This is a genomic window from Pseudomonas fluorescens, assembly GCF_000968015.1.
Classification (GTDB): Bacteria; Pseudomonadota; Gammaproteobacteria; order Pseudomonadales; family Pseudomonadaceae; genus Aquipseudomonas; species Aquipseudomonas fluorescens_W.
In genome coordinates this window covers 307,850-353,967 of the sequence record NZ_LACH01000002.1, presented here as the reverse complement: position 1 = coordinate 353,967, position 46,118 = coordinate 307,850, and the positions used below count along the sequence as shown (strand labels likewise).

The 46,118-nt window shown below is 58.4% G+C and carries 48 protein-coding genes and 2 pseudogenes; 27 read left to right on the top strand and 23 right to left on the bottom strand.

Features of this window, described 5'->3' with window-relative positions; translation table 11 throughout:
* The first annotated feature begins 183 nt into the window (after positions 1-183).
* The 3 genes from VD17_RS02775 to VD17_RS02765 all read left to right on the top strand — a co-directional run bounded on the left by VD17_RS02775 (position 184) and on the right by VD17_RS02765 (position 3,228).
* A complete protein-coding gene (locus VD17_RS02775) occupies positions 184-756 on the top strand; it encodes a chorismate mutase (protein ID WP_046052560.1) in 573 nt (190 codons plus the stop codon).
* A 146-nt stretch (positions 757-902) separates the two neighbouring features.
* A complete protein-coding gene (locus VD17_RS02770; RefSeq protein WP_046052559.1) occupies positions 903-1,331 on the top strand; it encodes a nuclear transport factor 2 family protein in 429 nt (142 codons plus the stop codon).
* A 181-nt stretch (positions 1,332-1,512) separates the two neighbouring features.
* Positions 1,513-3,228, top strand: a complete 1,716-nt coding sequence (locus tag VD17_RS02765; protein WP_046052558.1) for an amidase — start codon at positions 1,513-1,515, stop codon at positions 3,226-3,228.
* Between the two features lie 64 nt (positions 3,229-3,292).
* On the opposite strand, the gene VD17_RS02760 is transcribed toward VD17_RS02765, so the two are convergent.
* From VD17_RS02760 to VD17_RS02750, 3 genes are all read right to left on the bottom strand, one after another.
* Positions 3,293-4,354 (bottom strand): sterol desaturase family protein, encoded by a 1,062-nt coding sequence (locus VD17_RS02760; RefSeq protein ID WP_046052557.1) that lies wholly within the window; start codon positions 4,352-4,354, stop codon positions 3,293-3,295.
* Between the two features lie 97 nt (positions 4,355-4,451).
* Positions 4,452-4,841 carry a c-type cytochrome gene (locus VD17_RS02755; RefSeq protein ID WP_185753085.1) on the bottom strand — a complete coding sequence of 130 codons (390 nt, stop codon included), beginning with the start codon at positions 4,839-4,841 and terminating at the stop codon, positions 4,452-4,454.
* A gap of 38 nt (positions 4,842-4,879) precedes the next feature.
* The gene (locus VD17_RS02750; RefSeq protein ID WP_046052556.1) at positions 4,880-5,845 is read right to left on the bottom strand and encodes a GlxA family transcriptional regulator; all 966 of its coding nucleotides are present in this window, start codon (positions 5,843-5,845) and stop codon (positions 4,880-4,882) included.
* 105 nt (positions 5,846-5,950) lie between these two features.
* On the opposite strand from VD17_RS02750, the gene VD17_RS02745 reads away from it, so the two are divergent.
* The gene (locus VD17_RS02745) at positions 5,951-6,520 is read left to right on the top strand and encodes an acyl-CoA thioesterase (RefSeq protein ID WP_046052555.1); all 570 of its coding nucleotides are present in this window, start codon (positions 5,951-5,953) and stop codon (positions 6,518-6,520) included.
* Between the two features lie 95 nt (positions 6,521-6,615).
* Positions 6,616-6,918 (top strand): DUF7693 family protein, encoded by a 303-nt coding sequence (locus tag VD17_RS02740; RefSeq protein WP_046052554.1) that lies wholly within the window; start codon positions 6,616-6,618, stop codon positions 6,916-6,918.
* Here VD17_RS02740 and solA read toward each other — a convergent pair.
* From solA to VD17_RS02725, 3 genes are all read right to left on the bottom strand, one after another.
* A complete protein-coding gene (gene solA, locus VD17_RS02735) occupies positions 6,908-8,086 on the bottom strand; it encodes an N-methyl-L-tryptophan oxidase (RefSeq protein WP_046052553.1) in 1,179 nt (392 codons plus the stop codon). The genes VD17_RS02740 and solA overlap by 11 nt on opposite strands.
* A 109-nt stretch (positions 8,087-8,195) precedes the next feature.
* Positions 8,196-9,470: a glucarate dehydratase family protein gene (locus VD17_RS02730; protein ID WP_046052552.1), complete on the bottom strand. Its 1,275-nt coding sequence runs from the start codon at positions 9,468-9,470 to the stop codon at positions 8,196-8,198.
* The gene (locus VD17_RS02725) at positions 9,467-10,846 is read right to left on the bottom strand and encodes an MFS transporter (protein WP_046052551.1); all 1,380 of its coding nucleotides are present in this window, start codon (positions 10,844-10,846) and stop codon (positions 9,467-9,469) included. Before VD17_RS02725 ends, VD17_RS02730 begins: the two co-directional genes overlap by 4 nt.
* A gap of 106 nt (positions 10,847-10,952) precedes the next feature.
* Here VD17_RS02725 and VD17_RS02720 point away from each other — a divergent pair, with 106 nt between their 5' ends.
* Together VD17_RS02720 and VD17_RS02715 are read left to right on the top strand one after the other, a co-directional pair.
* A complete protein-coding gene (locus VD17_RS02720) occupies positions 10,953-11,855 on the top strand; it encodes a LysR substrate-binding domain-containing protein (protein ID WP_046052550.1) in 903 nt (300 codons plus the stop codon).
* A gap of 256 nt (positions 11,856-12,111) precedes the next feature.
* The gene (locus VD17_RS02715) at positions 12,112-12,672 is read left to right on the top strand and encodes a YSC84-related protein (RefSeq protein WP_046052549.1); all 561 of its coding nucleotides are present in this window, start codon (positions 12,112-12,114) and stop codon (positions 12,670-12,672) included.
* Positions 12,673-13,225: 553 nt separating this feature from the next.
* On the opposite strand, the gene VD17_RS02710 is transcribed toward VD17_RS02715, so the two are convergent.
* The 3 genes and pseudogenes from VD17_RS02710 to VD17_RS02700 form a co-directional block, all read right to left on the bottom strand.
* Entirely contained in the window at positions 13,226-13,495 is a 270-nt protein-coding gene (locus VD17_RS02710) for a DUF2798 domain-containing protein (protein WP_046052548.1), read from the bottom strand.
* 64 nt (positions 13,496-13,559) lie between these two features.
* Positions 13,560-13,901 (bottom strand): annotated as a pseudogene (locus VD17_RS02705) (cysteine hydrolase family protein); the annotation flags it as partial.
* A 212-nt stretch (positions 13,902-14,113) separates the two neighbouring features.
* On the bottom strand, positions 14,114-14,473 hold the full coding sequence (locus VD17_RS02700; RefSeq protein WP_046052547.1) for a DUF6124 family protein: 360 nt from the start codon (positions 14,471-14,473) through the stop codon (positions 14,114-14,116).
* Between the two features lie 694 nt (positions 14,474-15,167).
* Here VD17_RS02700 and VD17_RS02695 point away from each other — a divergent pair.
* From VD17_RS02695 to VD17_RS02680, 5 genes and pseudogenes are all read left to right on the top strand, one after another.
* Positions 15,168-16,303 (top strand): annotated as a pseudogene (locus VD17_RS02695) (polymorphic toxin type 44 domain-containing protein).
* Positions 16,290-16,682 carry a hypothetical protein gene (locus VD17_RS02690; protein ID WP_046052545.1) on the top strand — a complete coding sequence of 131 codons (393 nt, stop codon included), beginning with the start codon at positions 16,290-16,292 and terminating at the stop codon, positions 16,680-16,682. Before VD17_RS02695 ends, VD17_RS02690 begins: the two are co-directional and overlap by 14 nt.
* Before the next feature lie 27 nt (positions 16,683-16,709).
* On the top strand, positions 16,710-17,066 hold the full coding sequence (locus tag VD17_RS02685) for a DUF6572 domain-containing protein (RefSeq protein ID WP_046052544.1): 357 nt from the start codon (positions 16,710-16,712) through the stop codon (positions 17,064-17,066).
* Between the two features lie 392 nt (positions 17,067-17,458).
* Positions 17,459-17,590, top strand: coding sequence for a Gp37 family protein (locus VD17_RS32520; RefSeq protein ID WP_259674530.1), 132 nt, complete (start codon positions 17,459-17,461; stop codon positions 17,588-17,590).
* A gap of 106 nt (positions 17,591-17,696) precedes the next feature.
* Entirely contained in the window at positions 17,697-18,557 is an 861-nt protein-coding gene (locus VD17_RS02680) for a phosphotransferase (protein WP_046052543.1), read from the top strand.
* A gap of 15 nt (positions 18,558-18,572) precedes the next feature.
* Here the strand turns inward: VD17_RS02680 and VD17_RS02675 are convergent, their stop codons facing one another.
* The 6 genes from VD17_RS02675 to VD17_RS02650 form a co-directional block, all read right to left on the bottom strand.
* Positions 18,573-19,031 carry a GNAT family N-acetyltransferase gene (locus VD17_RS02675; RefSeq protein ID WP_046052542.1) on the bottom strand — a complete coding sequence of 153 codons (459 nt, stop codon included), beginning with the start codon at positions 19,029-19,031 and terminating at the stop codon, positions 18,573-18,575.
* 27 nt (positions 19,032-19,058) lie between these two features.
* A complete protein-coding gene (locus VD17_RS02670; protein WP_046052541.1) occupies positions 19,059-19,781 on the bottom strand; it encodes a gamma-glutamylcyclotransferase in 723 nt (240 codons plus the stop codon).
* 150 nt (positions 19,782-19,931) lie between these two features.
* The gene (locus tag VD17_RS02665) at positions 19,932-21,344 is read right to left on the bottom strand and encodes a purine-cytosine permease family protein (RefSeq protein ID WP_046052540.1); all 1,413 of its coding nucleotides are present in this window, start codon (positions 21,342-21,344) and stop codon (positions 19,932-19,934) included.
* A 50-nt stretch (positions 21,345-21,394) separates the two neighbouring features.
* On the bottom strand, positions 21,395-22,135 hold the full coding sequence (locus VD17_RS02660) for a TorF family putative porin (protein ID WP_046052539.1): 741 nt from the start codon (positions 22,133-22,135) through the stop codon (positions 21,395-21,397).
* 110 nt (positions 22,136-22,245) lie between these two features.
* Positions 22,246-23,988: an amidohydrolase gene (locus tag VD17_RS02655; protein WP_046052538.1), complete on the bottom strand. Its 1,743-nt coding sequence runs from the start codon at positions 23,986-23,988 to the stop codon at positions 22,246-22,248.
* 18 nt (positions 23,989-24,006) lie between these two features.
* Entirely contained in the window at positions 24,007-25,392 is a 1,386-nt protein-coding gene (locus tag VD17_RS02650) for an amidohydrolase (RefSeq protein ID WP_259674529.1), read from the bottom strand.
* Here VD17_RS02650 and arsH point away from each other — a divergent pair.
* From arsH to VD17_RS02615, 7 genes are all read left to right on the top strand, one after another.
* Positions 25,357-26,016: an arsenical resistance protein ArsH gene (gene arsH / locus VD17_RS02645; RefSeq protein ID WP_259674528.1), complete on the top strand. Its 660-nt coding sequence runs from the start codon at positions 25,357-25,359 to the stop codon at positions 26,014-26,016. The two genes, VD17_RS02650 and arsH, sit on opposite strands and share 36 nt — an antisense overlap.
* A 227-nt stretch (positions 26,017-26,243) precedes the next feature.
* Positions 26,244-26,411 (top strand): periplasmic nitrate reductase, NapE protein, encoded by a 168-nt coding sequence (gene napE / locus VD17_RS02640; protein WP_046052537.1) that lies wholly within the window; start codon positions 26,244-26,246, stop codon positions 26,409-26,411.
* A 37-nt stretch (positions 26,412-26,448) separates the two neighbouring features.
* Complete coding sequence (locus VD17_RS02635; protein ID WP_259674527.1) at positions 26,449-26,796, top strand: chaperone NapD; 348 nt, start codon at positions 26,449-26,451, stop codon at positions 26,794-26,796.
* Complete coding sequence (gene napA, locus VD17_RS02630) at positions 26,705-29,209, top strand: nitrate reductase catalytic subunit NapA (protein WP_046052536.1); 2,505 nt, start codon at positions 26,705-26,707, stop codon at positions 29,207-29,209. The genes VD17_RS02635 and napA overlap by 92 nt, the downstream gene beginning before the upstream one ends.
* Before the next feature lie 11 nt (positions 29,210-29,220).
* Positions 29,221-29,706, top strand: a complete 486-nt coding sequence (locus tag VD17_RS02625; protein WP_046052535.1) for a nitrate reductase cytochrome c-type subunit — start codon at positions 29,221-29,223, stop codon at positions 29,704-29,706.
* Positions 29,707-29,715: 9 nt separating this feature from the next.
* A complete protein-coding gene (locus VD17_RS02620; RefSeq protein WP_033059988.1) occupies positions 29,716-30,312 on the top strand; it encodes a cytochrome c3 family protein in 597 nt (198 codons plus the stop codon).
* Positions 30,313-30,419: 107 nt separating this feature from the next.
* Positions 30,420-31,130 carry a class I SAM-dependent methyltransferase gene (locus tag VD17_RS02615; RefSeq protein ID WP_046052534.1) on the top strand — a complete coding sequence of 237 codons (711 nt, stop codon included), beginning with the start codon at positions 30,420-30,422 and terminating at the stop codon, positions 31,128-31,130.
* Here VD17_RS02615 and VD17_RS02610 read toward each other — a convergent pair.
* Positions 31,099-31,695 (bottom strand): eCIS core domain-containing protein, encoded by a 597-nt coding sequence (locus VD17_RS02610; RefSeq protein WP_046052533.1) that lies wholly within the window; start codon positions 31,693-31,695, stop codon positions 31,099-31,101. The two genes, VD17_RS02615 and VD17_RS02610, sit on opposite strands and share 32 nt — an antisense overlap.
* A 95-nt stretch (positions 31,696-31,790) precedes the next feature.
* Positions 31,791-32,120, bottom strand: a complete 330-nt coding sequence (locus VD17_RS02605; protein ID WP_033060309.1) for a DHCW motif cupin fold protein — start codon at positions 32,118-32,120, stop codon at positions 31,791-31,793.
* 378 nt (positions 32,121-32,498) lie between these two features.
* Here VD17_RS02605 and VD17_RS02600 point away from each other — a divergent pair, with 378 nt between their 5' ends.
* The gene (locus VD17_RS02600) at positions 32,499-32,903 is read left to right on the top strand and encodes a DUF6632 domain-containing protein (protein WP_046052532.1); all 405 of its coding nucleotides are present in this window, start codon (positions 32,499-32,501) and stop codon (positions 32,901-32,903) included.
* Between the two features lie 108 nt (positions 32,904-33,011).
* Here the strand turns inward: VD17_RS02600 and yiaY are convergent, their stop codons facing one another.
* The 3 genes from yiaY to VD17_RS02580 all read right to left on the bottom strand — a co-directional run bounded on the left by yiaY (position 33,012) and on the right by VD17_RS02580 (position 36,299).
* Positions 33,012-34,160, bottom strand: a complete 1,149-nt coding sequence (gene yiaY, locus VD17_RS02595; protein ID WP_046052531.1) for an L-threonine dehydrogenase — start codon at positions 34,158-34,160, stop codon at positions 33,012-33,014.
* Between the two features lie 279 nt (positions 34,161-34,439).
* Positions 34,440-35,186, bottom strand: coding sequence for a tetratricopeptide repeat protein (locus VD17_RS02585; RefSeq protein ID WP_046052529.1), 747 nt, complete (start codon positions 35,184-35,186; stop codon positions 34,440-34,442).
* Between the two features lie 156 nt (positions 35,187-35,342).
* On the bottom strand, positions 35,343-36,299 hold the full coding sequence (locus VD17_RS02580; RefSeq protein WP_046052528.1) for an AraC family transcriptional regulator: 957 nt from the start codon (positions 36,297-36,299) through the stop codon (positions 35,343-35,345).
* A gap of 199 nt (positions 36,300-36,498) precedes the next feature.
* On the opposite strand from VD17_RS02580, the gene VD17_RS02575 reads away from it, so the two are divergent.
* Together VD17_RS02575 and VD17_RS02570 are read left to right on the top strand one after the other, a co-directional pair.
* On the top strand, positions 36,499-37,452 hold the full coding sequence (locus VD17_RS02575) for a diiron oxygenase (protein ID WP_046052527.1): 954 nt from the start codon (positions 36,499-36,501) through the stop codon (positions 37,450-37,452).
* 81 nt (positions 37,453-37,533) lie between these two features.
* A complete protein-coding gene (locus VD17_RS02570; RefSeq protein ID WP_046052526.1) occupies positions 37,534-37,956 on the top strand; it encodes an MAPEG family protein in 423 nt (140 codons plus the stop codon).
* A gap of 196 nt (positions 37,957-38,152) precedes the next feature.
* Here VD17_RS02570 and VD17_RS02565 read toward each other — a convergent pair whose 3' ends face one another.
* Positions 38,153-39,079 carry a transporter gene (locus tag VD17_RS02565; protein ID WP_259674526.1) on the bottom strand — a complete coding sequence of 309 codons (927 nt, stop codon included), beginning with the start codon at positions 39,077-39,079 and terminating at the stop codon, positions 38,153-38,155.
* A gap of 546 nt (positions 39,080-39,625) precedes the next feature.
* Between VD17_RS02565 and VD17_RS02560 the strand changes: the two genes are divergently transcribed.
* The 3 genes from VD17_RS02560 (at position 39,626) to VD17_RS02550 (ending at position 42,741) form a co-directional block, all read left to right on the top strand.
* Positions 39,626-40,201 (top strand): hypothetical protein, encoded by a 576-nt coding sequence (locus VD17_RS02560; protein WP_046052524.1) that lies wholly within the window; start codon positions 39,626-39,628, stop codon positions 40,199-40,201.
* Positions 40,202-40,363: 162 nt separating this feature from the next.
* Positions 40,364-41,827 (top strand): DUF3300 domain-containing protein, encoded by a 1,464-nt coding sequence (locus tag VD17_RS02555; protein ID WP_046052523.1) that lies wholly within the window; start codon positions 40,364-40,366, stop codon positions 41,825-41,827.
* Positions 41,828-41,877: 50 nt separating this feature from the next.
* On the top strand, positions 41,878-42,741 hold the full coding sequence (locus VD17_RS02550; protein ID WP_046052522.1) for a DUF2950 domain-containing protein: 864 nt from the start codon (positions 41,878-41,880) through the stop codon (positions 42,739-42,741).
* Positions 42,742-42,749: 8 nt separating this feature from the next.
* Here the strand turns inward: VD17_RS02550 and VD17_RS02545 are convergent, their stop codons facing one another.
* The gene (locus VD17_RS02545) at positions 42,750-43,430 is read right to left on the bottom strand and encodes a TetR/AcrR family transcriptional regulator (RefSeq protein ID WP_046052521.1); all 681 of its coding nucleotides are present in this window, start codon (positions 43,428-43,430) and stop codon (positions 42,750-42,752) included.
* A gap of 97 nt (positions 43,431-43,527) precedes the next feature.
* On the opposite strand from VD17_RS02545, the gene VD17_RS02540 reads away from it, so the two are divergent.
* Together VD17_RS02540 and VD17_RS32515 are read left to right on the top strand one after the other, a co-directional pair.
* Positions 43,528-43,953 carry a DUF2871 family protein gene (locus VD17_RS02540; protein ID WP_046052520.1) on the top strand — a complete coding sequence of 142 codons (426 nt, stop codon included), beginning with the start codon at positions 43,528-43,530 and terminating at the stop codon, positions 43,951-43,953.
* Positions 43,954-44,212: 259 nt separating this feature from the next.
* The gene (locus VD17_RS32515) at positions 44,213-44,611 is read left to right on the top strand and encodes a hypothetical protein (RefSeq protein ID WP_259674525.1); all 399 of its coding nucleotides are present in this window, start codon (positions 44,213-44,215) and stop codon (positions 44,609-44,611) included.
* A gap of 103 nt (positions 44,612-44,714) precedes the next feature.
* Here VD17_RS32515 and VD17_RS02530 read toward each other — a convergent pair whose 3' ends face one another.
* Positions 44,715-45,410, bottom strand: a complete 696-nt coding sequence (locus tag VD17_RS02530; RefSeq protein WP_046052518.1) for a tRNA (adenine(22)-N(1))-methyltransferase — start codon at positions 45,408-45,410, stop codon at positions 44,715-44,717.
* Positions 45,411-46,118: the final 708 nt, after the last annotated feature.

The window sequence follows — 46,118 nt, the reverse complement described above, 5'->3', positions numbered from 1 at the left end:
GATCGCCTGATCGAAAACCGCACTGCATAAATGAATGGCTTTACCGAAGCACTCAACGAAAAGCCCGGCCTGACAAGCCGGGCTTTTTCGTGCACAAAATAAATCGATCCCTGCTTAATGACTCCGCCGCACCTGTGATACATAACACCTGATTGTGAGTCCTGTACCCAATGAGGTTTGCCCATGCTCCACTGCCCACGCTTACCGCACCTGCTGACCTGCGTCGTCCTCGGTTTACTCGCCTGCAGCGCACAGGCCAGCGCGCCCTCCGCGGCGCCGGATAGCTTGCAACCGCTGCTGGTAACGTTGAACGAACGCCTGAGCATTGCTGATCTTGTGGCGCTGACCAAGTGGGACAGTGGCAAACCGATCCAGGACAGTGCCCGGGAAGCGCAAGTCATTGCCAACGCCAGGAAGCTGGCCGTTGACCGCAAACTGGACCCGGATGAAGTCGCCGAATTGATCGCCGCACAGATTGAAGCCAACAAGCTGGTGCAGTACGGACTGGTGGCCCAATGGCGAGCGGCCGGCAAGGCGCCTGACACGCCACGGCCAGACCTTGCCAATCAAATCCGGCCACAGCTCGATGAGCTGCAAAACCGCTTGTTGCAGCAATACGCCGCCTTCGCGCCCTACCGCAATGACCCGCAATGCGCGGACTGGCTAGCCAAAGAACGATCCAGCCTGATCAAGGACGGTCTGCATGGTCAGGCACTGATCCGCGCCACCGGGGAGCTGTGTGTCGCTAATCAGTGACAGGGAAAAAGAAGCCCGGCCTGATCAGCCGGGCTTTTTTTTGTGAGCTACTTTTAGTGCATCCGCAAGGTCGCCAGTCGATTTTGGCAACACTGCATGTGCAACACTGAAGCGTCTGCAAAACAACAAAAATACAGGAGTTGAAAATGTCCGAACTGAAACTGCATCCCAAAGCCGCAGAATCCCTGAACCAGTGGCACGACATGATCAGCAAGAGAGACTTGAGCGCCTTGCCCGGTTTGTTGGACCCACAGGCGATATTCCGCTCCCCGATGGCTCACACGCCTTACCCGGGTGCAGCCGTGGTATCGATGATTCTCAACACGGTCGTCGGGGTATTTGAGGACTTTGTCTACCACCGGGAACTGTCGACCGCAGACGGGTTGAGCGTCGTCCTGGAGTTCAGCGCCAAAGTCGGCGAAAAAGAGTTAAAGGGCATCGACATGATCCGGTTCAACGAACAAGGAAAAATCGTTGAGTTTGAAGTGATGGTACGCCCCTTGAGTGGCCTGCAAGCCTTGGGCGAGCAAATGGCACAACGCCTTGGCGCATACCTGGCGGCCAGCAAAGCCTGAAGACGTTGTATCGCCTTGGGCGATGCCTCTGCTCCCGGCTTGGTGTTAAATAGAGCGCGAAAAGCAGTGCAACGAGAACACCGATGAATACCCATTTTGAGATTAGTGATGTCCCTGAGCCCAACCTTCAGCGCGATGGCAACATTCATCGCGACGCCCATCAGCAGACGGTGGTAACAGCATGATCGAGGTCACCGAAGTTTCCATTGCCGAACTGCGTGCTGCGCTCGAATCAGGCCGAACCACTGCGGTTGAGCTGGTCCAGGCCTATCTCGCCAGGATCGATGCCTACGACGGTCCCGACACGCCCACCGCCCTCAACGCGGTAGTGGTTCGAAACCCCGAGGCGCTGAACGAGGCGCAGGCGTCCGATGCGCGTCGGGCCAAGGGCGAGACGCTGGGTCCGCTCGATGGCATTCCCTATACGGCCAAGGACAGTTACCTGGTGAAGGGGCTCACTGCCGCCTCCGGCAGTCCCGCCTTCGCGAACCTGATTGCTTATCGCGATGCGTTCACGATCGAACGGCTTCGCGCTACCGGTGCGATCTGCCTGGGCAAAACCAATATGCCGCCGATGGCAAACGGCGGCATGCAGCGCGGGGTCTATGGCCGTGCGGAGAGCCCGTACAACGCTGACTATCTCACCGCGCCCTTCGCCTCGGGTTCATCGAACGGCGCCGGCACCGCAACTGCCGCCAGCTTCGCGGCATTCGGCCTCGCGGAAGAAACCTGGTCGAGCGGACGCGGTCCTGCATCAAACAATGGTCTGTGTGCCTATACGCCTTCGCGCGGGGTGATTTCGGTGCGCGGCAACTGGCCGTTGACGCCGACGATGGACGTTGTCGTGCCGTTTGCCAGAACCATGGCCGACCTGCTTGAGGTGCTCGACGTGGTGGTGGCCGATGATCCCGACACCCGTGGCGATCTGTGGCGGATGCAGCCTTGGGTGCCGATTCCGAGTGTCGCCTCGGTGCGCCCCGCGTCCTATGCCGAGTTGGCCGTGAAGTCCGATGCACTTGCAGGAAAGCGCTTCGGCGTGCCCCGTATGTACATCAACGCGGATCCGGATGCAGGCACGAGCGATGCGCCTGGCATTGGCGGTCCGACGGGGCAGCGAATCATCACCCGTCCTTCCGTGATCGGGCTCTGGGAAGAGGCACGCAAAGCACTCGAAGCCGCTGGCGCCGAAGTCATCGAAGTCGATTTCCCGCTGGTCTCCAATTGCGAGGGTGATCGTCCTGGTGCGCCGACCGTGTTTACGCGGGGCCTGGTGTCCAAAGAGTTCCTGCACCATGAGTTGTGGGACCTGTCGGCCTGGGCGTTCGATGATTTTCTGCGGGCCAATGGCGATCCCAAGTTGAACCGCTTGGCCGATGTCGACGGACCGCTGATCTTCCCCCACCACCCGGGCACTCTCCCCAATCGGGAGGACGACCTTGCCGCAGGCATGGACGAGTACGTGAAGATGGCCGAGCGTGGCATCACACCGTGGGACCAGATCACCACCGTTCCTGACGGACTGCGCGGACTTGAACAAACGCGTCGAATCGATCTGGAGGACTGGATGGATCGGCTCGGGCTCGATGCGGTGCTGTTCCCGACGGTGGCCGACGTGGGTCCGGCGAATGCCGATGTCGATCCGAAGTCTGCGGATATCGCGTGGAGCAACGGCGTCTGGGTCGCCAACGGCAACCTCGCCATCCGGCACCTGGGCGTTCCCACGGTCACTGTACCGATGGGCGTCATGCCGGACATCGGCATGCCCGTCGGGCTGACATTTGCCGGTCGTGCCTATGACGATTCGACGCTGTTGCGCCTGGCTTCGGCGTTCGAATCGATGGGGTCAAAACGAATGATCCCGCCTCGCACCCCACCCTTGCCGGTTGGCAAACAATAGCAAGGGCGGGATTGGAGCTTTACACGCTCCAATCCCGTCCACGGGTTGAACGTCGCCCCGGCATTCAGCGCCAACGTCGACGGAAGAATGCCAACGAGAGTTTTTCGGCGAAACGCGACGGCCATTCCATGCCACGCCTGGCGGGGAACTTGCGGGCGATGTCCACAAAGGGCGTGACGATCAGGCTATAGAGCGTCAGGTAACGGTCGTGATCCTGTTCTCCGGTGCCGAACTGAATAGGCTCGGGCGTCGAGTGCGTGACGTAGAGCGTACCGAACATCCAGTCCCAGAGTGACAGGTTGATACCGAAGTTCTTGTTGAAATGTCGGGGCGCGTCACTGTGGTGAATCTGGTGCTGTGCCGGGCTGTTCAGCACATGCTCGACCACCGGCCCGAAAGACAGCCAGACATGGCTATGACGCAGATTGGCCGCCAAGGCATTGAGGATCAGGACTATATACGTCACGCCGAACAGGGTGTACCGGCTGATCTCCCCGCCACAGGCGTACCAGAAGACACCGGCAAAAGCGCCGAGGAAGACGGTGTCAGTCAGTTTTTCGACCATTTTTTCCACAAAGTGAATCCGGCTTGCCGTCGCCGGCACCAGGACGGGCGCGGAATGATGGACTTTGTGGAACGCCCACAGATACCGGGAATGAAAGGCGCGATGGCCCCAGTAATGGATGAAGTCTTGCACCAGAAACACGCCCAGCCCGTAGAGCAAGGAAAGTGAGAGGTTCTCCTCCACCTGCACGCGCGCGCCCCAAAGATTGTTGAAAAACGAGATGTAGTCGCCGGAACGCAGGACGTACGGATCGACCAGGCCAACAATGGGCAGCACCAGCGCGACCTTCAGGATGGCCCGCACGAAGTAGTACCGGTAATCCAGCAACGCCGAGGGATGAAAATGAACCCGGTGCCCGCCGATGAACTGCCAGAAAGAACCTGCGTCGGTCAGCCCGCGATATTGTCTGAAGCGGTACAGGCTGTAGGCGATGCTGTAGGACACGCAGAGAAACACGATGCTGAAGCGGCCGTTCAGATCGAAAATGCCAAGAAACTGATCCGTGACAGGCTCGATCACCCACGTGATCAGGTTGTCATACAGAAACGCGAGTACATCCATGAACGGCTGCCCCCTCCGTCAAAAGGGGGAATTGTAAATCAGATCAGAACCACCGGGTGTTCCGCGCCTGGCGAATGCCCTCGAAAATCGCAAAGTCCTACTGCGGCTGAAACGTCTGAAGGTACGCCAACAGGTTGTCGATCTTTTCCGGGTCGCTGAGCCCCCAGAAAATCATGCGAGTGCCGGGCACCACTTCTTTGGGAGCTTCGAGGTACGCCGTGAGCGTTTCGCGGGTCCAGACGATACCGGCTGATTTCATCGCATCGGAATATTGGTAATCCGTGGTACTGCCCGAAGGGCGTCCAAAAATGCCATTGAGCTGCGGCCCGAATGAACCGCGTGCCGACTCTCCGACCTGATGGCAGCCGCCGCATATCCGCTTGAACAGTGTCGCACCGGCTTCAGCATCGCCGGCCGCGTGTGCTTGTGTGCTGAACACCCCTGCATTGAGGATCAGGGCGAAGGTGAGTACGGCGGCTTTCAGCAATTTTTGCTCCCGATCATCTGTGGCTTGACGCAAGTAAATCAATTCGCACCCGGTTGAAACTTCTTTCTGTACGCCGCTGGCAGCAAACCCACTCGCTGGCGGAACAGTCTACGGAACGAATTACCGTCTTCGTAGCCCACGGCGTAAGTAATGCTGTCGAGTGTCATGCGGGTGGATTCAAGAAGCTGTTTTGCCTTCTCCAGACGCAGGGTTTGCAGGTAGGTAATGGGCGTGTAACCGGTGGCCTCCTTGAAACGCCGTTTGAAATTCCTGACGCCGAACCCGAATTGCTGGGCAATGTCATCAATCAACAATGGCTGTTCGAAGTGTTCCTCCAGCCAGTGTTGAACCCGCAGGATGTCGCCATCCCCATGGTTCTTCGGCAATGACCACATGACATACACCGATTGCTCGCTGCGCACAGCGTCGACCAGCAAATATTTGCCGCACTTTTGCGCCAGTTCCAGTGAAGCGAACCGGCGCACAAGGTGCAGCAAAAGATCCATGGAAGCACTCGCGCCCCCGCAAGTGATCACGCGATTGTCCTCGCAGAGGATCTGCGTTTCCTCCAGACAGACCTCGGCATACCGACGACGAAACAGGTCTGCAAAGGCCCAGTGCGTGGTAGCACGAACGCCCTCCAGCAGGCCCGTTTCGGCCAGCATGAATGCCGCCGTGCACATCGACGCCACCACGGCCCCCTGTGCATGCTGTTGACGCAGCCACGGTCCATAAGCTGAAAAGGCCGGCAAGGCGTCCTTCAAGGTGAAGAGGAATCCGGGGATCAGCACCAGATCGGTTCGCGGGATCTCGACGGCTGACCGGTCCACGCGCAGCGTCTGCCCTCCCCACGCGGCGACATCACCACCATCTAGCGAGGCGATGACCACTTCAAAAGGCGCGCCGGCAGTGTCTGCGAACAGGTTGGCGGCGCTGAGCACTTCCAGGACCATCGTGGCGCTGGCCGCAGAACATTGATCCGCCAGTAAAAGCGTGACGTGCATAAATGATCCTATTGCGCTTTTCGCATGAAAAAAGTCATTTGCGCACCTACCTTACCCGATCCTTCCTCCTTAAAGTGCACGCGTCACTCAATCATCGGCGTATTTATGAATCTCTGGTTCCGGCTTTTCCTCATGCTGTTTCGTCGTCCATGGCGCAAGCCCGTTGACGCCTTGGCCACCACCATCGTCCATATGCGTGTTTGGCCACTTGATCTCGACCTCAACCGGCACGTTACCAATGGCCGGTATTTCACCCTGGCCGATATAGGACGCATGGACTACGTGCTGCGCAGCGGTGCATTCCGGGTGGCGCTGCGCAATAAGGCCGTGCCTATCGTTGGGGACACCTGGGGCAAGTTCCGGCGTGAGCTGAAGCTGTTCGAAGCCTTCGAGATTCACACCAGGATGCTTGGCTGGGACGATAAGTGGAGCTTTATGGAGCACCGCTTCGTGAGCAAGGGACGCGTGGTCGGTGTCGTAGTGATGCGGGGTTTGTTCCGCTCTGCCAAAGGCACGGTTCCACCTGGCGAGTACGCCCGGGAGCTGGGATTGAGAGAACAATCGCCGCCGATGCCGACATGGCTGACAGACTGGTCGCAAAGCTGCAATGACATGAGCCGTGAGCTTCGAGAGGAAGAAGGTCAGCCTGCCCGGCGCCCGCAGATCGTCGAATAAGTTCGACGCTCCCGCTATCCGCTGACAGCTTCAAGCGCACACTCTATCCTGTGCACCCCGAATCTACGCTTGCCACGATTTCACCGGAGACATCAGTGCCGCCCCTGACCGCCCGCGAGGTTTACCAGCAATTGCGCGACGCCGCGCTGGAAGTTCGGCTTCTGAAGCGCCTCGACGAACAACCCGAGCCCGGCCAGATACAAGTCGATATCGAGGGCTGGCTTCTGACCCTCGACTTCGAAGGCACTCGCCTGCGCCATTGCCAACATTGCCAAAGCCCGGACGGTCGCGAAGGCGTGCTCGACAGTTGGCAACGTTACGGCACCGATCCGGTCAGTTTGCTCAGCACCTGGGAGCTGGCGCAGATCGAGCGCCTGAGCACTGCACTCACTCAATAACGCCCTCAAACCGCTTCAACGAAAACGCCGACAAATCCAGATCACTGCTGCCCCGCAAGCACCACTGCGCCAGCGCCTCACCCAACGCTGCGGAATGCTTGAAGCCATGTCCCGAACAGGCGGACACCACCAGGGTATTTTTCAGTGACGGGTGCTCGTCGATGATGAAGTGACTGTCCGGGGTGACGGTGTAGGCACACACTGCCGACTTGGCGACCCGCGAGCTGACGCCCGCAATCTTGCCGCGCACATGGGTGTCGAACATCTCGCGTGCTTCGGCGTCGCTGACGGTTCTGTCCAGCGTGTCGGGTGAAGTCTCTTCGCTGTATTGCTCGGTGGCGACCTTCAGGCTGCCCTCGCCGGGCAACGGTGGAAAACCATAGACAGAGTCTTCATCGCCTGGCCCGTGAGAACAAATAAAGGTCGGTGATACCGCTGCGAACCGGGCATTTTCCTCCAGTTCGAACCAGAACAGCTTCTGACGACACACCCGCAGCAACTGATCGAAAGGCTCGCCGAGCAAGCCCTTGGACCACATGCCGGCGCTGATCACGACCTTGTCGGCGAGGATGGTTCGCTGATCGGTAATGACGGTGACGCCCTGCTCGTCCGAGGTGATTTGCATGACGGTTTCGCCCTTCAGCAGCGTCGCGCCCAGTTGCTCGGCGAGTTTGAGCTGTACCGCGATGCAGCGCTCGGGCCGGACATAACCGCCGCCCGGTTCGAAGTAGCCGACTGCCGTGTCCAGCACCGGAGAAAACTGCGGGAATCGCTGACGAATCTGTTGCGCCGACAACACCTCGTGCTCGATGTCATAGGTGTTCGCGAGATGAAGGGTGCTGTGGGTGAAATCACTTTCATCGTCAACGTCATACGTGGGGCTGGAGGTCATGACCAGCACCCCACACTGCTCGAACAATGACTCACCAGACAGCGCTTCGAGCTCGCGCCAGATTCGATGAGCATTGCGGACGATGGGCAGATACTGGGCGCCTTCCCCGACCGAGAGCCGGGTGATGCGCGTATCGCCATGACTTGAACCTTGATCGTGGGGAGGATGATGGCGGTCGACACCAATCACCTTGACGCCGGATTTCGCCAGTTGATACAGGGTGGCGGCGCCCATTGCGCCCATACCGAGAACCGCTACTTCACACCGAAGATCCATCTATGCCCCCTTCCAAACCGACTCGTTGAAAAGCCACCAGCATAGCCAAAGGATTGCTCTTTGGGGTTGCCAGGGCTTTTCAGTAGTCCCGGGGGCACCGCTCAGGTGATCAAAAACGCGGTTTGACCGCCTTCCACTCCGGCTTGTAGCGCTGCATCTGTTTCACGTCATCGCGCTGACGAATGCCGCACGTCAGGTACTGGTCATGCAGCTTGCCCAGTTGATCGTGATCCAGCTCCAGGCCCAACCCGGGCGCACGGGTGATTTTCACGCAGCCATCGACGATGGGGATTTTGCCGCCCTTGATCACCTCTTCATCCGGTTCCTGCCACGGGTAATGCGTGTCGCAGGCGTAATCCAGATTGGGCACCGCGGCGGCGACATGCGCCATCGCCATCAGGCTGATGCCCAAGTGCGAGTTGGAATGCATGGACACGCCAAGGCCAAAGGTGTCGCACATTTTCGCCAGCGCCTGGGTGTCGCGCAGGCCGCCCCAGTAGTGGTGGTCGGCGAGGACGATCTGCACGCTGTTCAACGCCACGCTGCGGCGGAATTCATCGAAGTCGGTGACCACCATGTTGGTCGCCAGCGGCAGGCCGGTGCGCTTGTGCAGTTCGGACATACCGTCCAGGCCCGGCGTCGGGTCTTCGTAATATTGCAGGTCATCGCCCAACAGTTCGGCCATGCGGATCGACGTTTCCAGCGACCAGTTGCCGTTCGGGTCGATGCGCAACGGGTAACCGGGGAACGCCTTTTTCAGCGCCTTGATGCACGACACTTCGTGCTCCGGCGGCAGCGTGCCGGCCTTGAGCTTGATGCTCTTGAAACCGTTGGCTTCGATCATGCGCCGGGCCTGGGCGACGATCTGTTCTTCGTTCAGCGCTTCGCCCCAACTGTCGGGTTTGTAAGGTGAGTCGACGTGCTGGGCGTACTTGAAGAACAGGTAGGCGCTGAACGGAATCTCGTCGCGAATCGCCCCGCCCAGCAAGTCCACCAATGGCACGTTCAACGAGTGCGCCTGCAAATCCAGGAACGCCACTTCGAATGCCGAATACGCGTTGCTCACCGCTTTGCTGGCATGAGAGCCGGGCGCCAGTTCCGCACCGGCAATGCTTGCCGGTTTGTTCGCCGCCACCGTGGCCTGCACGATGCGGCGCAGCTGATTGAGGTTGAATGGGTCGAGGCCGATCAACTGGTCTTGCAGTTGCTGCTGGATCAACAGCGCCGGGGCGTCGCCGTAGCTTTCACCCAGGCCAATGTAGCCGTTGTCGCTTTCAATCTCGATGATCGAGCGCAGCGCAAAGGGTTCGTGAATCCCGCTGGCGTTGAGCAGCGGCGGATCACGGAAAGCGATGGGGGTCACGGTGACTCGGGTGATTTTCAAGAGGCTGCTCCCTTTGGATCAGGTTTCAATGCGGGGTGACTTAAAGAGGTTGGGGATGGGGCGGTCAGCACCTGGCGTGCATCGCCCTTCGGTGCCGTACGGGCGAAGAAGATCACCACCGCCGCCACCAGTGACGTGGCCGCCAAGCCGTAGAGGCCGCCTTCGATGGAGCCGGTTTTTTGCTCCAGGAAACCGAACGCCGTCGGCGCGACGAAACCGCCGAGGTTGCCGATGGAGTTGATCAAGGCGATCACCGCGGCGGCGATGCGCGCGTCCAGATAGCCTTGCGGAATCGGCCAGAACAATGCCGAGGCGGCCTTGAAACCAATGGCGGCAAAACAGATGGCGACGAAGGCGAAGATCGGCCCGCCGGTGGTGGACATGAACATGCCGAACGCGGCGATCACCAGGGTCAAGGCCACCCAGGCTTGCTGGTGTTTCCATTTGCTGGCCATGGCGGCGAAGCCATACATCGCGATGATCGAAATGATCCACGGAATCGAGTTGAACAGGCCCACCTGGAAGTCGCCGAGGTTGCCCATTTTCTTGATCATGCTCGGCAGCCAGAACGTGGCGCCGTAGATGGTCAGGGCGATGGAAAAGTAGATGAAGCAGAACAGTGCGATCTGCTTGTCGGCCAGCAACTTGAACATCGACGGCTTGATTGTCTGTGTGGCTTCGCGGGCTTGTTGTTCCAGCACGATGGCGTCAACCAGTGCGTCCTTTTCTTCGGCGCTCAGCCATTTCGCCTCGCGCGGATGGGATTGCAGCCAGAACCAGACAAATCCACAGAGCACGATCGAGGCAAAGCCTTCGATCAAGAACATCCACTGCCAGCCATGCAGGCTGAAACCGCTGACATTCAACAGCGCGCCGGAGACGGGACCGGAGATCACCGAGGCGATGGCCGAACCGCTGAGGAAAATCGCCATGGCTTTGCCACGTTCAGTCGACGGTAGCCATTGGGTGAAGTAATAAATGATGCCGGGAAAGAAGCCTGCTTCAGCTGCACCGAGGACAAAACGCAGTACATAGAAACTGGTTTCGCCACGCACAAATGCCATGGCCATCGCCGCCGCGCCCCAGGTGAACATGATGCGCGTCAGCCAGGCGCGAGCGCCGTAGCGTTGCAGCAGCATGTTGGAGGGGACTTCGAAGATCGCGTAACCGATGAAAAACAACCCGGCGCCCAGGCCGTAGGCTGCTGCGCCAATGCCGAGGTCGGTTTCCATGTGGCTGCGCACGAAGCCGATGTTGACCCGGTCGATGTAGTTGACGATGAACATCACCACGAACAGCGGCAGCACATGGCGCTTGACCTTGGCCGCGGCGCGGGCGAGCACGTTCGGGTCCGGCGGACTCTGGAGGGTATTCAAGGGGCGACTCCCGTTCATTGTTTTTTTAGGGACGAGCCGATCATGGACGCGCACATTGATCCCGTCTAATCTAACTTGGCATTCTATTGATACCTGGATTAGATCAATGTTCGAACTGACTCAACTGCGCTGTTTCACCACGGTGGCGACCGAACTGAATTTCCGCCGTGCCGCCGAACGGTTGAACATGACTCAACCGCCCCTCAGTCGACAGATTCAACTGCTGGAACACCACCTGGGCGTCGAGCTGTTCACCCGCACCACCCGCAGCGTCGCCCTGACCGCCGCCGGCCGCGCGTTTTTCATCGAAGCGCAAAACCTGCTGGAGCGCGCCCAGCAAGCCGCCGTCACCGCCCGCCGTTTTGCCGAGGGCGACATCGGCTCGGTCAACATCAGTTTCGTCGGCAGCGCGGTGTATGAATTCCTGCCCAAGGTCATCGCCGAAGCGCGGCTCAAACAGCCGCATGTAAAAATCGACCTGACGGAGATGAACACCTACCAGCAGCATGAAGCCCTGCGTGCCCGTCGTATCGACTTGGGCATCGTTCGAGCGCCGTTGCTGGAGCCGGGATACGCCACCGAATGCCTGGTGCGCGAGCCGTTTGTATTGGCGGTGCCGAGCCGTCATCGGCTGGCGAACGCAGAAACCGTCTCGGTCCAAGACCTCGATGCGCAACCCTTCCTGATGTACTCCCACGCCGCCTACCCACCGTTCAACGAACTGCTGACCGGTATGCTCCGCTCTGCCCGCGTCGCCCCGGAATACGTGCAATGGCTCGGTTCATCCTTGACCATCCTGGCGTTGGTCAACGCCGGCATGGGCCTGGCCCTGGTGCCTCGCTGCGCCACCAGCGTGGTGTTCAAGAACGTGGTGTTTCGCGATATCGATCTGGGTGAGGGTGTGCAGAGTGAGCTGCATTTGATCTGGCGCGAGAACAATGACAACCCGGCGTTTGCGATGTTGCTGGAAGGCATTCGAAGGGCTGTGCGGGAGGGATGGGGCGTTTGAGTTTGTCGGTGCCGGGCGTTTCTTTGGGGTCTTCGACCACTTTGCCTCTGACGACGAACCCGGCCGTTGCGCAGTGGTCCAACCCACTGACGGCATCGCGAATGATCAAGGCCTTGGGCCGGGTTCATTCAAAAGCGACGCTTTGCAACTCACACACATCAGGGTGCGCCGGATAACGTTCAGTAGGTTCGGGTCCTGTCTGGTGCAGGCGCTGACTGCTGCTCTCATCCCCCTGCTCCCTTAGCGGAGTACGAAAATGACTCAGTCAATGCGCTTCTTCCTATCGATCTTCCTCGCGACAGCCTCATTGGCATCAGCGAGCCTCCTCAACAATGCAGGTGCGGCAACCGCCGAAGACCTGAATGCCGACTCCCGGCAAGCGTTGCAAACGCTTTACAAGGCCTCACCAGTTGCCAAAACCATTTCGCAGAATGCCAAAGCGGTGCTGGTCTTCCCCAAAATCGTCAAGGCCGGCCTTGTGTTTGGTGGCAGCTATGGCGAAGGCGTGCTGATGAAGGGCTCGCAAATAGAGAATTATTACAACTCCGTAACCGGGTCCTGGGGACTACAAGCAGGCGCCCAATCGTATGGTTATGCGGTGTTCCTGATGACTGACAAAGCCGTGAATTATGTTCGTGAGACCAAGGGCTGGGAAGTCGGCGTAGGTCCTACCGTTGTATTGGTTGATGAAGGGGTGGCGAAGAATCTGTCCAGCACGACGGTGAAGGACGATGCCTACGCGTTCATTTTCGACCAGCAGGGATTAATGGCCGGGATCAGCATTGAAGGAACGAAGATTTCCCTGATCAAGCGCTGAAAGCCTGCCCTTCAAGGGGTTTGATCATTTGAAGCGTGCCGCGTGGGCGCCCCCTCTACCAAGGCGTCTTGAGTACCAGGCAAGACGCCTCTTTTGGACAGGATTCACAGCGACATTCGTGGATTGTCGAGCGCTATCACCGTCCTCGCCAAGACGGGGGCCTGATGAATCTTCTAACCCAATGTAAGGGTGCCTGTATGAGCAATGGAGCTCTGTATGTTGTGCAATGGAATTGCGAGTAAAGGTGCAGTACCTTGTGTTTGTAACTCCCACGATCCGCAATCCATTCAGGTTGAGAGGTGGACTTCATGAACAACATCATCTACATCGTCGGGGTAGTTGTGATTGTCGTGGTTATCCTGTCGTTTCTCGGGTTTGCATAGAATCGAAGACCGTCTCGATTCGTCGTTTGTCCCGTCACACAACGTTGCCGACATCGCGCGCAACCTGCTGCCGGTGCGGGCGGTAGCAAATGGCGGCGGTCATAAGTGGGGGCCATCGGCCCCCTATGTGTAAAGCCTGTCGCGCCTGAATATCACGCCCGATCGAGCAATCACTGCTCACGAGGCGATTGCGCCCCGACAGCGTCTCGAGGCTCGTCCTGCACGAGAATTGCGGTCAATCGTTTGATCCAGGGCGTTGCCATCAGTACGACAGGGACGATGGTGAGCCAGGCCAGCAACCACGCTTTGAACCCGTACGCGAGCAACTCGCCGACCGAAAGGCCGGATGGACTGGCAATTGCTGCGGCCACTGCGCAGGTGATTGCCGACTGGATCACGGCAGCCGCCCGTTGACGATAACGCGGGGAAAGTCTGGGCATTTTCCGATCTCGTATTGGCAAGGCTGTACCCCGCATCGCGAGGCACAGCCTGGTCGCGCTTGACCTATCTGGCTTGTAGAAACTCAACCGCTTGCGCCGTGCTCCACAGGGCATTGGCGATGTAGCGATAGTTGATCAGTGCGGCAAGGTAGCCATCACCTTCGGGGGTCGTCGGGCCGGCAGTCGCGTCCCGAACCACGGCCACTTCAAAGCCAAGCTCCAGCAGTTCGCGCAGGTGCGACTCGACGCACAGGTTCGCCGCCATGCCCGCCAATATGATTTGCGACACACCGTGCTTGCGCAGCTGCAGCGCCAGGTCATTGGTTTCCGGGCCGTAAACCTTGTGCGGTGAAGCAATGATGGTTTTGCCGTCGAGGATGTAGGGCTTGTACTCGGGCATGAAGTTGCCGCAATACCTGTGGGAGCGAGCTTGCTCGCGATGAACGATTACGCGGCATCCCAGACCTGACACAAAACCCAATCACCGGCCAGCAGCGGCAACAAACACCGAGAACCTGTGGCGAAGGACCTTGCTCCCGCTGGGCTGCGCAGCGGCCCCAAAAAGGGAACAACTGCCCAGCCCAACGTCAGTTACCCACTCACCCCAGCAGACCGCACTTACGCAGGTGGTTCAATTTTATCCAGCAATCGGTTTGCCGTGATTTCAGCCACCAAGACGCTGTTGGAAATGCCCAACAGGGAATAGCGCGAACAACCCTCCAAGAGGTCCACCAACTCGTGGACCATCACATCAATCGAGGCCAGGGTTTCGACCAGAAAAACCGCCAGAGTTTCGGTCGTGGCCTCTGGGTCCACGTAAAACAGGGTGCTGCGTGTTCGCGGGGTGGCTTTGATGTCGGCAATTGACGGGAAGTGGTAATTGAGAGCCCGCTCGGCGGCTTCGTTGAGTTTTTTTGAATCGGGTTCGTACGGGGAAACCGGATCGGTGTCCGGTGGGTTGGGTGTGACCTTGAACATATCTTAGGTTCCTAATGGTGTGCCAACCCTCCTGCTGCTAAACGAAGAGGGTGGCAGCTGCACGCAGGTTAGCAGACCGGGAAACCTAAGAAGCCGGCGCGCCCAAGGGCGCCCTGCGTACAGCTACCATCAAAATGCAGGCGCAAAACCTGACTGATAGAAGCGTCGTACGACTTAGGTTGTTCACGGGCTGCTAAACCCGATCACTGATGAGCAGTGACAGGAATCAAGTTACCGAGTGGCCCCAAGGCGCACAAGCCGGCGGATTCTGGCGCAGCCGTAGGCAACGGCGCAAGGTTTTGTAGCTTTCAGGACGTAACCTTGAGGGCGCTTAAACAAGCACCCTATGGAGATGTTTAATAATCTGATGCACGCTTCTTGCGCGAGGTGAAACCTTGAGAAAATCGTGGACGCATCCGACATTTTTAAGGTTGAGCGTCGCAGGTGTGGTGGGTAGCGCGAACTCTTGAATCAGTCTGATTCCGGCCAAAAGGAGTCAGTCGGATGCGTCTACGAAACTAGGGGCGGTTCACCACGACCCGGTATCGTTTATGGAAAGTAACTGACACGGAACACGGAAGGTTTTCAGCAAGACTTTTGGGATTTGTCTTGCAGCCATTGTTTGAGCTTCCCGATAAAGTCAGACTACCCCAGCCCCAAGCTGGAACTCCTCGCAACGACTCAAGGACGATACATGATTTCTTCTGCACGACTGGGTGACAAGCATGTCTGCCCTTTGCCCGGCCATGGCACCACCCCGATTGCCTCCGCCAGTGGCGACGTAAATATCAACTTTATGGGCTCCGCACGTGTTGGCGATACATGTGGTTGTGGCGCCGTAATCACCACAGGTTTCCATCGATTCAAGTGAATGGCCGTCCTATGGCCCACATTGGCAGTCCTACCAGCCATGGCGGAACCATCATCACCGGGTCAGGTGATGTAGGTGGCGGGTTTGTCATGGGCGATGCTGGCGGTGCAACCATCATCAACTTCATGGCACTGGGAGCTTTCCGCCCAGATGGCACCGTGGACGATGAAAAGATGGCGACCTTGCTCGCTGATCCAAATTTGAAAGAGAAGGCTCTGGCGGCGAATGCCTTGGTAGATCCGCAAGCCAGCACCGAAAAACCCGAAGCGAAGACAGAGCCGGAAGCACTTACTACGTGCAAAGACCCTGACATGATGGAGCAACTGGCCGATTACATCGCCGATGAGATGAACCGCAATATCAAAGACCCAGCAGTCTTGGAAATAAAAGAACTAAACAGCTTCGATCCTGAGGCGGAAACCAAGAAATTTATGGAGCTTCCGCTCTACCTGCGCCTAGGGCAAGACCCACAGTTTTACAACATGGCACTTGGAAAAAAGGCGATGGCTTTCGCCATCTGGACGAAACAGGTGGGTCAGGGTCAGGATTGGGATCACAAGCCCAAATTGGCCAAACTGTTTGGTGCACCTTGGCACAAACAAGGGGCGTATGACTTCTACTACGACATCTGGTCGAACATCCATTATGGGTATGTCGGCTTAGCCGGTGGACTCTCTGACAGCGTGCAATTGGACGGCGCTGGAGTTGAGCAAATAGGCTCAGACAGTTGGCGCTTCCTCAAAGACCCTAAGAGGTTTGATGGCCCACGAAGGACGGAAGGCGTCGAAGGGATGCGAGCATGGGACGATGCTCCTGATAGGGTGTCGATCATCCTCGGAATGGAACTCTACAAGGAGTATCCGAACGGCGGTGTCACTGCACAAATCATCATGGACAAAGTGTTGGCAGTGCCAATTGCTGACTGGGGTACAGGGGTTCAAAAACATGCCTGCAAGTGAAAAGCGACCACGACATATTGGGCGGTGGATAGGGCTGTTTCTTATTGGTGCTGTGGCGTGCTGGTACGTAGCTATACCGCGAGTTGTCGTTTTCTACTCAAAAGACGGTACCAAGAAAATTAGTTACGTCCTGAACACACAGCACACCATCGTTCGCGGTGAACTGCTGCCCGGAAAGACAATGGGTGATGTAGGACATATCTTTCCTGACGATGAGTTCTTCATGCGTCTCGACTGGTGGAATGCGAAGGGCCTGAACCGTTGCGTAAGCATTACGCCCCAATGGCCGACAACGGAAATTCATATTGACCGTAACGGCGAGATTGACACCAGTGAAGGCAGTGGCACTGATGGAGAGCGATTGAAAGTTTGTAAGTAGGATTTAGCCAAGCCATAGGGGGCATAAATGTCCATAACAAATCCACGTGTAATCGATTTCTGGGCAATTCCCAAGCGAAAGCTACACGACCTGGTGCTCGTTATCACTGATCACCTTGAATGGGGTGGTAAAGCTGAACAAGGCGAACACTTGCTCTTGCTGCAAGAGAAAATCAACACGTACATCGCCTTCATCGAAAGCGGTGAGATTTACACCGAAATTCCCGGTGCACTGGGTAAACATCCCATCATTCGTGTTCTTGGCCTGTATGAGTTACCAGAGCAAGCAGAGCTCTTCATTGGCCGTGTCACAGAGACTCTAGAAGAAGTGGGCATCGGTTTTGAATTCGAGCTTAAAGCGGACGAAGCAATACGTAATATGTGATCACGCCAATGTCTCTGTCTGAACGTTTTCGGCTTCGCAGAGATTCAAGGAACAGCAAGCGAATTGGGAGATGAAATGGAGCTTCGTACTGAGTTAACGCCGCCTGCATTTGATGAATCCATGGTTGCTCGACTAACGAAACTCGCTGAAGAAATTGATTGCGGACATCCTGAGCAGACGCTGAGCCAGTTGTCGGAATTCAACCGAGAGGCGATGACAGAGCTTGGGTTCATCGACTTTCAGGGTATTTATGGAGGCCAAGTCCATGAGACTTGGGTTCGCAAGATCTTAGCAGCACCGTTTGAGCGGCCCGTAGCAGATGTAACGAGGGGTGAACTTATAGAGCTGGCTAGGCCACGCCGCTGGCCGGCACCAACTACTCGCTGGGCCAGGTGCTGGCCAAAGTCGCCGGTAAATACCGCCTCAACCTCCCACGCGGTGCCGTCCTGTTGGCCTACGGCAAGTCAACCTTTGGCGTCTCGGAAAGCACCGATGCGGCGTACGTGCAGCCAACCCAGCGGTAAAAATCAAATCTGTGAGTAAGGGTATGCAAAGTCCTGCCGATAACGACAAAGCGCCGCGCTCGATTGACGGCGTTTTATGGACCAGAAGCATTAGCAGGGACTTTACATGCGTCACCTCAGACACCTTACTTCCCCTCTGAATCAGCAAAAGATTGCTGACGTCACCTTCCATTTCGATCCGTCTGATCAGAACGAACTGGTGACTGTGCTTCAGCGTTTTTTTGCCGCGCCGGATCAACATGCCTTGCTGGATATTCCCGAGGAAACCCGCAGCGTGTTCCTGCTCGAAGGTGAGCGCAAATGGGTGTTGAAGCACAACCGCCTGACCCACTGGAAAAAGCAGCTGCAGAATTTCCTGGGTCTCAAGCGTGTGTTCGGTCTGCATGACCTGACCAACGAATTCATCAATCTGTCCGTTGTGTCCGCCAAATCAGAATCATCGCCCAGAGTGGCTGCATTCGGCCACGTCGGACGTTTTCCGTTTCTCAAGGAAGAGTATTTGCTGGTCAGTTTTTTCGACAACCATTGCAGCGTCGATGAACGACTGATCGCCCAGCCCGAACAGGCGCAAACGCTGCTGTCAGACATTTTTCAACTGTTTGGGCAGACGCTGGTCGAGGGGTTTGTGCACATGGACCCGCACCCCAAGAACATCCTTATTGGCCCCGATGGCAGGCTGCGCCTGATCGATTTCGAATGCTGCGCGCATTCGGTGCTGGATCACGACTTCAGCCTGGGTTTTCTGCTGGGTTACTTCTATCGCTACTGGTTCAACAAGTTCTTATCGGTTGAACACTACAACGCGTGCTGTGAACGCTACCTGAAGCATCAGCACCCGCAATTGAACCGTGAGGTTTTTCAGGCGGTGTATGAACGCTTTCGGGACCGTGGTGTTTCCCGGAGCACGCGTTACCGCATCCTCACGTGCCCCAAGGCTCAAGCTGCATTCCTGCACGAGCTGAGGTAACCGGCAGCGATTGGCTCAGCCTTGCTTCAAATCGAGGCAGTAGGTGTAGTAACCCGTATCGCGCACATAACCCAAGGATTCGTACAACCGTTGCGCGCCGACATTGTCCGTGGCCGTTTCCAGCACCAGGCCTTTAGCGCCGGTCAACACTGCGAAGGCTCGCGCGGTGTTCATCAGCAACGTGCCGACCCCTTGCCCTCGCGCGGCGGGTGTTGTGAAGAGGTCGCCAAGCAGCCAGGTGCGATGCGCGTCGATGGACGAGAACGTCGGGAACAACTGGACGAAACCCAGCGCCTCGCCGCTGGGGGCCTGGGCGAAGAAAATCGCGGATTCGTCCCGGGCAATGCGCTCGGCGATGAAGGCGCGAGACTGCGGCAGGTTCGATGGCTGGCCGTAGAAGCCTCGATAGGCGTCGAACAGGCTGGCGATTTTATCGATGTGAGATGCGTCGGCGCGCAGGGCCTGGATGTCCATGGTTGTCGTCTCCGTACGGATGCTGTTCTAGGGTTTCTTCGCAGCGAACACTACCTCTTCGATCTCCTGTGCGACCAGGCTTTCTATCCGTCTCATATTACGATCACGAATGCCGTGCTCCTTGAGCATGGTCACCGTCCGAAAAAGATATTGAGCCGCCGAGCCCCAATGCCCCGCTGCACGAGCCAATACGTGGGCGACCCTTTCCATCGGTAACTTGCCCGCATAGGCCTTGCCGTCACGTGCTGCGACAAAGGCTAATGCACGCAGTATCCCGGTTTCGGTCTTGACTGAAATCCAGCGCGGAACATTGGTCGGCGGGTTGGCATCAATTTCCCGGAACATTAACAGCCCCAGTTGTTTGAAGTGGTCCTGTGCTGGAAGTCGGTACGCCAACCCATTGCAGCTTCCGCCTCGGTCGAGGGCCAACATCAGGGCCGGCAACTCGCGAGTGCCGCGCCAGCGAGTCAGTGTCAGGCAGAACGACCGATGCCAGCCATAGGCAGTGGCGCTACGGCTTTCCACAAATTCGAACTCCGGATTCCAGATCAGAGAGCCGTAGGCAAATACCCAAAGCTCTTGCGGTTGGTATTCACGTAAAAGCGCCGCCACCATCGTATCGAATTCAGCCTGGGTGTGTTCGGTCGTGCCCGGTTCGGGTCCGGGATCAGGCTCAAAGCGCTCAACACTGGCGACCAGTTCCGCCGTCAGGTTTCGCTGTTTGATTTGCGCCGTTTTCGCCTCGTCCATACCGGCCTCGCAACAGGGATAAGCCGCCAGTTGATCGACAGCCTCCTGAGGCTGATCAGCCTGAAAGTCTAGCACCGCGTATTGATTTGTCCCGACGACTGAACAGCGCTCTCTCACACCCGGCAAAGGGTGTGAGAGTTGTTGCGAATGTCAGGCTTTCGAACCCTGTTCAGGCAACACCGCCAACGCCGAGGTCCTGGCCAGCAGGTAGTAGAAGATACCCGGCACCACCAGACCAACGATCCAGGAAATATCGACACCGCCGAGCTGCGCGACCATCGGCCCGGAGAAGAAGTGCGTATCGACGAAGGGCAGCTGGATCAATACACCGATGACATACACGCTGATCCCGCGCGTGTTCCAGCGACCATAACGACCCGCCGGGTCGGACAATGCCGGGATGTCATAGCGCTCTTTGTTGATGAAGTAGTAATCCACCAGATTGATCGCGCTCCACGGTGTGAAGAAGGTCAGCAAAAACAGGATGAAGTACTTGAAGGTGTTGAGAAACGAGTACTGCCCCAATAGCGCGAGCGTGGTGGAGGCCGCGACAATCACCAACACAAACACCATCCGCTGCCGGGCGGAAATCTCCAGACGACTGCGCAAACCACTGATGATGGTGGCCACGCACATGAAGCTGCCATAAGCGTTAAGCGTGGACACCGTGACCTTGCCGAACACCACGCTCAAGTACAGCAAGGACGCCATCACACCGGTGCTGCCCAACCCGACGATGGTCGCCACCTCATGACCGCGAAAGTTCGCACCGGCCAACGCCGCGGCGAACACCCCCAGCACCATGGACGCCTGGGCGCCCAGCACCGTTCCGAGCCCGACGGCAGCGAACGTCTTCCACGACGAAGTCTTGCTCGGCAGGTAGCGTGAGTAGTCCGCCACATAAGGGCCAAAGGCGATCTGCCAGGACGCGGATAACGACACCGCCAGCAGGAAAGTACTCCAGCCGAAGTGACGGTTTTCCAGCAACAGGCCGATATCGTTGAGGGTCATCAGCCGGGTGAACAGATAGACGAAGGCGATGATGCCCAGCACGCTGGCCACCCGGCCGACCAGGTGGATGACCCGGTAACCGAAGATCGTCAGAAACGCGATGCAGGAGGCAAAAATCAGGATGCCGGCGCTGTCGCTGACATGGATCAACTGGGCAATCGCCTGCCCCGACAACACCGCGCCGGTGGCGCTGAAACCGAGGTACATCAGGCACACCAGCACAATCGGGATAGCCGCCCCGTATACCCCGAACTGCACACGACTGGAGATCATCTGCGGCAGGCCGAGCTTCGGCCCTTGCGCCGCGTGCAGGGCAACCACTGCGCCGCCGAGTACCTGGCCGATCAGCAAGCCGATGAGCGACCAGAACACATCGCCGCCCAGCACCACGGCCAGGGCGCCGGTGACAATCGCGGTGATTTGCAGGTTGGCGCCGAGCCACAGGGTGAACTGGCTGTAGAGGCTGCCATGACGCTCGGCCTCGGGGATGTAATCGATCGAACGTGTTTCGATCAGGGAACTTCGCTGCTGACTATCGCTGACCTTGGTCATTACGCTGTTTTCCTTTGAGGCGCTTGTTTTTAGGGTGTGGGCTCGAACGCTTAGAACGCCTTGCTGGCACTGGCAACCACCGTGGCGGAGCACAAATCTCCATAGCCATACCAGCTCGTGCATTCGCTTTTCGACAGGTCGGTATCAATGTAGCTAAGGCCCCAGGTCACCCCCACGAAGTCACGGGTCAACTTGGCTTCCCACTCGCTGTAGGCATCACGACTTTCGCCGCTGGCGGACCAGAAAGCCGGGGCTTTGACATCGTTGCGGCCCACGCGCAGGTCCAGGCCGATTTCGGCCGGCAATTCGATTTTGTAGCTGAGGTAGGTGTAAAGGGTGTCCTGGTCCTCGCCAAAGAAGTTCGGCGTATCGTTTGAGTAGTAAGCGCCGAGCTTCACGCCATAAACGTCAAGGACGGCGTAGACCTCACTCAAGTTGAATTGGCCCTCTTTTGGATAGTCGTACTTGATGTACCCCAGGTCGAGGCTGATGGCCTCGGTCGCCTGCCAGTAGTAGCCCGCGTAATACTCGAGTTCCTGCCGTGTCTTGAACTCGCCGCCGAAATCGACATTCGAGGTCCAGGCGCCAACGTACAGGCCGCTGCTGTGCATCAGCGTGGCGCCGGCCTGAGCCGCCGGATCCCCAAGGGTTTGCGAAATGCCACGGGTGCGGTAGTCGCTGAAGACTCCCAGGGTCATGTCCAGACTGAAGTCATCGTTGAGTGTCAGCGCCTGGGTAGTCAGGGGTGCCAATACAAGCGTGGCAAGGGTCAATACTGAGCGTGCGTTCATACAAGTCTCTTATTGTTATGGAGGTGCGGGTTATTTCAGGCATGGCGATGCCGAGCCCCTCGTCGTACGAGGAGCCAGGCGTCTGTTGCGTGGTGCGGGTGAACGGAGGGTCAAGACGCGGGCGCGTACACCTCTTTGCCGGCGAAGAAGGTCTTCAGGACCTTGGTGTCGAACAGTTCGTCATCGCTGACCTTGAAGACATCGCGGTCGAGGATGATCAGATCGGCCTGTTTGCCGGGTGTCAGCGAACCAATCTGCTGCTCCAGGCGCAGGGCCTTGGCGGCATTCAGCGTGTAGGCGTAGAACATGGTCTGGCGATCGATGCTCTCCTTGGCATTCAACACGCCCAATGGCCCTTTGCGCGTACTCGCCTGAGCGATGGCGTTCCATGGATTGGGGCTGGATACCGGCCAGTCACTGCCACCGGCGATGACCGCACCGGCGTTATGCAGGGACTTGGCGGGATACTGATAACCGTAAGCAAACGCGCTGATATAGGGTTTGACGAGCTCGACGGTGTAACTCTCGCCGGTGGCCCACAGCAATTGCATGGAAGCGATCACGCCCAGTTGCTTGAAGCGCGGAAACTCTTTTGGGTTGACCAGTTGCAGGTGGCTGATGCTATGAGCCACCGGTGTCGGGTTGAGTTTGCGCGCGTAGGCAAAACCATTGAGTGATTCACGCACCGCACGGTCGCCGACCGCATGCATGTGCACAATCCAGTCGCGTTTCTCCGCTGCCACGACCAACTCACCGAAGTGCGCGGGGTCGATCAGCAGTTGACCGTTTTTATGACTGTTCTTGAAGGGAACGATGACCGCGGCGGTCTGCCCCGGAAACTCCAGAACGCCATCGGCGAATACCTTGATGCCAGGAAAACTCAGGTTGGGTACACCCTCGAATTTCTTCATGACCTTGGCCAGCACTTCCAGGTCGGCAGGTCGGCTTTTCGGGTTGGCCAACAGCAGCGCGGCGACGTGGGCATTGAGCTCGCCCTTCTCTGCCAGTTCGCGGTAAAGCGGCAGCACGCCGTAACTCTGCTCGGTTGCCTTGAAATCGAACAGCGAATCGCCACTGCCGGCATTCGCCGCCGCGTCCATCCAGGCGGTGACGCCGTATTGATTATTGACCTTCACGGCCTCGCGGGCGGCTTTCAACATGATCTCGTCGCTGGGCGCGGGGATCTGGCTGCGTACCTGGTCCCAGCGCGACTCGGCAAAATAACCATTGGGGGTGAAATCCGCGTCATGACCCACATAGCTGCGATCCTGTTCCGACAGGCCTTTTACCAGCGCCGCGTCGATCTTCAGGCGCTTGAGCATGGCGTTGTTGGCCCAGCCGGTGTGCCCGTCGATCCCGCTGAGGACCACCAGTTGATCCGCCCAGCGTCCCTGATTGAAACGCTGGCCCAGCTCACGGCTCTTGTCCCAATAGGCCGAACTCACCCCGGCGATGCTGATCACGTCACCGGTCCGCGCAATGCCCGCCTGATCCTGTTCGATAATCCACTGTTCAAGTTCCGGCAACGGTTTGACTTCATCCAGCAGGTTGGCTCCCATGCTGTCGAAGGCCGCAACCACCGGGTGACTGTGGGTATCAATCATTCCCGGCATCAGCACCTTGCCCGCCAGATCGATCCGTTGCGTGCCGGTGTCGGCCAGGGCGTTGATCTCGGCATTACTGCCCACTTTGAGAATCTTGCCGTCTTGCACGGCCACTGCCTGGACCAGTCCCTGACCGGGTTCGGCGGTGAATACCTTACCGTTGAACAACACAAGGTCAGCGGCGGCCATGGCTTGCACCGAAGAAAAAGCCAGGGCTGCGGCCAACAGGTTTGGAATAAATCGCTGCATCGGAACACTCTCTTGTTTTTATTGGGCAGGACGGGTGGTTGATGCCTGGGACAACGCCTTCGGATCAAGGCCAACGAACGGCGCCTTGGCCCACACGACCTGGCCGCCCACGACCGTCAGCAGCACGTTATTTCGAGCCAACGCCTCCTCGGGGACCTGCATGAAGTTCTTGTCCAATACGATCAAGTCGGCGAACTTGCCGACCTCGACCGAACCGACAACAGCGTCCAGTTTCAACTGCTCGGCAGCGTTCATGGTGATGGTGCGCAACACTTCAGTGCGCGACAGCCCCGGGTCGGCATTCAGCCTGCCCGCATACTTGGGCCCGTAACTGTGCGGGTTCAGCGGATCACCTGAACGGGTAACACCGATTTTCAACGCCAGGAACTCGTCGAGCGGGTCGACGGGCCAGTCGCTGCCATACGCAACACGGCCGCCGGCACGGGCGATGCTGCCGGACGGCTCCATGCGGGCAAATCGCGCAGCCCCCAGATGCTCGTTGGTACCGTCGACCGTGGACGGTGCCTGCTGGGCCCACTGGAAAGACATGTTGGCAGTCACATCGAGCGCCTTGAAACGCGCATAGTCGGCAGGGTCCACCGACTCGTTGTGAGTAATGGTCGGGCGGAAGTCATTGCCGGGCAGTTGCTGGCGCACGTATTCGATGCCATTCAGTGAGTCACGCACCGCGCGGTCTCCGGTAGCGTGAAGGTGCGGATCGAGGCCGGCCTGCACGGCTTTCAGCAGCAGCGGGTTGAGCACTTGCGGCGGGAAGTAAAGCTCGCCGGTGTTCTTGCCGGGTGTCCACTTCGGCGCCGTATCGGTGCCGGCATTGCGCAGGTACGGCGTCAACATTGCACCTGTGTCCGCCGGCGCGTTGATGATGCCGTCCATGAACAATTTGACGTGGCGCATGCTCACGCCCGGCGCCGGTTTCGCTTCGCCCTGGTCGTAGGTAGTGGCCATTGCCTTGGCCTCGGCGATGGTTTTGTCCGGGTCGGCAGCGGCGGCGGCAGGGTCGAGTTTGATCGCCAGCAAGGCCCGGGCCGTCAGCTCACCCGACTGCTGCAGGGTGGTAAACGCTTTGCCATTTTCCGGCCCCGACAAGGAATCGAAGAAACTGGTGATGCCTTGCTGGCGCATAGCGTCGAGCGCCGCGCGGGTCTGATTGAGTTTCTCTGCGTCGGTGGCGGGTGGCACCACGGCAGCCATGGCATCGGCGGCTCCGTCTTCGCAGATGCCGTTCGGGTTGCCGGCGCTGTCGCGCATGTACTTGCCGTCACCGGGGTTGGCCGTTTGCTTGTTGATGCCGGCGACCGCCAGGCCGCGAGAGTTGGTCAGCACCGTATGGAAGTCGGTGGAACGGACTTGAATTGGACGGTTGGTCTTGAGCGCGGCCAACACAAGCCACGAATCCTGTTGCTGTACGGGTCGACCCGCGCACGGTCATTCAGTCGGCTGCTGGTCGAAGAAGCAGCGCGGCTGCTCGAACATTTCGGTGCAGAGACGCGGATTTTCAATCCATCGGGGCTACCGCTCCCGGATGACGCACCCGGCGATCACCCGAAAGTTCAGGAGTTACTTGAGCTGATGCAATGGTCTGAAGGACAGGTCTGGTGTTCACCCGAACGCCACGGCGCCATGTCTGCCGTATTCAAGGCCCAGATTGACTGGGTGCCGCTGGCCCTGGGCGCCGTTCGCCCGACCCAAGGAAAAACGCTCGCCGTCATGCAAGTCAGCGGCGGTTCCCAATCCTTTAACGTGGTGAATCAGCTTCGCGTGCTGGGCCGCTGGATGCGGATGTTCACAATCCCTAATCAATCTTCCGTGCCGAAGGCTTATCTGGAGTTTGACGAGGGCAACCGCATGAAACCGTCCTCGCTGTATGACCGGGTGGTAGACGTCATGGAAGAACTGGTGAAGTTCACGTTGCTGCTGCGCGAGCGCCCGGATCTGGTTGACCGCTACTCGGAACGCAAGGAGTCAGCGGAAGAACTGACTCAGCGTGTAAATCAGCGATCGATTTGAAAGCCGTTCGACTACGGTTGAAATGCTTTGCCAAACCATTTATCGAAAAGCGAATACCTGGCAATACAACGCAACCAGGTAACTAAATGAAGTAATGATCTAAAACGTTATAACCCGTTGCGACATTGGAGCACGGGTTAACTACCGTCGGTCTGTAAAAACCCCGCCAGAAAACCTGCAAAAACTTCGTGATCTAGTCTGACTGCACGTTCGGCAGGAGATTACTCATGTCATTGGCTGAAGAACGAAAACCTCAGCGCCGCAAGGAAACCCGGCTGTTTCTCTTTCTTGTCGTCTGCCTTTTTCCGCTGCTGTCGATCGCTATCGTCGGCGGTTACGGTTTTATCGTCTGGTTTTTCCAGATGCTGTACGGCCCACCGGGACCACCCAACTAACTAATAGCTTTTTCTGAAAGCCTATTGGAGCCAGCGCATGGACGAAGCTCTGCATATCGCCAGTCTTGTAGTACTTGCCAGGCCCGAATTGTTCGACGCCGTTAAAGCCAACTTGCGCCTGTTGGACGGTTTGGAACTGCCTCAGGAAAGTGCGGCGGGAAAACTGGTGGTGGTCCTTGAGGCCGTACACGAAAGTCAGATCCTTCAACGCATCGAACAGATCAACAACTTGCCGGGCGTACTCAACGCGGCGTTGATCTATCACGAACTCCTCAACCCGAAGGAGATATCGAATGAGCATGACGCGCCGCGAATTCGTCAAAGCCCAGGCCGCCGCCATTGCAGCCGCCGCTGCTGGCCTGCCGATTATTACCGACGCCAGTAATCTGGTGACCGAAGCAGACATGGTCACCCTGGACTGGAATAAGGCGCCCTGCCGTTTCTGCGGCACCGGGTGCAGTGTGATGGTCGCGACCAAGGACAACCGCGTGGTCGCCACCCACGGCGACGTCAAGGCAGAGGTCAACCGCGGACTGAACTGCGTGAAGGGCTATTTCCTTTCGAAGATCATGTACGGCGTTGATCGCCTGACCCAACCGCTTTTGCGCATGAAGAATGGCCAGTTCGACAAGCAAGGCGAATTCCAGCCGATCAGCTGGGAGAAGGCCTTCGACATCATGGAGCTGAAATTCAAGGAGGCCTTGAAGAGCAAAGGTCCCGGGTCGGTCGGCATGTTCGGCTCCGGGCAATGGACCGTGTGGGAAGGCTATGCCGCCAACAAGCTGATGAAGGCAGGCTTTCGCAGCAACAACATCGACCCCAACGCCCGCCATTGCATGGCCTCGGCGGTGATGGGCTTTATGCGCACCTTTGGCATGGATGAGCCGATGGGGTGCTATGACGACATCGAAGCCACCGATGCTTTCGTGCTCTGGGGCTCGAACATGGCCGAGATGCACCCGGTGCTCTGGAGTCGAGTCACCGACCGCCGCCTGAGCCAGCCTCACGTGAAAGTGGCTGTGCTGTCGACCTTCGAACATCGCAGTTTCGAGCTGGCCGACATCCCCATGGTGTTCAAGCCGCAAACTGACCTGATGATCCTTAACTACATCGCCAACCACATCATTGAAAGCGGCGCGGTGAACCAGGATTTCATTACCAAACACACCCGATTTGCCCAAGGTGCCGACGACATCGGATACGGCCTGCGCCCTGATGATCCACGGGAAATGAAGGCAAAAAATGCCGCCAAGGCCAACACCTGGACGGATATTTCCTTCGAACAATACGCAGCGTTCGTCAAACCCTACACGCTGGAGCGAACCGCCAAGGAGACAGGCGTTCCGGCTGAAAGGCTCAAGGCTTTGGCCGAGTTGTATGCCGACCCCAAGCGTAAAATCGTGTCGTTCTGGACCATGGGTTTCAACCAGCACACTCGCGGCGTCTGGGCCAACAACCTGATCTACAACATCCATCTGCTCACCGGCAAGATCAGCGAACCGGGCAACAGCCCTTTCTCACTCACCGGACAGCCGTCGGCCTGTGGTACGGCGCGCGAAGTCGGGACCTTCTCCCACCGCTTGCCCGCCGACCTGGTGGTGACCAACCCAAAACATCGCGCCATCGCCGAAAAAATCTGGAAGCTGCCCGCCGGCACCATTCAGGAGAAGCCTGGTTTTCACGCGGTAGAACAGAGCCGCATGCTCAAGGACGGCGTGCTCAACGTTTACTGGACCCAGGCCAGCAACAACATGCACGCCGGGCCGAACATCATGCAGGAAGTCCTGCCGGGCTGGCGCAACCCGGATAATTTCGTGATTGTCTCCGATGTCTACCCTACCGTTTCCGCGCAAGCCGCCGACCTGATCCTGCCCAGCGCCATGTGGGTGGAAAAGGAAGGCGCCTTTGGCAATGCCGAGCGGCGTACGCAATTCTGGCATCAATTGGTGAGCGCACCGGGGGACGCCAAGTCGGACCTGTGGCAGTTGCTGGAGTTTTCCAAGCGCTTCACAACCGATGAAACCTGGCCCGCCGAGTTACTGGCCACGTCTCCTGAGCACAAGGGCAAAACCCTGTTTGAGGTGCTTTACAAGAATGGCCAGGTTGACCAATTCCCGGTCGAGCAAATGGAAGCCGGATACAAAAATGATGAAGCCAAAGCGTTTGGCTTCTACCTGCAAAAAGGTTTGTTCGAGGAGTACGCCCAGTTCGGTCGCGGCCACGGACATGACCTTGCCACGTTCGACCGCTACCACAGCGAACGAGGCCTGCGCTGGCCGGTGGTGGACGGCAAGGAAACCCGCTGGCGTTACCGCGAGGGGCTGGACCCCTACGTGGAAAAAGGCAGCGAGGTGCAGTTCTACGGCCACCCGGACAAGAAGGCGATCATCTTCGCCCTCCCCTACGAGCCGCCAGCCGAAGCCCCGGATGCCGATTACCCGTTCTGGCTGAGCACCGGGCGCGTCCTCGAACACTGGCACACCGGCAGCATGACCCAACGCGTCGAGGAACTGTACAAAGCGGTGCCGGACGCATTGGTCTACATGCACCCCGAAGATGCCAAGGCCTTGAAGGCGCGGCGTGGCAGTGAAGTGAAGTTGATCAGCCGACGCGGTGAGATCCGTGCGCGCATCGAGACTCGCGGGCGTAACAAGCCCCCGCAAGGACTGGTGTTCGTGCCGTTTTTCGACGCCAACAAGCTGATCAACAAAGTCACGCTCGATGCCACCGACCCGATCTCCAAGCAGACCGACTACAAAAAATGCGCGATACGAATCGAGTTGATCAGCGTGGCCTGAGGAGAACCGTCATGCCTTTGCGAATCCTGCCGTTGCTCCTGCTCGCTGCGATTGGCGTGGTGACAGCTGCAGAAGTCAATTACCCCCTCGATGCACCGGGGCCGGATGGGCGCCGGCCCGGTGGCACCTTGACCCAGAGCATGCCGGCCCCGCCCATTGCCAATGAAGAAAACAAGGACCTGAAGCGCGAACGCAATTACCCGGACCAGCCTCCCACCATCCCCCATACCATTCGCGGTTATCAGATCGACCAAAATGGCAACAAGTGCCTGTCCTGTCACAGCCGTGCCAACAGCGCGCGAACCCAGGCGACGATGATCAGCATCACCCACTACATGGACCGCGACGGCCAGGCGCTGGCGGCGGTATCGCCGCGCCGGTACTTCTGTAACCAATGCCACGTGCCGCAAACAGAAGTGCAACCCTTGGTGGGCAACAGTTTCGAGACGATCGACAAAATACTGCAAGACGACGCCAACGCCGCGCAGAAACCCTGAGGAGGCAACATGAAAGCACTGTTCGCCCTGCTCAAGGATTATTGGGGCATTCTGCGTCGTCCGAGCCTCTACTACAGCCTGGGCTTTCTGACGCTGGGGGGCTTTATCGCCGGGATCATTTTCTGGGGGGGCTTCAACACCGCGCTGGAGCTGAGCAATACCGAGAAATTCTGCATCTCCTGTCATGAGATGCGTGACAACGTGTTCGTCGAGCTCAAGGACACGATCCACTACACCAACCGCTCCGGCGTGCGCGCCAGTTGCCCGGACTGCCACGTCCCCCACGAATGGACCCACAAAATCGCGCGCAAGATGCAGGCTTCGAAGGAGGTGTGGGGCAAGATTTTCGGCACCATCGATACACGTGACAAATTCCTCACGCTGCGTCGCGAACTGGCCGAACATGAATGGGCAAGGCTCAAGGCCAACGACTCTCGCGAATGCCGTAATTGCCACAACTTCGAGTTCATGGATTTTACCCGCCAGAGCAAGCGCGCTTCTGCCATGCACTCAACTTCTCTGGCCAACGGTGAGGCCACCTGTATCGACTGCCACAAGGGCATCGCTCACAAGCTGCCCGATATGAGCGGAGTGAAAGGCTGGTAGGGCTATCGCGGCATCTGCTTGCAGGATACTCGGACGCCGGTAAAGCGTCTGCGATCCCCCCGTACTTGTCCTATCCTTGCATCCAACCACCCACTCCGGACAACGACATGCCCGCCCCTGAATCCACCCTCCTCGACAGCTGGCACCACAACGCCCAATCCTGGATCGAAGCCATCCGCACCGGCGCCATCGAGAGCCGCCTCAAGGTCACCGACCAGGCAATCCTGCTGGCGGTGCTGGGCCGTCAGCCCGAGCACGTGCTCGACCTGGGCTGCGGCGAGGGCTGGCTGTTGCGCGCGCTGGCTGAACGGGGCATCAAGGCGGTCGGTGTGGATGGCGATGCGACGCTGGTCGAGGCGGCGCGGGCGGCGAGCTCTTCGCCGGTACATTTGGCGAGCTATGAAGCGTTGGTGGAGGCGAAGGTGGACATCGGCCGCGACTACGACCTGATCTGCGCCAACTTCGCCCTGCTGCACCAGGACATCATTCCGCTGCTCGCCGCCATGAACGCCCTGCTCGCCCCTGGCGGCGCGCTGGTGATCCAGACACTGCATCCGTGGACCGCGGCGGCGGGCGACTATCAGGATGGCTGGCGGGAAGAGACCTTCGCCGGATTCAAGGGACAGTGGCAACCCATGCCGTGGTACTTGCGCACCTTGTCCAGTTGGTTCAATGCACTGGACATGGCCGGTTTTCAGCTGACCGCCCTGCAGGAACCGCAGCACCCGCAAAGTCCTGTGCCACAGTCATTGCTGTTGGTGGCCGAACAGCGGGGCTCGCTACCCTTCAGTCAGTCCCTTCCCGCACCCACCGTCTGACCTCAGCCTGTATGGCATAAGCCGGTGCCTCCACAGCATTGAAATCCTGTGTATACCGCTGGGCAAATCCTTCTACCCCCCACTCCTGATACTGCTGCACATGCTTCAATTCGTGAGCCCAGAGCGCGATGTCCTGTTCTGCGGCTTGAGCGTCCCGGAAGAGGATGATGTCGATCAGCGTGACGGCACCGACATCGGGGTTTTGCAGCATGGCCGTGGCGGCGTTGAATTGGCCGTTGTCGCTCACGTTGTAGCGCGCGGTATCGAGGACGCTGGGGTCGTACCAGCGCAACAGTTGCTCCCGGATGTGCGGTGGAATGGGTTGGATGCCGGCGTTGGCTGCTTCAGCGCGGGCTTGGGTCAGCCACAGCGCCAGGGCAGGTGCCGCGATCTGGTAGACGCCATCAGGCATTGCGCCGAGCAACTGCCCCACGTCCGGCAGGCAGATGCAGTCGTCCAGGCACACTTGTGTCTCTCCGGCTGGGCAGGCGTTGGTCTGGGCTTGCACCTCAAGAGTCAGGCAAAGAACAAACAGCGCCACCAGGTGTGTGGTGATGGACGACATTGGGCGCTCCAGGGACGGACGCAACGCGAACAGGGGTCACCATTGATCGACGATCCGCATGGCATTAGCGTAGTCCCGAACCAAGCGCCCCAGCGTTAATCCACCACGAACAACTTGGCACCGGTGGTGCTGAAAGATCGATGCCCCTCTGCGTTGCTGCCCACCTGATAGCTCATCCCGGCGGTGAGCGTGAACTGACGCCCATCCTCCAGTTCCGTGTGCAACTCGCCTTCCAGGCACAACAGGATATGACCTCTCCAGCACCAGTGATCGGCCAGGTATCCGGGACTGTATTCAACCATCCGAACACGCGTTGAACCAAACTGGCAGGTTCGCCAATAGGCGGTACCCGTCTGTCCAACATGCTGCACAGGTTCGACAGTCGACCAATCGGTCGTACCAAAGGGAACAGCCGTCAGATCCATCGTTGCCTCATCAATGAAGGAGTGTCTGTGGACCGTACCCATCCAGTACTACTTACGATAGACACAGATGACCCGCATTTATGAGATACAGGCGCCCACTCAAGCATGGTAGCCAGAGGCGGCTTTCGGCCAGAAGTAGCTGGTGGACGGAGCGATACCTAATGAGTAGCTATGCTTGGTCTACTGCCGGAACTAATTGAGCAGATTGGGCTTTCCACACCATGGTGTATAAACCCCTTCAGCGGTCACCCGACTGTCACAATGCCCGGTCTAGTCAGGGCTAGACGACAGAACAAGGAATGTTATCCACCAAGCCCGTGAAGGTGTTATCACCCCACTTGGGGTCAATTTAGAGTTCGGCCCAAAGAGGAGTCCGCCATGACCGTAGTCGATCGCCTCAGGTATTTGCGCGTCGTTCTAGTTTTGGCTGGCCTCGCGTGCCTTGCTCTCTACCCACTTATGTTGTTCTGGCCGTCCGGCTGGGCCTGGCACGTCGGTCACTCGGACTACCCGATGATGATCGTTGGCATCTACGCCATACTTGGCGTGTTCTTGATCCTGGCCGCACGTGATCCATTAGCCAATCTGAGCCTGATCTGGTTCACCGTGTGGTCTAGCGCCGTACACGGAGGAGTCATGGCCGTCCAGGCGGTCACCCAGCCGGGGCAAATGGGGCACTTGGCAGGTGACGTGCCGGCGCTCTTCATCGTGGCGGTTGCCTTGGGCATCTTGACGCCCCGCTCGCAATTGGCCGCTCGGCCCCGGACACACAATGGGGCCTAAGAGCAGGTTTGACTGTCAGGATCGAGTAATCCGTAAAGAACCAAAAAAAAGCCCCGCACTTCAACCGAAGGCGGGGCTTTTGATCTGGCTGGTGTCACTTCACATCGGTTACATCGCGGTATGGAAAATCTGCTCGATCTCGCCCTGACTGGCAGGACGTGGATTGGTAAAGCCGCAGGCATCCTTCATGGCATTGGTTGCCAGGATCGGGATATCGTCGGCCTTGGCGCCCAGTTCGGCGAGGCCGCTCGGAATACCGACATCCGAAGACAGTTTACGGATGGCGGTGATGGCCGCGGCGGCGCCTTTTTCCGCATCCAGGTGCTGGGTGTCAACACCCATTGCGTTGGCGATGTCTTTGAACCGGGCCGGGCATACGCTGGCGTTGAAGCTGGCGACATGGGGCAGCAGGATCGCATTACACACGCCGTGAGGCAGGTCGTAGAACCCACCCAGTTGGTGCGCCATGGCGTGGACATAGCCCAGCGAAGCATTGTTGAAGGCCATGCCGGCAAGAAACTGCGCGTAGGCCATATTTTCCCGGGCGGTCATGTCGTCACCCTGGGCAACGGCAGTGCGCAGGTTGGCCGAGATCAATTCTACGGCCTTGAGTGCACAGGCATCGGTGATCGGCGTTGCCGCAGTCGACACGTAGGCTTCGATAGCGTGGGTCAGCGCGTCCATGCCAGTGGCGGCGGTCAGGCCTTTGGGCATGCCTGCCATCAGCGACGGATCGTTGACCGACAACAGTGGGGTGACGTTACGGTCGACGATGGCCATTTTCACGTGCCGGACTTCGTCGGTAATGATGCAGAAACGGGTCATTTCACTCGCCGTGCCAGCGGTGGTATTGATCGCGATCAACGGCATCTGTGGCTTGGCGGATTGATCCACGCCTTCGTAATCACTGATGTGCCCGCCGTTGGCGGCGCACAGGGCAATGCCCTTGGCGCAGTCATGGGGTGAACCGCCGCCCAGGGAAATAATGAAATCACAGTCGCTGCGACCAAGCAGCTCAAGACCTTTCTCGACATTGCTGACCGTCGGATTCGGTTTGGCGCCATCAAACAAGGTGGAGTTAATGTCCTGCTGGGCCAGAAGGCTGGCTACCTTGGCGGCCACGCCGGCTTTGGCCAGGCCTGCATCAGTGACGATCAAGGCTTTACGGAAACCATATTTGCGGATTGCGAGCATCGCTTCGTCGAGACTGCCAATGCCCATCATGTTCACGGATGGAATGAAGAAGGTGCTGCTCATGATAAATCCTCTTTTATTCTGGAAACCCGGAAATCAGGTGAGGTCTTCTACTCATATCGCAGGCTGTGAGGCGGGTCTGAATGTCATTATTGACGACGTTCAGCGGGAGACGTGCTGCATCAAGTGTTCAGGCGAACAGTGTTTGAAGATGCAGAGGTGGATGGGCCATCGCAGCCGGCAGCTTTTGATCATGGGATTGAGCCTAACCCTATGACGCCAGACTGGAATGGTCCTTTAGCTGTCATTGGCACCTCCTTTAGTACTGGGAGGTAATGCCCCTCAACCGCGCACCAGATAGGCTCCTGCCGGAACCCGATGTCGCAGCTTCATGCATTTGCCGGGTTTGGGCTGATGCCCGGGCGGGCGATCAGGGAACCAGATTCGGCATTTACCCGGAGGCGGCCAATGGCCGCGGGGAATCGCAACCTCATCGTACGCGGGCTCTGGCTCGACGGAAGCCACTGGCAATTCTCCTTCGGGCCGTGGCCTGTCAGCCGTCGGCGAATCCGAGACGCTCTCTGCCTTTGCGCTAGTGAAGTTGCCAGCGTCGGCTTGTTCGGCAGCGGCCATTTCTGCTTCGCGGCGCTTTTTGGCCTCCTCTTCGAGCCCCTTCTGTACCGCGACCTGGTCCTCTTTGGCGTTGGGTGGGGTACTCGAAGCCTTGGCCTGCTGCGCCGCCTGGATCAATTGGAGGTTGCGGTTGCGTAACTCGACGTTAGGACCCACCCGCATGTTCGAGCGCGCCGCCAACGTTTCTGCCTGCTGGTACTGCCCCTGCTGAAGACGCAACACACCAAGGTAATGCAGCGTCGCGGGATTGTTCGGCTGGATATGCAGGGCACGCTCCAGCGTGGCAGCGGCTTGGTCCAACTGGCCATTTTCATACTGCCGCGAGGCGGTTTCGATGAGCGTGGTTGATGCGCTGTTACTTTGCGAGGGCGCTCTTCGCTCGGCAGCAACCGAGCAAAGCGACGCGACGGCGCAGAACGCCAGGATGAGACCCGGCAGAAAACTCTTGGTTGGCATCAGGGGGCGGACTCGGCTGATCTCGGACGGCGCTGCCGTAAAACAGGCCACCAGCACTGCTCGGCATCGCCGATACAGGGCCCCTATGGACCTGGGTAGTACCCTGAAGTTCCCGCTGCAACGGCCACTGCGGATGGCGTGGAATCCGCAGCCTTCTCAGGCTGATTGTCTGCGCCAGGTGCCGGGTGATGTGCCGAACTGGCGCTTGAATGCGCGACTGAACGCGGCTTCGGATTCGTAGCCAACTGCAAAGCCGATTTGTGCCACATTACCGCGACCTTCGCGCAGGTGTTGAGCCGCCACGTGCATACGCCAGAGCGTCAGGTATTGCATCGGTGGCTGTCCGACCAATGCCGTGAATCGCTCCGCGAATACCGAGCGCGACATGCCCACTTCAAGCGCCAGGGCTTCTGCCGTCCAGCCCTCGGTTGGACGAGCATGGAGCAGTGCCAGTGCACGCCCGATATGCGGATCCCGCAAACCCGCCAGCCACCCGCGCCGTTCAGCGGGGAGGTTCGCGACATACTGGCTGACGGCTTCGACGAACAGCAATTCGGATAGCTTGGCGATGACCGTTGTCGAGCCGACGCGCCCCGCCGCGATCTCACTGACAGCGAAACGGAATGAGCTTTCAATCCAGGCCCCCGAAGCCGTCGCGCGGACATCTAGCTTCAATAAGGAGGGCAGCGACGAAAGCAACGGGCTGAACGGTGTTTCAGAGCCGAGGAATCCGCACAGTAACTGTGTGGTCTCGCCGCTCCCGCCGTACTTGATTCTTGAAATACCGCCGACTTCCGGCGGCTGAATAACATCGCGCGCCGACAGGGGGGCAATGCTTAGATCACTGCCAAAAGTATGAACGTCATTGCGAGGAAGCAGAATCAGTTCGCCTGCCCGCACGTCGAGGGTGGCGCCATCGTCGATTCGCAATTGCATGTGCCCCGCCGCGACAAAATGCGACGCAATGATATGTCGAGGTGCCGCCAGGAACGGTTTGCAATCGTCTGCAGAGATTCTTCCGCTGATGCACCAGGGCGCAGTGAATTCCGCCTCGAGGAAGACCCCTCCAGACAGCCGAATCACACGCAAGACATCGGATAGCGCATCCAACAATTGCCAGCCCTCCTTTCCGGAGTCCGGAGCATGTAATCAGGCGCACTGGTCATTCGCCGCCTGACCTGCGAGGCCTAGATTAGCACCAACGTGGACTCAGTGATCGAGACGATCCCCAGACGCTTCACCGATGGTCATTGACTCCCGCGTTAACCGTAATTGGCCCATTCCAACTCGACCACGGAAGCCGGAGATCAATATGAACACCGCCGCTACCCTACCCCGCTCAGATTCGGGCAACGCCGCCCGTTATGCTCAAATCGTCAGATCATCGAAGAAAGCGGAATGGCAGATCGATCGCGATTTGCTACAGGACCGCAGCTTCGACTTCTCGCGAAAATTCTTGCCCGACGGGCTGTCGCGGATCGACCGCCTGACCTTTCTCACCGCGGACGAGGCGCGCCTGCTTAGCCAGATTCAGGGCCGAACCTATGCGTATATTTTTTGCCTGGTCGAGCGTTTTATCAGTGCCAAAATGCTCGATCAAGGTCGGGCCCATGTATTTGACGATCAGCTCGCACTCGAAGCGCTGGTGCGCTTTTCCAACGACGAGATCAAGCATCAGGAGCTGTTCCGGCGCATTGAGACGATGATGGGTACGCAATTGCCAGCGGGATATCGTCAAGTTGCCGATCCAAACGATGTGGCGCGCGCGGTACTGGCGGCCAGCACCTGGTCGGTACTGGCGCTGACCTGTCATATCGAGCTGTTTGTTCAGACGCACTACATGCAAAGCATCGCCCCGCGCGAGGAGTTGTGCCCACTGTTCAAGGATGTCTTCAAATTTCACTGGAAGGATGAAAGCCGGCACGTCGTACTCGATGAACTGGAGTGGGAGGCGGAGCACGCGAAACGCTCGCCAGCCGAGCGCGACCAGGCAGTGAACGATCTGATTGCGCTGGTGGCGGCCGTCGACGCAATCCTGCAGGCACAATCGGCATCCGATGCCGACTACTTTATTCGAAATGTTTCACGATCGTTCAGTGTCGATGAGACAGCGCAAATCAAAGCCTCCGTGCTGAGCGCCTACCGCTGGCAATACATTATCTCGGGCGTGCAGCATCCACACTTTGGCCGGCTGCTAACGCGCATGACAACTCCAGCACAGATGTCCAGGATTCAAACCGCACTGGCACCCATCATGAGCCATTGATCGACAGGGCGCGACCGACCACGCGTCGGTCGCGCGGCTGTGGGATGACGTGCTGAAAATGATTGTTTGAGGAGGCCAGCCATGACGATTCCGATGTGGATGCTGCTTGGATTTGCGACCTGGACTTTACTGCTGTTGATGGCAACCGTCGGGGTGTATCGCTGGGTCAGAATCCTGTTCTCGAATGCTCCGATAGCTTCTTTCCGAAGCGATCAGCTCGAAGGCGAAGATTGGTATCGGCGCGGGACAAGAGCACACGCGAACTGTGTGGAAAATCTGCCTGTCTTTGGCGTCATCGTGTTCGTGATTTCAGCCCTTGGTGTCGACGGCCCAGCAGTGAGCTACTTGTCGATAATCGTCCTGATCGCTCGCGTGTGCCAGTCTCTGGTTCACGTATCCCATGTGCAAACCGACACGTTCGTGGCGGTTCGATTTACCTTCTTTTGCGTGCAGTTGATCTGTTTTCTTGCACTCATTGTTATAGCCGCTTATTACGGCGCATGAATACTCAAATAGAGGGATGAATACAGGCCTGGTCTGTAAATCAACATTTCGCTCGGACGCGCCCCTGGTGAGTCAGTGGCTGGATTCGATCCAGACTATCTTCGGCGCGACCGACAGAAAACGGCAAGATGCAACCGTTCGCTGTGCCCACGCAAGCTGAAACGACTCAGGTTGCACGCGCCTGGTGTTCAGCATGTCAAAGCCCTCCGCCGAATCGGTACTGCCAGACAATGCCAAAGCCGTCGTATTCGCTGCCGGTACGGCTGTACGCACCATTGCTCGCAGACAGCTTCAACGAATTATTACGGTTCACCGGCAGGGTGAGGGTAGCCCCGTAGCGTGTGTTCTCTTGAAAATCGTGGTTACCGACTCCATCGATCGAGGTACTGCCGCCCGCAAAGTAAGTCGAATCCAGCGAAACCCACACACCGTTAGTGAAGGCATAGATAACATGCCCCTGTACCTGATAGAGCGGGTTTTGAGAAGCCGTGCGGTGGCCGAGGTAATCGTCGTTGTCGGTGTAAAAGGTTGTCGCTGCGGCCAACTCCAATGTCACCGGCCCCAGCCGCTTGGAGATCCCCAGTTCGGGCTTGTATGACCAGCGATTGTTGCCGAGGTTTACGAGCCTGCCGGAGTCATATTGGCCAAGTGGCGCGGTGATCGCCAGGCTGGCACCGATAATCACATCTTGCCGATAGTCAGCGAATTCAGCCAGGGACAGCGCCGGAGCGCCATACAGGTTGACTGAGAAGCGAAATCTTGGATCGATCAGGCCCGTGACATCGCGCTCCCTGGGTTCACCGGCAAACAGCGCAGACCCCTTCAATTCCGCCCTGGGTACGACGATATCGAACTTCCCCGATCGCCCCCATACGTCCAAAGATCTGGCAAAGGCAAACACCACAGTCTTGATCTTGATTTTGCCATCCTGCAGCGGTACCGAGGGGTTGGCAGTGACACTGCCATCAATCTCGCTGTAGCCCACGAGCACGAAATTGATACCGACCGGCGTATTGGCATAAGACCTGGGTTCAAGATCTTCAGCAACGGCCGCGCTGACCAGCAGAACAAGCGACGCGGCCGCAAACCGAGCCAGCCTTGCGGCGCAGAGTTTGTGTGTCATGCACATTCACGCGCTTCCTGTCGGCCCCGGAGTGGTATGTATTGTTGTAGCGCATGAGCATGTTTCTGGCACTTGCCGCCTTTCAACAAAGACAAAGAAAGAAAAAGGGGACACCCATCAGCCGGACTCAAGTCAAGGCTGATGGGTGAGAATCAACTCGACTAGCCACATTCTTGATCGCAGCACGGTGACTCTGATCCCTGCGCCACGGACCCGACCGCGTTCATCAGTTTTCCCAAAACGCCAATCGACCTCCCCATGCTCGCTGCGCCGCCTCCCACCATCCGTAGTGCGTCCTCTTTTGGCCAATGTGTTGCATCCACTGGTTGAATCCACAGCCCAAAAGCTGCCACTCGCATTCAAGACGAGCACATCAAGTTCAACTCCAGCCTGCTGATCGAAGACCTGATGAAACAGGCGAACAACCCAATCGACACTGTGATCGGGCATCCCGGCAATCAATGTCTATGCTTTGAGCTGTATGCAAACCGCTCCGACCTGTAATCCATAGCGCTGTCCTACCCGCCAACACCAGAAAAACAGGCCATGAAACCGATCCCCTCCCTTGCCGTTGTTGCCCTTGCCTCGATCATGGCCGCTATCGGCTTTACCGCCCATGCCGCCGAGGTGCCGTTGGGTAGCCATTCCATGGAGGGGCACATCGTTACGCGGGTGCTGGCCGTTGATCCGGTGAATCATCAGGTCACCATAGAAGACACCAACAAAAGCCCGGTATCCATCCAGCTCACGGAAAAAGCCAAGGCACTGGACAATCTGAAGGTCGGCGACAAGGTCGATATCCACGTTGTTCGCTCAGTCGCCTATGTGCTCGACACGAATGTCGACGCTGCGCCAGGGGGCGGCAACGAATCAATGACTGTCCGTGCCACCCAGGACAATCCTGATCCGGGAAGTGAGGCGCTCCGCAAGGTCAAGGTCACTTCAAAGATCACGCACATTGACTTGAAAAAGCATGAAGTGACCTTGCTTCCGCCGGAAGGTGAACTGACCGTCCTGAAAGTCGAGGACCCGAAGCTTCAGGCCAGAATGAAGAAGCTCCAGGTGGGTCAGACGATCAACGCCATTTACACCGAGGTCATGAAAATCAAAACCTCACGCTAACGACTTCGCTCTATGTCTTTCTCATCCCGGTACTGCTCCACCCTACGGGAGGCTAAAGCATGGGTGTCTGCTACCCTTACTGGAGTCATCGAAGTCGGCTGTTTTCACTCCCTGACACTGATTCAGTCCTCTCAAGCCTGTCTGACCACAAGGGATGGGGCGATGCGCACTTCATTACTTTACGCGGTGTCCGCTGTACTGGTTCTAAGTGGATTTTCTTGCCTGGCGCAGACGCCAGCAGCGCCCGCAAACGCTGCCGAAACTGCGCCTCTGACGTCCCAGGCGAAAAAAGATGTCGTGTTTACCCAGGAGCAGCTGGATCAAATGCTGGCGCCCATTGCGCTGTACCCGGACCCACTGTTGGCACAGGTATTGATGGCCAGCACCTACCCCGGGGAAATCGCCGAGGCGGTCACCTGGTCCAAAGCCCATCCGGACGCCAAGGGCGATGATGCGGTCAAACAAGTGTCGAGCCAGACCTGGGACCCGAGCGTACAGGCGCTGGTTGCTTTCCCGCAGGTCTTGGCAACCCTGGGACAGGACCCCGTCTGGGTACAGCGCCTGGGCGATGCCTTTCTGGCGCAACCCGACGATGTCATGGACGGCGTGCAACGCTTGCGTCATCAGGCGCAGGCAGCAGGCAACCTGAAGAGCAACCAATATCAGAACGTGACGGTTCAGACTGCACCGCCAGCCCAGGCCCCTGCCGCTGCCCCTGCCAACAGCTCCACTACCATCGTCATCGAACCTGCCGACCCGCAGGTGGTGTACGTCCCCACTTACAATCCGACCACGACCTATGGCACCTGGGCCTACCCTGCTTCGCCGCCCGTTTACTATCCACCGCCCCCCGCTTATTACCCCGGATCGGCCTTGATGGCCGGGCTGGCGTTCGGGACCGGCGTGGCGATCGTCGCCTCGTTGTGGGGCGACTGTGACTGGGACAACAACGACATCGACATCGACGTCGACCGCTACAACAACATCAATCGCAACACCCAGATCAACAGGAACCAGAACAAGTGGCAGCACAACTCCGTCCATCGCGATGGCGTTCCCTATCGAGACAGCAGGAGCCGCGAGCAGTACGGTCGACAACTGGACGGTGCTAATCAACGTGAGGCCTTTCGCGGGGATAATGCCCAACGCGCCCAAGCGCGTGAAAAGGCCCGCAGTTCAATGGACAGACACGGTATCGAACGACCGGCCACCACTAATCGCCAGGCCCGTGACCAAGCGCGTAGAGCGGAGTCCGCACCTTCGGTCGATAATCGCATGCAAGCCGGGGCAGACAGACCGAAGGCGTCTGACAGGGGCCAAGGCACGGGCAGAAATATCCGGGAAAATCAGCAGCCCAGACAACAGACCGCCCAGACAGGTCAGCGCCGCCAGGAATTATCCCAGACGCGTCAGGGAGCGCAAAAGCGCCCGGCCGCCAGCCCCGGCAGTGCACGCAATAACGCTTTCGCGGGCGCACGATCCCCGTCCCAATCGAACGCCCAGGCCCTCCGTGGTCGAACCAGCCAGGCATCCGCCTCGCGCCCCAGTGCTGCACGATCCGCCGGTCAACAGATCAGCAGGTCGTCCAGTCCTCCCGCGCGCCAAAGAGGGGGGGGCCGGCGTTGAAAAACCATCCTCGAAAGAAAGCATTCACGGGCTTGCTCCCTCGTATCCTGATGATCAGCACCCTGGCATGGTCATGCGTGGCTACGGCACAGCAGGCCTTTCCAACCCCGGAAAAGGCTGCTCAGGCGTTCGTCGAAGCACTGGGTACGGAACACGCCGATCAGGCACGCCTGACGCAGCTGCTGGGTGAAGACTGGCGCAGTGTCATCCCGCGAGGTGGCGTCCAGCGCAGTGACGTGGATGCGTTTTTGAAGCTTTACCGCGAGCAACACACCATCGAAAAAACCAGTGAGCGCAAAGCTGTCCTGTCGGTCGGCAGTGACCACTGGACGCTGCCGATCCCCCTGGTAAAAGCCGAAAAGGGTTGGCGCTTCGACATCAAGGCGGGAAGCGCCGAAATCCGTATGCGACGAATCGGCAGCAACGAACTGGCCGCGGTGCAATCGGTGCTGACCTATCACGACGCCCAGATGGACTATGCGTCAGTGGACCGTGACGGCGACGGCGCCCTCGAATATGCGCAGAAATTCTTCAGCACGCCCGGCAAGCACGACGGACTCTATTGGGCGGACGACGACAGCAGTCAAATCAGCCCGTTGGGGCCGATGTTCGGCAACGCCATCGCCGATGAAGACTGGCATGGTTACCACTTCCGCATCCTCGACGGACAAGGTCCCTCGGCACCTGGCGGCGCCTACAGTTACCTCATCGGCGACAAGATGAGCCGCGGCTTTGCCCTCATCGCCTGGCCGGCGAAATACGATGACACCGGGGTGATGAGTTTCATGATCAGTCATGAGGGCCAAGTGTTTGAGAAAGACCTGGGACCGGAGGGTTATAAACTGGCGGAGTCGATGAAGCGTTTTGATCCCGATGACAGCTGGCAGGAGGTCACCGCAGATCAGAAGCCGTAACATCGGTGTCATGGAGGAGAAGACCGCGGGTTCTTATGCAAAGTGTCGCGCTTTCGTCGCGCTTGTTCTTCCTCCGTCAGTGCCTGACGAACGAGCGCCCGAGCCGCCCAGGCGGCGGTGTCGAGTGATTCTTCGACGCTCGCGCGACTGATATCGCGCACGGCGATCAAAGCCTCCGTGCCCATGACGATCGACAGGGCCTGCTTCAATCGTTTGCGTGCCCGAGGTGAGAGCACGTCCTTCAGCGAATCCACAATCGGCTCAATGTAGCTCATGCGCCGGCCCGGCCGCAGGGGCTCGTGGGACTCACTGTCGAGCCACACTGTCATAAACGAACGTTCCATCACGTGCAGGCCGATCTCGTCGTCGATCAAGAGTTTGTTCAACGCGTTCGCCGCCAGACCAATGCCCTTGACCGGATCATTTCCCGGCCGCCAGATGCACTCCAGCGGCGTCATGTCACGATCGGCCGCCGTCTCGCTTATCAACGCCTCGGGCGAAGGAAAGTAGCGATACGCCGTGGCGCGCGACACCATCGCGCGCTCGGCCACTTGCGCAACAGTCGGGTTATGGCCCTCGTCGCGCAATGCGGCGGCGGCATCGATAAGTGCCTGGCGCGTTCGGCCCCGCTGGTTGGCGCGGCCCTGATCGCTATCACGGATAGACGGGCTTGACTTCGAGGTCGTCATGGGATAAATGAGATCCTGTCTTGTAATGAGACTTAAGTCTCATGATAGACGATTTTTCAGCAACTGAGCGCGCCTCAGGGCGCATGAGGTGAATGCCATGAATCACACACCCCGTTCGCGGACCTGGTTTCGGCTCGCGGCCCTCTACTTTGCCATTGGCGTCTTGTTGGGCGTGGCGATGGGCGCTTCCGGCGACCACTCACTCTTCGCGGTACATGCTCATATCAATCTGTTGGGATGGGTATCGATGGCACTGTTCGGACTCATCGGCACAGCGCACCCGTCGATAACCGAAGGGCGCGCTGCTGCAGCACAGTTCTGGACGTACAACGTTGGCGTCCCGGTGATGCTCGGCGCACTGACGCTGCGCCTCAAGGGCTTCCCGTCAGTCGAGCCATTGATTGCCGTCGCATCAATCCTTATTGGCTGCAGCGTGCTGCTTTTTGGCTGGCTGGTGTTTTCGCGCATCGGTATAACGGCCGAGCGCTTGAGCAGCGCGACACGCGAATCGCGCCTGTCATAACGCGCAAAACCAGTAGCAGCTTTTGGGCAGCGTATCGGTGCGGGGTGAGATCTGCTTCGGATCGATTGCTGCCCTTCAACAAACCTCAAGGGGGGCGAACACTGAGGCCGTTCGCTCTTTAAGCTGCGGCTCCCTAGAACTTTTCCTTATTTATCTGTCTATGTGGATAGGCACATCCACTCGGTAAGCGCGAACCTCGCAGGCTTCTCGCAGCCAGATGGCCACACGTCCGATTGTCAATCTGAGGTTGTCTTCGCTCATGAAATTCCATGACCCACGGATGATGCTCTTCGGCCTGTTCGCGTTCGCGGCGGTGGGCTCGGCATCAGCAACACAGATGAAGACCTCAACCCCTGTTTTCGCAACTGAAGTCACAGCCGTTCAGGCTTCTGTCCAGGCTGCCGGCAACCCTTGGCCGACCTTGGCCAGTATGGCCGGCAAGCAGCCAGGGCCGTTGCTTGCCCATGACGACCGATACTGGCATGACGACCGTTGGCATGATCGTAGAGACGATTGGCGCCGAGACGATTGGCGTAGAGAGCAGTGGCGTAGAGAGCAAGCCCGCCGAGAAGCTGAACGCCATCGTGATTGGGAGCGCCGCCATGATCGGGCCATGCGGCAACGTTACGAGGACGATGACCGCTACTATCGTCGCTAGTGCGAAGCCACGGGATCAATCCGCCTGCAACACTCCGTCTGCTTAAACAGAATTTAGTTGCGTTGCATCCACCGGTTGAATTCGTACAACCCCTGGACCGAGATCAAGCCAGCAGCTCGGTGATCCACCGGGCCTGTTGGGCGATGTCTTGCACCTTCTCCTCGGGCACGGCCTGCCGCGCACGGGCGAACTGGGTCAGGGTCTTCTGCTTCTCGCGCAGCATGCGCTGCCACTTGGTCAGGAACGCCGGGCTGCGTGCCTGCATCTGCAGCGGGCCGAAGTACAGCTCCTCGGCGGTGTACATCACCGGCCCGGCGCGCTCGGCGACGATGATTTCGTAGTCGAAGCGATTTTCCCGCAGCAGTTCCTCGCAGAGGATGCGGTAGCCATTTTCCATCAGCCATTGGCGCAGTGGCTGCTCGCCGCCGTTAGGTTGCAGAATCAGGCGCTCCTGGCCACTCAGGCGCGTCTTGCCGCTGTCGAGGATGTCGCGGATCGTCTCGCCGCCCATGCCGCAGATGCTGATCGCCGTGATCCCGTCTCCCGGCTCGATCGCCGCCAGACCATTGGCCAGGCGCACGGTGATCCGCTGGTCCAGGCCGTTCTCGCGCACGGTGCGTTCGGCCGAGTGGAACGGCGTCAATGCCACCTCGCCGGCCACCGCCGCCACGATCGCGCCACGACGCATCAATGCCACAGGCAGGTAGCCGTGATCCGAGCCGATATCGGCCAGGCGCGCATCTGCTGGCACATGCGCCGCCACGCGCTCCAGGCGCATGGACAATGTCTGTTCGTTCAACCGCCGTTCCTTTTTTTAGTGTCCGCATCAGGTCGATGTCAGCAGGTAGCGAAAGGCGCAAGCACCTGTGGTATTGCCGTACCCACGTTGAGAGAAATTCCCCATAAATGGGCCGTATTACCCGCATCCTGTTTCAACTTTTTTAATGGAGAGCCAGTCACAGAATCAGGCTGCCCCACCGGCGCGGAATTATAGGCTGTTTAGTTTTTTGGCACAGAGAATGCTGTGTGTTCACTAGCGCATTAGTTGAGAGTTTGAAGTTGTTTTACCACTGGAAAAACAGCTTCCAGGGCACTCCCTATACATGCAACCGTTGCCTTGAAAAATACCTGCGCTGCAGATCAAGCGAGCAATGCCAGACCTTCTGAGGAGTCACTTTCATGCGCATCGAGCCGCTAATCCTCACGCTGGTACTCATTCTTTTCATTTTTGCGATAGGGGCAGCCTGGAGTCTTATCAGCTTGTTCAGCAGTTAAGAGTCAGTGGGACGTACTCATCACGTTTGGGTTAAAGGTGGCGCAAGGTGATCTTGTTCGCAGGCACTGCTATTGAGTTGCGCGACAGTCATTCGCTAATAACCCATCGAAGACCGCATGTGGCCAATTTGGATCGCTGCCTGCTGCCCTAGATCCGTAAGCGTCCGGCAAACACGTCCAGGCAAAACAAGTTTTCGACCTGGTTGTTGTCGATAGGCACGGCCCCATCCAC

Coding starts and splice junctions, on each gene's coding strand:
- VD17_RS02775 (WP_046052560.1), top strand. CDS start 184: ATGCTCCACTGCCCACGCTTACCGCACCTGCTGACCTGCGTCGTCCTC.
- VD17_RS02770 (WP_046052559.1), top strand. CDS start 903: ATGTCCGAACTGAAACTGCATCCCAAAGCCGCAGAATCCCTGAACCAG.
- VD17_RS02765 (WP_046052558.1), top strand. CDS start 1,513: ATGATCGAGGTCACCGAAGTTTCCATTGCCGAACTGCGTGCTGCGCTC.
- VD17_RS02760 (WP_046052557.1), bottom strand. CDS start 4,354: ATGGATGTACTCGCGTTTCTGTATGACAACCTGATCACGTGGGTGATC.
- VD17_RS02750 (WP_046052556.1), bottom strand. CDS start 5,845: ATGCACGTCACGCTTTTACTGGCGGATCAATGTTCTGCGGCCAGCGCC.
- VD17_RS02745 (WP_046052555.1), top strand. CDS start 5,951: ATGAATCTCTGGTTCCGGCTTTTCCTCATGCTGTTTCGTCGTCCATGG.
- solA (WP_046052553.1), bottom strand. CDS start 8,086: ATGGATCTTCGGTGTGAAGTAGCGGTTCTCGGTATGGGCGCAATGGGC.
- VD17_RS02720 (WP_046052550.1), top strand. CDS start 10,953: ATGTTCGAACTGACTCAACTGCGCTGTTTCACCACGGTGGCGACCGAA.
- VD17_RS02715 (WP_046052549.1), top strand. CDS start 12,112: ATGACTCAGTCAATGCGCTTCTTCCTATCGATCTTCCTCGCGACAGCC.
- VD17_RS02710 (WP_046052548.1), bottom strand. CDS start 13,495: ATGCCCAGACTTTCCCCGCGTTATCGTCAACGGGCGGCTGCCGTGATC.
- VD17_RS02700 (WP_046052547.1), bottom strand. CDS start 14,473: ATGTTCAAGGTCACACCCAACCCACCGGACACCGATCCGGTTTCCCCG.
- VD17_RS02690 (WP_046052545.1), top strand. CDS start 16,290: ATGCCTGCAAGTGAAAAGCGACCACGACATATTGGGCGGTGGATAGGG.
- VD17_RS02685 (WP_046052544.1), top strand. CDS start 16,710: ATGTCCATAACAAATCCACGTGTAATCGATTTCTGGGCAATTCCCAAG.
- VD17_RS02680 (WP_046052543.1), top strand. CDS start 17,697: ATGCGTCACCTCAGACACCTTACTTCCCCTCTGAATCAGCAAAAGATT.
- VD17_RS02675 (WP_046052542.1), bottom strand. CDS start 19,031: ATGGACATCCAGGCCCTGCGCGCCGACGCATCTCACATCGATAAAATC.
- VD17_RS02670 (WP_046052541.1), bottom strand. CDS start 19,781: ATGGACGAGGCGAAAACGGCGCAAATCAAACAGCGAAACCTGACGGCG.
- VD17_RS02665 (WP_046052540.1), bottom strand. CDS start 21,344: ATGACCAAGGTCAGCGATAGTCAGCAGCGAAGTTCCCTGATCGAAACA.
- VD17_RS02660 (WP_046052539.1), bottom strand. CDS start 22,135: ATGAACGCACGCTCAGTATTGACCCTTGCCACGCTTGTATTGGCACCC.
- VD17_RS02655 (WP_046052538.1), bottom strand. CDS start 23,988: ATGCAGCGATTTATTCCAAACCTGTTGGCCGCAGCCCTGGCTTTTTCT.
- napE (WP_046052537.1), top strand. CDS start 26,244: ATGTCATTGGCTGAAGAACGAAAACCTCAGCGCCGCAAGGAAACCCGG.
- VD17_RS02635 (WP_259674527.1), top strand. CDS start 26,449: ATGGACGAAGCTCTGCATATCGCCAGTCTTGTAGTACTTGCCAGGCCC.
- napA (WP_046052536.1), top strand. CDS start 26,705: ATGAGCATGACGCGCCGCGAATTCGTCAAAGCCCAGGCCGCCGCCATT.
- VD17_RS02625 (WP_046052535.1), top strand. CDS start 29,221: ATGCCTTTGCGAATCCTGCCGTTGCTCCTGCTCGCTGCGATTGGCGTG.
- VD17_RS02620 (WP_033059988.1), top strand. CDS start 29,716: ATGAAAGCACTGTTCGCCCTGCTCAAGGATTATTGGGGCATTCTGCGT.
- VD17_RS02615 (WP_046052534.1), top strand. CDS start 30,420: ATGCCCGCCCCTGAATCCACCCTCCTCGACAGCTGGCACCACAACGCC.
- VD17_RS02610 (WP_046052533.1), bottom strand. CDS start 31,695: ATGTCGTCCATCACCACACACCTGGTGGCGCTGTTTGTTCTTTGCCTG.
- VD17_RS02605 (WP_033060309.1), bottom strand. CDS start 32,120: ATGGATCTGACGGCTGTTCCCTTTGGTACGACCGATTGGTCGACTGTC.
- VD17_RS02600 (WP_046052532.1), top strand. CDS start 32,499: ATGACCGTAGTCGATCGCCTCAGGTATTTGCGCGTCGTTCTAGTTTTG.
- yiaY (WP_046052531.1), bottom strand. CDS start 34,160: ATGAGCAGCACCTTCTTCATTCCATCCGTGAACATGATGGGCATTGGC.
- VD17_RS02585 (WP_046052529.1), bottom strand. CDS start 35,186: ATGCCAACCAAGAGTTTTCTGCCGGGTCTCATCCTGGCGTTCTGCGCC.
- VD17_RS02575 (WP_046052527.1), top strand. CDS start 36,499: ATGAACACCGCCGCTACCCTACCCCGCTCAGATTCGGGCAACGCCGCC.
- VD17_RS02570 (WP_046052526.1), top strand. CDS start 37,534: ATGACGATTCCGATGTGGATGCTGCTTGGATTTGCGACCTGGACTTTA.
- VD17_RS02565 (WP_259674526.1), bottom strand. CDS start 39,079: ATGACACACAAACTCTGCGCCGCAAGGCTGGCTCGGTTTGCGGCCGCG.
- VD17_RS02560 (WP_046052524.1), top strand. CDS start 39,626: ATGAAACCGATCCCCTCCCTTGCCGTTGTTGCCCTTGCCTCGATCATG.
- VD17_RS02555 (WP_046052523.1), top strand. CDS start 40,364: ATGCGCACTTCATTACTTTACGCGGTGTCCGCTGTACTGGTTCTAAGT.
- VD17_RS02550 (WP_046052522.1), top strand. CDS start 41,878: ATGATCAGCACCCTGGCATGGTCATGCGTGGCTACGGCACAGCAGGCC.
- VD17_RS02545 (WP_046052521.1), bottom strand. CDS start 43,430: ATGACGACCTCGAAGTCAAGCCCGTCTATCCGTGATAGCGATCAGGGC.
- VD17_RS02540 (WP_046052520.1), top strand. CDS start 43,528: ATGAATCACACACCCCGTTCGCGGACCTGGTTTCGGCTCGCGGCCCTC.
- VD17_RS32515 (WP_259674525.1), top strand. CDS start 44,213: ATGAAATTCCATGACCCACGGATGATGCTCTTCGGCCTGTTCGCGTTC.